We start from the raw sequence: 49,430 nt of genomic DNA, 5'->3' as shown, positions 1-49,430 counted from the left end.
GCCCAGATCTTCCCCGTACAGGTCACCCCACAAATTTTGCCGCCCTACAGTTTTCGGTTGTCCGACTACGCTACCAGCACCCGTGAAAAGCTTTTTGTGAACCTATTGCTCACCGATGCTATGGAATCCGGTAGACGTGTGCGCTTACGGATGAACGTGGAAGGCCCCGGAATCAGTTTTCGGACGGTGGACTTTGTGGCGGGCGCCGCGCCCATTGTGCTCAATGGTGGGGTCAACCTGCGGTTGTCCAACTTCGACCTTAGGCCCTACTTTGAGCTGAACAATTTGATCGGCATCAGTCCGCAGCAGTACGGGCAGCAGTTGCCCGAAGGGCAGTACCGTTTCTGCTTTGAGGTGTACGACCAGTTTTCGGGCCAGCGCATCTCCAATAATAGCTGCGCCAATATTTATCTACAGCTCAACGACCCGCCCCTGCTCAACGTTCCCTTTCGCGGCGATGTGGTGACGGCACAGCAGCCGCAGAACCTCATTTTCAACTGGACCCCAAGGCACATCAACGCCGCTGGGGTACAGTACGAGTTCACCCTAAAGGAACTGTGGGACACGGGCATGGACCCGCAGGCCAGTTTTTTTGCCGCACCGCCACTGTACCAGACCACCACCTTTGCCAACACGCTGCACTACGGTCCCGCACAGACGCCCCTTTTGGAGGGCAGGACCTACGGCTGGCAGGTACGCGCCTTTGTGAGCGACGGCTTTACGGAGACCTCCCTGTTCCGTAACAGCGGGATGAGCGAGGTGTACCATTTTACCTACCGTGCCGACTGCCACCCGCCCCGCTTTGTGCTGTCGGAAGCGCAGAACGCGCGAACGGTGCGGATTACCTGGCAAATGGGCGAACAGCTGCGCTATCGGATACAGTACCGTAAAAAAGGCTATGGGGACTGGTTCGGGCTGTGGTCGCGGACGAACGAGGCCATTATCCGCAACCTGGAACCGGGCACCGTTTACGAGTTTAGGGTAGGCGGGGACTGTAGCCCCCTCCCGGTCTCCCCCAAAGGGAGAGAAGGTAGTGGAGAAGGAATTTCTTTTTCGCCCATCCACGAGTTTACCACCCCCACCGAGGCCGAGATGGCCTACTACAACTGCGGCATCCCGCCCGAAATTGAGATCGGCAACCAAGAGCCTTTGTTCAACCTTGGGGTGAACGAGGTGTTTACGGCAGGGGATTTTCCGGTAGTGGTCAGGGCAGCAACGGGCAGCAACGGCTATTACACAGGCTGGGGCTATATTATCCTGCCATTTTTGGAAAGCATCAAGGAAGTGTTGGATGTGGCCAACGTGGTAAGTGGAGGGCAAGTGAACTTGGGCAAATTCAGCCGAATACGTGTGGAGTTCGAGAACATCAAGATCAACACTGATTACCAATTGGTGGAGGGCATGGTGGAGACGAGCTATGACGCGGAGTGGTCTGGGATTGTGGATGTGGATCAGGCGATTGCGGATATAGAAATGACTTTTGCCCAATTGGTTGAGTTGCTATCAAACATTGGCATTGATAGTGCCACACGAGAGAACATCAAAACGTTGACCGAAATGCTGGTGCAACAAGCTCAAGAAGAACTTCCACAACCCATCGCCGAAAAACTACAGTCAGCCACTGAAAAAATGAACGCTGCCAAGGAGCAGTATGATTCAGCGATTGCCAATGGAAATCAAGAATTGGCCGATCAAGCAAAAAATGATTTTAAAGCTGCACAGAACGAACTTAAAGATGCAGAGAAGGAAAGGGACGATTTCTTAAAGGCGTATGCTTCTATCATCAAGGATGCTTTAAAGGAAATTGTGCGCGAAAGTGACGATAATTTGAACAATGGATTGAATCAATTTGGTGAAGAAAGCATTGTGGTAACCGAAACAGGCGAAACTATGGAGTTGAACGCTTCCAGGTTGGACCAATTAACCAATGTGTTGCAGCCAGTTGCAGCTACCACTAATGAACAGGATTTGCTACAACATTTTGAATATGAACGTTGGCAGATGTTGAGCTATATCTCTACCAATCTGCAAACAGACGAAGGCACCCAAGAACTGGGCAATTTATTGGAGAATGAAGGCGAAAAGTTGGGTGTTTATATCTACAACCGATTGGAAGAGAACGTAAAAAGAAGTGAACTGATTTTTGAAGTTAAAGAAATACTCATTGAAACCATTACAGAAAAAATAGCCCTATCTACCAAACTCTTTTAGAAAATGAAAAACTTAACCTTCTTTGCCCTGTTATGTTGGGGCTTTATATGCCATGCGTCCCCTACACCCAAGGATACCATTTACACCAGTATGGAAACCTTGATGAGGGAAGTAAAAAACACGAAAAAGAAAACGGCCACCTACTATCTCCATCTTGCCACCTCAGATGACAAGGAAGTAAAAGTACGTATAGATTTAAAGCAGATAGATGCTGAAATACCCATATATAAATCCAATGAATTGGACATAAAAAAACTCCTAGCGTTGAAAGAAGAAAGTTTGGAAGCCCCAATGAAAAAGTTTGAGGAGTTCAAAATTAAACTCGCAACTTGGAAGGCCAAAAACAAAGAAGTCGAGGACTTAAAAGAACAAATAAAAACTTTGAAATCTGGAGACAGTCTGGCTTGGGATACCCAGTCAATTGACTCAGTACAGGAAATCGTTGATCAAAAATCAGTTGAACTGGCCAATAATGACAAGGCATATAATGAAGCTTTTAATGAATATGAAAAAATGATTGGGGATGTTTTGGGAAACTTAAAGAATCAGTACACTGAAAGGTTATCCTCTGCCATTGAAGAAGCCTACAACAAACTCGGAAACATCGAAACCGTTTTTTTAAGTGCCCAAGATAGCCCTACTTGGCACGATATACGGATTAACTTGATTAAACTTGATGCCCGACGACAAATGAAAGTAAGCTATACAGCACGAAGCGCAAAAAAGGTCACCGAAAATATTACCGCAGGAAAGTTTTATTACATACTGCATTTTGCAGAGTTTGGTTTGTTTTTTCCTGCCAAAGTGCAGGATGTTATTGATGCTATTAAGCAAAAGGAAATAAAACTAAATCCTTTTCTAACTGGAGAACGCTTCGCCCTAGTCTGTGATGATCAGGACAGAACACAGCATCATATAAATAATGTAATGGATCCTTGGGGTTATGATGTAGAGAAAGAAATTAGACCCAAACCTGGAGATCCATTGGTTGAAATGGAAATCGCAAGTCCTGGTGCAAGTGGTAAGAAAGGAGGAACTTTCGGATGTACACGGAACGGGGAACATAGAAAGTGTGAAAAAGGACTGAAATATCATGGTGGGATGGATATTTATGCAGAACAGGACACGAAACTTTACAGTATGTATGCAGGTACCGTAATTTCTTTATTTGATAAGATAGGTAGAGATGTTTATCATAGTAGTGCAAAAGAAGAGTATCGATATTCGGAAAGCTATGTTGGATCATTAGGAAATGATATTCAAATTCGGTCTGAAATAAATGGGAAAATAGTTGTGATTAGATACTGCCATTTAAATGCAATCAATGTAAAGGTTGGGGATAGCGTAAAACAAGGTGATATTATCGGCATTACTGGAAGGAATGGTAACGCAGGTAAAAAGGGCGGGATGTATGCGAGTAACGAACCTCACTTACACCTACAAATAAGGGTTAACAATAAAACAGAAAATCCTAATGACTATTTAGGGACTAAATTTGATACAAATGGATTACCAATTAACTAAAGATAATATTATGATTAAAAGAATTTTATTTCTCGGTATATTTTTTCAAATTATAACTTTCACCTATTCACAAGAAGACAAAACCAATTACTTGCCATCAGATTATTCATATCCTACTGATAGTATTCTGTTAAAGGAAATTATGCTTAATGGATCTAGGTTCCCAACAACAACTGACGAAGTGATAACACTTTTTGGAAAACCAGATAGAAAAGTAGAATTTGAATCTGATATAGATAGAGGGGCATATTCTTTGAGCTTAAATTATGGCTGCTCATCTTTTGAAGAATGCAAAATAAAGAAGGAGGAAATTACTGGCTTTGGGTTTTTAAGGTTTGAAGACTATCAGAATGGTAGATACCTCTTCAACAACTTTGCTTTCTCCAATACTGCAATAAGATTAACGGTCAAGAATCAAGATATTTTTATCGGAGATGGAGTGGAAAGACTCAAGGAGCTTTTTCCTGAATCCTATAGGTTTTATCAATATAAAATAGATGAAGACATTACAGATAGAGGTTCATATGTTGGAGTTTATATCCTGAATGAATACAAACAATTGATTTTCCAGATTGACGAAAAATCCAAAGAGATATGTAGGATATCAATATTTCCTACAGAATAGAAAAATCATCTAAAGGATTTAGTAATAGAAAACCTCCTCTAGATTATTTTACAGCAATAAATCCATAAATACTTACAATATGAAAAAAGTCTTTGCAATTAGTATCGTAGTCATTACATACAATTTTTGTTTAAGTCAAACAAGCAATAATCAACTAAACCAACAACTAAATGAAATGAAAAATTCTTTCATATTAAATGATATAGATTCTTATGTGAACTATATAGATAGTTTTACCATTGAAAGTATGGGAGGAAAAAACAATGCTATAAAAATCTTTAGAGAAGAATTTGATAAAAAAAGGGATGAAGGTTTTTCTTTTCTTGAAATAGATTACAAAGATCCTTCTAAATTTTTAAAAAGAAATAATGAATTACAGTGTAGTATTACCCAAGAAATGTTGTTAGAGTCACCTGAAGGAAAGATGCTGGTTGAATACTCAATAATTGCAATTTCAATTGATGAGGGAAATAACTGGAAATTCATCGATACTTATGGAAAAAAGAAAGAAATAGTATTGGACGTGTTTTCCAATATTAGCCATGAATTACCGATAATACCGATAAGTAAAACTCCTGTTGACTGAAAAACTACGCCCGCTAGCGCAAACACCTGCACCAAGCTTGTCGAAGCGTCGCGCTGATGTCAAAAACACTGAGCAAGGAGTAAACATAACCATAAATCAATAATAAATGAGCTAAACCCACCAAAATAAAACGCAGCATAACCCCCCAAATCAATTTTCTTCCAAAAATAAGTATGGAAGAAATAAGCATTAACCATTAAAAATTATACTTATGCTACGTAAAAATTATGCAGTACTTCATAGAGAAAAGGGTTGTAATGCTAAAATACAGGCCAAGCTCTATTTTTCAGTACTAATTGTCCTTTTCACGCTTTGTAGTTCATGCAGTAAGGATGATCCGAAATCAGAAGAAGTAATAGTAACGGTCAACACTGTAGATAAGACCTTTACCATAGATGAGAACCCTACGGAAAATCAATTTATTGGTACTGTTCCGGGTACAACAAACCAAGGCGGTGTCACATTTTCCATAATAGAACAAATCCCAGTTGGCGCTTTTCGAATTGATGCTAAAACAGGTCAGCTATATGTGGATAACACTTCCATTTATGATTTTGAAACAAATACCAGTATTACCGGAAAAATAAAAGTAGAAAATGGAAACGTTTCTAAAGAAAGTGCTATTGTTATCACCATAAACGATGTGGACGAAGATATATTCGTTGGTAGTGTTGAGTTAAGAAGTCAAGAAGAAGTAGATGAATTTGGACTTAATAAGTACAGGGAAATTACAGGGGATTTAAGAATAACCAAAGGGGATGATCTTGAAGACCCTATCATTGATTTATCGAGTTTAAATACTTTAGAAACCATAGGTGGGAATTTGGCCATATCTGCAACAAGTACGCTACAAACCCTTGAAGGGTTAAATAACATTGGTAATGTAAACAAGTGTATTATTTTCGATAATCCAAATATTGAGGATATAAGTGCCCTGGAGGGTATCATGGTCACTAGTTTTATTAATGTAAGTTATAACCCCAAAATAACCTCACTAGGTGTTTTTTCAAATATTCAAAGTTTGGAAAGTGGAATTCAAATCACAGAAAACAATTCCATTACGAGCTTACAAGGATTCAATAATTTGATTTCGACAGGAGGGGGTGTAAGGATTGTTCAAAATGAAAATTTGAACAATGTGTTTGATTTGAATTCCCTCACAACAATTGGAGGCTCCCTAGTATTTAACAACAACCCAAATCTTATCAACTTGAATGGTTTGAACAATCTTGAAACAGTTGAAGGTAATGTTTGGTTAATGGATAATGAGCGTCTTTTTGATATTAATGGCCTTCAAAATCTGACATCTTTTAATGGAGAAATGATTATCAATTTTTGTGATGAATTGCAAAATGTGGATGGCCTTAAAGGTATAACTTCAATAGAACTATTACAGATTGTCCATTGTGATTCTATACAAAATTTAGATGGTATAGCCAACCTAACATCCGTGGATGTAGTAAGTATACGGAACAATGATTCTTTGAACGACTTTTGTGGGCTAACAACCCTTATAAATAACAATTTTTCAGGCTCTTATACAGTTGTAGAAAATTTATATAACCCAACTATTGAAGATATTCTCAATGATAATTGTAGTAACGAATAGGTCCGATATGATTTAAACCATCAATATCAAAAACGCAGCATAACCCCCCAAATCAATTTTCTTCCAAAAAGGAGTATGGAAGAAATAAACATTAACCATTAAAAATTTTACTTATGCTACGTAACAAACACCTAATGCTACTATTGGCATTGTGGATTACTACCACACAGGCCCAAGAAAAACTCTGGGAAATCAACCTAAATGAAAAACTTTACAAAGTAGGCTGGATAGAACAGACCAATGATGGTCTGATCTTAGCTGCCGGGGATAAAGGTCTCATGGCTTTGGACAATAACACCGGGGCCGAAGTTTGGTTCAACGAGACGCTCAAAGCAGTGGACAAAAATACCTTATTGCATATTCCAGAACTGCCGATGTTTTATGTGGAATACACTTCCATTTTGGGTAAGCAGCGCGGTGTTCTTATGAACTCCAGCAATGGCGATATTTTATTTGATACAAAGGAAAATGATTACAAAGTAAAAGGGTTTACGGTATATCCGGAACAGGCCATGATCTTGTTCGAGTTGGTTCAGGACAAGATGAGGTATCTCATGAAATTCAGCCTCAGGACTTGGACCGAAGAATGGATGACACCTGTTGGTAAAAACAAAGAAAACTTGTTGCAAAGGGCTTTTGGCGGAGTTTCTTTCATAGACCACGAACCACAATTTGACCAAGATGGGAATATGATCATTGGTATAGATGACGAAATCTATGTGATTGATCCAAAAGATGGAAGTCCATTGTGGAACTATGGTGCAGAAAAAAAGATAAAAGCTCTGGTTTATTCACCGGTCAGCAACAGTATTTATGTCGGTATCAAAAAGTCCAAACGTTTAACCATCCTTGATCCTAAAACAGGAAACGATATTACCCCGGGTAAACTAAAACTAAGGGGATATATGATTGATTTGGTGAAGGATGATGATACCGATAATTTGATTTTGGTGGAAACGGAAGGCTTCAATATCATAGACCCCAAAACAAATGATTTACTATGGAAAAAAAGCTACAAGATGGACCCATTGACCGAGGTTATTCCCAACGGAACCGATTTTATAGCCATTGGCAAGGGAGAAAAATTGGGGCAAATGGAACGGGTAGATGCCGACGGCAAAAAGGTATGGGGCACCAAAACAGTTGGGTACGCTTATTACAATAGCTTGACGGACAAAGGGGTCATCTATATTTCAACGGAACGCTCAAACATCATCGATTACGAAACAGGGAAAGAAGTATGGAAAAAGGATCTAAAGTTTCGTGCTATCCCAGCGGTTACGTTTGATGAAGATGAGAACAAGGTTGTCATTTTTGAAAATGGAAATGCTTATAAATTTGATTTGACAACGGGGGATATGGACCAATTTGCCCAGAATATCGATTTGGAAAAGGTAACCAAAAAAACACCCCTACAGGCCGAATATATAAGGAGCAAAGGATATTTTCTATTTACAGATCAGCATGTTTCCCTTCTGTCCACAGAGGGTAGTTTGATTTACTCTAACCACTACGACCCTCCATCCTCCACAAATGCATTGATTGCTTTGGGAGATTTTGCCGGAAGTGCACTTTTGGGTGTTGATTTGGACATCGGTGGCTCCATTCAAAACATCGCTATGCTTACCGATTTGTCCAACGGCGTATATCGCAATACGCTGGACCAAAATGGAGCAGGACAGCAAACTTCCCTGGTGGCCGGACTTTATGTAGATAATGGCGCTTCCATGCAACCCATCTTAGAAGTAACAAGCACCAGATACTTCAATTCCAAGCAAACTCGCGACCATCATATTTTGGTGACAAAGGTCAAAAGCGAAACAAGTCCTACCAAACATTCCATTTACATGCTGAATAAAGCCACTGGCGAGGTCGAAAAAACCATCGACTTGTTGGATAAAACCCCAAATTACCTTGTTGATGTGGTGGATAACCGTGTATTCATCAATGAAAATAACCAATTGATTTCATCTCATCAGTTCTAATTTTTCTCATGGTGCTTATTGTATATCCCTTAAGGCACGTTCAGAATCTTCCGTGCTTTAAGGGATTTAAGAGATGAAATACAGCTGTTTTTCAAATTCAATCCTACGAATGTCCTGTTACCTTAAAAAATTATGTTGTACCACTTTTGGCGTATTGCTCTTTATGTGTCTCGCATCCGCCCAAACCGTCGATTTGGAAACTTTGGGCAGGGGCAAGGCCTTTCAATTGGGCGGGGGTATTTCCTCCAACGGCGTTTTTTACAATGCCAACCTAGAAAGTGCCCGTGAACCATTTACCTATTTTCTTCAAGGTAATTTGAATCTGTCCTTTTACCAGTTTAGTATGCCCATTAGTTACAGTTATTCCAACCAAGGGGAACAGCTCAACTATAATTTGCCCTTTAATTTAAACAGGTTGAGCCTACATCCCAAATACAAATGGATACAGGCCCATGTAGGAAGTGTGGCCATGAGCTTTTCTCCCTACACCTTAAATGGGCATCAATTTACCGGGGGCGGGGTGGAGCTGACCCCAAAAGGGCCTTGGAAGGTGAGTGCGATGGGTGGGAGGTTCTTGAGAGCCACGGAATTCGATGGCGACCCACTGACCATTCCTGCCTTTCAGCGTATGGGCTATGGGGTAAAAGTGGGGTATGAGCAGGATAGGTACAGTGCTGGAATCATTGTTTTTTATGCAAAAGATGACATCAATTCCATCGGTACTGTACCCGAGGAACAAGAACTGACCGCAAAGGAAAACATGGTGCTCAGCTTGGAAGGGACCTATAAAATTGGAGAAAATTTGCAACTGCATACCGTCTACGCCACTTCTGGGGTCACACAGGACCTTAGAGCTGTATCTTTGGACGAATGGAAGGGAAATATGGCCGGCTTGCTGTTGAAGGAGCGAGCATCGACCGAATATTTTGATGCCATACGTGCCGGATTGGACTATCGCTTTGAAACATCTGTTTTGGGTTTGGCCTACGAACGCATCGCACCGGGCTATCAAACATTTGGGGCTTACTTTTTTAACAACGACTTTGAGAACATCACCTTGAATAGTACCACCAACTTGTTCGATAAAAAGGTGAACTTGGGTTTTAGTGTTGGTTATCAGCGGGATGACCTTAAAAATCAAAAGGAGCGGGCCATGAACAGAATGGTTGGTTCTATCAATGCAGCGTATAACGCATCTGAACGTTTGGCAATAAGCGGGTCTTACTCCAATTTTACCACCTTTACCAATAGTCGTGTGGACCAATTTGAGATAATTAATGATGACAATTTACTGGACGACGCAGCGGAGGTAATCAACTATAGGCAGTTGTCCCAAAACGCCAATATGAACATCAATTATGTGCTCGCCCAAAAGCAGGAGGTGCAGCACAACATCAATCTAAATTATGCCTTGGCCGATGTATCCAACGAAGAAAATGGTGTGGTCCGGGTGGGGAACGCTTCTACCTTTCACAACGGAAATATATCCTATACGTTGGGTTTGCCCAACCGAAACATGAACCTAACCACTGCGTTCAATGGAACCTTGAACACCATTGGCACCGAAAACACAACCACTTGGGGACCGACTGTAAATGTGAACAAACAGTTTTTGGAGAACACCTTAAATACCAATTTGGGTGCATCATACAATACTAGTAATTCGGCTACAGCTTTGACCCAAGTGACCAATCTAAGGGCGAACCTGAACTACGTGTTCAAAGAGAAGCACAACTTCCATTTGAACATCATCCAACTCTTTAGGTCCATTTCAAACAATAACCAAAATGAGCTTACCATAACTTTTGGTCATAGCTACAGTTTCTGAGGTAATTCTCGTGTCAAACTGGTAGACTCACAGGTGTTGCAGAACTACTTTGTGTAACCTTACATATGCGTACAAAAAAGCTATCCAAAAGGCTGTTTACGTGTCAGTTCGAGCGCAGTCGAGAACTTAAGATGTATTGATAATCAAAGGGTTTCGACTGCGCTCAACCTGACAAGGTTCTAATATTATCGATTTTTAGACAGCCTCTTTACTTTTTACGATCAATCTCTTAATCAGCAGCCTTATCAACCACCAATCTACCAGGTCTGTTGGCAATTTCCCAAGCCGTGTAAAATATAAGGCGGGCGCGGTTTTCCAACAGGTCGTAATTGATTTTATCCGGAGTATCGCCAGGTCGGTGATAGTCCGCATGGGTTCCGTTAAAATAAAAGATGATAGGGATATTGTTTTTGGCAAAATTGTAATGGTCGCTTCGGTAATAAAAACGATTGGGGTCGTTTTCATCATTGTAGGTGTAATCGAACTCGATGTTGGTATACTTTTTATTCACCGCCTCGGATAGATTATGCAATTCCGTACTCAACTTGTCCGAACCAATAAGGTAAAGATAATTTCTAGCTCCCTTGTAGTTGGGGTCAATTCGTCCGATCATATCAATGTTGAGGTCCACCACCGTATTTTCCAAAGGAAAAACAGGGTCTACGTCGGTGTAGTACCGTGACCCCAAAAGTCCTTTTTCCTCTCCTGTTACGTGGAGAAAAACTACCGAGCGCTTGGGTCCGTTCCCTTCATCGGCCGCTTTTTTGAAAGCCTGTGCAATTTCCAGCATAGCCACGGTACCCGAGCCATCATCATCCGCACCGTTATTGATTTGTCCATCCGCAGTCACCCCGATATGGTCCAAATGGGAAGAAATCACCACATATTCCTCTGGTTTTTCGCTTCCTTTGATGAAAGCCACCACATTTTCGGAATCCACTTGGTCATTTCCGCTGGTCAAATTCAAATTGATGTTGGCCTGTAAAATTTTAGGAACATCATCTTCCTCAATATCGGACTTAAGGGCTTGTGCAGCGGGCGTGTCCAAAATAAGTAGCATGGGGTTGTCGGTATCCCCAGCTAGCTGCATTCTTCCACTATCATTGCTCCCAATAAAATCAAAGTAACCCCTGAACCTTGGAAAGTTTTGAACATCGAGATAGAGAACGCCTTTGGCGCCCTTGTCATTGGCAATAGATGCCTTTTTACTTATGGATTCGGATAGATTGCTCCATTCCGATTTTTTTGAAGTACCGGACAACACATAGTTCCCGTTGCTATCGACAGGCTCACCGGCCTTCATCAGTACTAATTTGCCCGACACATCGATGCCGCTATAATCGGAATAGTCCCCATCTTCAATACCGTACCCTGCATACACAATCTCATTATAAGTTCCCTGAGCTGAGGTAAAGGTCACTACCTCTTTGCCCAGTTCAAAGTTTTGACCATTAAAGCTCAAGCTTCCTTGAGGGACTTTTGATACTTCCAAAGGCACTTTTTGAAAGTAATCTCCATTGGATTGTGCCGGAGGAACTCCCAAAGAGGCATAATGCGCCCTAATGTATTCCACCGCCTTTTTTTGTCCCGGTTTACCGGTTTCCCTGCCTTCAAATTCATCGGAAGCATAGGTATATAAATGTTCTTTAAGATCGGCTTCCGTAATCGTTTCGGCATAAGTCATTGGATCTACCATGGTTTTGGCAGCTTCGGAAACGGTTTTTTGGTAAGAATTGCATGCCAAGGATAACCCCAGCATCAATAGAAGTAATTTTTTCATTAGAGTTGGTTTTCAAAATCTCCCAAAAGTAATTAAAAGTTGGCGAAAGAAATGACATCATCCATTTTAACATAATCAAGTCCTTTGTGTATCTTTCCACTCCCAATTGGGGTAACCATTAAATGGCGCAATATGGGCAAGAACAAAAGTGTGATTGTGATTGGAGGAGGCATCGTTGGCCTCTCTACTGCGTATTTTTTGCACAAAGAAGGGCATAAGGTAACCGTACTGGACAAATCGCATATTTCTGCGGGTGCTTCCTTTGTAAATGCAGGCTATTTGACACCAAGCCATATCATTTCGCTGGCATCTCCGGGTATGATTACTCAAGGAATCAAATATATGTTCAATTCATCCAGTCCTTTTTACATGAAGCCCAGATGGGATATCGATTTTATAAAATGGGCATGGTACTTTAAAAAATCGTCCACCAAAGCGAAGGTGGAAAAAGCGATGCCGGTGATTCGTGATATCAACCTTTTGAGCCGAGATTTGTTTGAAGGAATCCAAGCTTCTGGAGATTTGGGTCACTTTGAAATTGGCAACCAAGGTTTACTGATGATGTTCCAGACTGATAAGGCCCGTGACCACGAAATGGAAGTGGTGGAAAAAGGAAAGGAGTTGGGTTTATACGGTAGATTGTTGACCAAACAGGAATTGCAGGACTTGCAACCCGACGTAGCCATAAATGCAAAAGGGGCCATTCTTTGGGAATGCGATAGGCATACCACACCACCGCTGATCATGAAGAATTTGTTGGACTATCTCATGAGAAGTGGGGTAGATGTACGTAAAAACGAAGGCGTAACCGACCTGTCTGTTGTAGGCAAACGGATTACAGAAGTGCGGACGGAGCAGGGTACCTATTCGGCCGATGAGATTGTTTTGGCCGCTGGCTCATGGACATCCCATCTTTCAAAAAAAATCCGAATAAAATTGCCTTTGCAAGCAGGAAAAGGTTATCGAATCAACATGGAGGAACCGACAAATATCACCTTGCCTGCCATTTTGATGGAGAAAAAAATTGCCGTGACTCCAATGGAAGGTTTTACCCGATTTGCAGGTACCATGGAATTTTCAGGAATCAACCATACCATTCGCAAGGAGCGGGTAGAGGCCATAGCCAAAGGAGTGGAAAGTTATTATGAAGGTCTTAGGATTCCCGAGAAAGCCAAGGCTGACGCCAAATGTGGCCTGCGCCCTGTTTCTCCCGATGGACTTCCTTACATCGGGAAAATCAAAGATATGGACAACCTGACCATAGCTACTGGCCATGCCATGATGGGTTGGAGCTTGGGACCGGCCACCGGAAAATTGGTCACTGAGATGATTTCTGGCCAAGAACTTTCCATGGGTATCGGCCCTTTTGACCCCCAACGTAAATTTTAGGTCATTTCTAACCGATTCGGGCATGATATATGCCGTTAAGATTTTTCAGTTGTTGTTTTTACGATTAATTTTACAACATGAAAAAACACTGCCATATTTCATTATTTCTGTCATTGTTCGTCGTCTTCGGGATGTGGTCCCAAGAAGCACAAATTTTTACGCTAAAGGACTTTGACCTTAACGGAAAGGTGAAATCGTGTTTGGTCTCCACCAATTATGGCAAGGAATTGTTCGAATTCAATAAGGAAGGGGTGCTGACCAAAACAGTGACCCAATACAACGATACGGACCAGGATATCACTTACTACAAGTATCATAATGGGGAATTGTTGGAGAAACGCATGGAAAGTTACAAGAACAACGTTTTGGACGAATCCACTTCCATGGCCAATTTTTATGAGCTTGATACCGTTCCAACCTTGACCGTTACCGAAAAAATTATTTCGTACGACAAGCAGTTTTTGGAACAACAACAATACCACTACGATGAGGAAGGCAAGTTGGTACGGATTATTACATCGAACGGCGAAGGTGTGGACGAAACTACTTTTGACTACGCCACGGTGAAAAATGAGGAAACGGTGAGTACTTTCACCAATGGAATCTTGCAAAAATCGGTGCGAACATCCACCAAAAAGGTTGGAAACAAAACTCAAAAAGTGGTGCTCACCAAGGAATATATTGATGGAGAGCCCAACACAGCCAACGAGGAAGTCTTCAATGAGGCGGACAAATTGGTGACCAGCGAAGATTTTTTATACGATATGGCGGAAAAGGAATTTGTTTCCCAAGAAAAACGATTTTACCACTATTCCGAAGGAGTACTGAGCAAAGTGGTCCATAAAACCGTAAATACGGAATCAACGGACAAATATATTTTTCAGTTTGATAATCATACCCCCAGTAATTGGGTAAAAAAAATCGTGACACCGGGAAATAGTTATACTACCCGTATCATTGAATATTATAAAGAAGAGACACCCAAGGAACAGACCTCTAACTAGCTTGTTACCTGCTTCTTTTGCATTGTAAAGCTTTTTATGCCAAAATTGGGCGGCTGGTCAGTCCAATAATTTCTCTACGATTTCAGGCTTTACATCATGCCCGCCCTTAAAGGTGATAATTTCGGCATGGCCTTGAAACAATGTATCAATTTTGACTTTTTCCCCTTTTAAACGGTCTGGAGTAAGAAATTCATCTTGGTCACCATAAATAATCTTTATTTGGGTAGCGGTAAAGTCCAGAAAATTAAAATCGGAAGCGGTCAGCTCATTCGGAATGCCGCCAGCGTAAAGCACCACTAGTTTACAACGAAACTTTTTGCCTGCCAGCCAACGAGTGGCAACGGAGACTCCTTGTGAAAACCCGAAGAGAATGAGATTTACGTGCTCGTGAATATGCTCAGCTTCCAAAACTGCATCGATATAATTAAGGACGTTGTTTACCTCGATGGCCGTGTTTTCTTTGGTAAGCCAACATGCACCAACATATTTGTACTCGTTTTTTAAATAGTATTTGGAAGGTGCCTGAGGGACAATGAGATAGTTTTCCTCAGTATCCAATCCTTCAAAATATTTGACAAAGTAGCGGCTCAGATAACCGATACCATGAAAAATAAGCCAAACGTTCTTGGTTTTTGAAGTTAATTCGTTCTGCGTCAGATAGGTGTTTTCGGTGGAATAGGTTACCGTTTTTTCTACGTTGGACATGATTGGTAATACTTTATTCGCTATTGCCTGAGCTTTGTGTAATTTTACAAAAAAGTAGAACGATGAACGAACACAAAGAGAAGATTTTGTCCGTTTGCAACGAAATTTGCAAAAACACCCTAATGGAAACCTTGGATATTACCTACGTGGATGTGGGGGAAAATTTTCTCTTGGCAAAAATGCCAGTGACCCCAAGAGTTCATCAGCCGGACGGAGTGCTCCACGGAGGGGCCTCTGTTGCCCTTGCCGAGAGTGTAGGAAGTGCCGCATCGTACATTTTTTTGGACGGTCAAAAGTTTGCTGTACGCGGTATCGAGATTGCTGCCAATCACGTAAAGTCCATCAAAGAAGGTTTTGTGTATGCCAAGGCATCCATTTTGCACAAGGGAAGGACCACCCAGCTCTGGGAAATAAAAATTACGGACGAAGAAGGCCAACTCATCTCCAACTGTAAATTGACCACCATTGCATTACCTAGAGAATAAAGAACTCGACACCATATGGAGTAAGGTAGGGGAGAGTCTGGAAAAAGGTTTGCCCTTTGCCCTCTATCGAAAACCTGATGCAGCCCAGATTTATGGTGTTTTTCAGTCCAGCAAAGATTTAAACGTGACCAAGGATTTTACGGAAAGTGGTTTTGTTTTTGCGCCCTTTGACAAGACGGACAAGGCCATACTTGTGCAACCTGATGCGTTTTGGACAGCTGAGTATATTCCCGGGAAGTCTCAAAATACGGCCAGCTTTAGTTTGGATGAATCTGGAAAAGAGGCCCATTTGCAATTGGTGAAGCGTGGAATAGCGGAAATAAAAAAGGGAAGATTGCAAAAAGTGGTATTATCCAGAAAAATGGAAGTTCCCATTTCCCAATCGCCTCTTGGGATTTTCAAGACGCTCCTGAACACCTATCCCAGTGCATTTGGCTATTTGTTCCACCATCCCGAGATAGATACGTGGTGCGGAGCTACACCGGAAACATTGGTAAAGGTTCAAAACAGGCAATTACGTACCATGTCCCTGGCGGCGACCCTTCCACATATCGAAACAGAAGAACCCCAATGGGGCGAAAAGGAAATCCAAGAGCAGCAGATGGTCTCCGAATACATTGGGGATAAATTGGCCCATGCCATGGAGGTGCTTGAGATTGATGAAGCAGAATCGGTCCGGGCAGGTAATTTGTGGCACCTGCGCTCTGAAGTTCGAGGTACCATGTTGCCCAATATAAAGGTGCGCGAAGTGATCAAGGCTTTGCACCCGACCCCAGCGGTTTGTGGCATCCCAACCGGAGAGGCACAGTTATTCATCGCATCTAACGAAAACTATGAAAGAACCTACTACACGGGCTTTTTGGGAGAACTGAACCTTGCCCAAGATGGGGAAACAGCCCTCTTTGTGAACCTGCGCTGTATGGAATTGAAGGGTGACAGAGCTTTTATTTTTGTGGGGGGTGGAATCACGGAAGCATCCGACCCCGAGAGCGAATGGGTTGAAACCCAAAACAAAAGCAAGACCATGCTTGGTGTTTTGTAAAATGGAGCCAGTTGTAGTAAGGAATTAATTTGGAGAAAGCGTATTTTTGTAGTCCATGACATATTCAGATATTCCGGCAGCGCAGACCTTGGTATTGTACTTTAAAACAAGGGGCGTTAAGAACATAGTTATCTCTCCGGGGTCCAGAAATGCCCCGTTGACCATCAGTTTTACAAAAAATCCGTTTTTTAAGTGTTTCAGTATTGTGGACGAACGCTGTGCCGCGTTTTTTGCCATGGGCATGGCCCAGCATTTGCGTGAACCGGTCGCCGTAATCTGTTCCTCGGGAAGTGCTTTGCTCAACTTTTATCCCGCAGTGGCAGAGGCCTACTACAGCGATATTCCTTTGATAGTGGTTTCTGCGGATAGACCGAGCTATCGCATCGATATTGGGGATGGACAGACCATTCGGCAAGAAAATGTGATGGAAAAGCATATCGGTTATTCGGCCAATTTGAAGCAGGATGTTTCGCACGCCACGGAAACCATTTCAAAATACGGCCCACATTTATTGACTGAAAACCAAGAAAAGGTTCAGGAATATAACGAAAGGGAGATTGCCAAAGCGCTTGCGGTTGCCTTTGATGAGAAATATCCGGTACACATCAATATTCCTTTTGAGGAACCCCTGTACGGAAGGGTAGAGGAGCCTTCAGTGGAACTCCAGAAATATGCATTTTCCGAAGTTATGGACAATGGCGAAGAGGAAGACTGGGAAGCATTGGCGGCCATTTGGAGAAGCAGTCCCCGGAAAATGGTTTTGGCGGGTGTTAACCATCCCAATGCGTTGGAAGAAGAGGTGTTGCATATGGTGGCCAACGATTCCGATACGGTATTGTTTACGGAAACGACCTCCAATTTGCATCATCCAGAATTTTTTGAAAGCATCGATAGCATTATAGCGCCCATTGAAAAATCCAAGAACAAGGAAGAATTGTTCAATGCTTTACAGCCTGACCTGTTGGTTACCTTTGGCGGACTGATCGTGTCCAAAAAAATCAAGGCCTTTTTACGGAAATACAAGCCCAAACAACACTGGCATGTGGATGTGAAAAAGGCGAACAATACCTTTTATTGTCTGTCAAAGCATATCAAAACAAACCCTAATCGGTTTTTTAAGGAAGTAGCTTCTGAATCTTTTGGCGAAAACCATTACAAGCGGTTTTGGGAAACCAAAAAAGCTATTTACGAAAGGAAGCGTGAAGACTATCTCAAAGAGATTCCCTTTTCGGATTTTTCCGCATTCCATCACATCATCAAAAAAATACCCAAAGGGTATCAAGTTCATTTGGCCAACAGTTCCACGGTGCGCTATGCCCAACTCTTTGCTTTGGACAAATCATTGAAAGTATACTGTAATCGGGGTACCAGTGGTATCGATGGCAGTAGTTCCACGGCCTTGGGAAGCTCTATTTATAGCGAAACACCAACGGTATTGCTTACAGGTGACCTTAGCTTTTTTTATGACAGTAATGCGCTGTGGAACACGTATATGCGACCTGACTTTAGGATAGTGCTCATGAACAATTCGGGGGGAGGTATATTTAGGATTTTACCGGGAATGGAAGAGACCGAAGAGTTCGAGACCTTTTTTGAGACCAGCCATAAACTAACTGCAGAACATTTGGCCTCTATGTATGGGTTCGACTATTTGAAGGTGGACAATGAAGATCAACTTGAAGATTCCCTCAAGGAATTCTACTCCAAATCGGAAAAGCCAAAAATCTTGGAAGTCGCCACACCACGGGTTTTGAACAATAAAATTTTGCTTGGGTACTTCGATTTTATATCTTAGAAGCTTAACTGTAAATCAAACTAGAACACTAACAGATTATGAGTAAAAGAGACGAATTAATCGAAAAGTACGCAGCGGACATCAAAAGTAAATTTGGACAGGATCCCGATATGGATTTGTTGACCAAAGTAGCCGTTGGACTTGGCCCTGCCATCTACAATTTGGATGCATCCAAAGTATCCGGTTCTGATGAAAAGGAATTGGAAACGGTAAAAAACAATTTCTTGATCAAAAAATTGGGGCTTGCCGATACCCCAGCGTTAATGGAGTCCATCAATAGTGTTATCGATACGTATGGACAATCGGAAAAGAACAAGCATCGTGCAGTCATTTACTATATTTTGGCCAAGCACTTTGGAAAGGAATCGGTTTACAATTAAGAGGTATGCCATCAAAAAAGAGCTGTTCGATTAGGGACAGCTTTTTTTATACCCGTTTTTTACAACTACCTTTACGGCATGATAGAATTGGGAAATTATAACACCCTTAAGGTGCTCAGGAGCACCAGTATAGGGCTTTTCTTGGGAGATGACGAAGGCACGGAGATCTTGTTGCCCAATAAATATGTGCCCGAGGATTTTCAGATAGATCAGGAAATGGACGTATTCTGCTACCTGGACAATGCGGAGCGCCCTATCTCCACTACCTTGAAGCCTAAAATCGTGAGAAACGGTTTTGCCTATTTGAAGGTGGTCGAAGTTGGGGCTTATGGCGCATTTATGGATTGGGGATTGGAAAAACATTTGCTTGTGCCTTTTAGGGAACAGTCCCTTAGAATGGAAGAAGGCGAAAAATACATTGTCCATTGCTATATGGATGAGGAAAGTATGCGCTTGACCGGCTCCAGTAGGGTAGATAAGTTTTTGTCCAACGACAACATGGAATACAATCAAAATGATGAGGTAGACCTGTTGGTATATCGGAAAACACCACTAGGATGGGAGACGATTGTGGATAACCGCCACAAAGGACTCATTTTTGACAGTGATATCTTCAAACCAATTTCCGTGGGCGATCGTTTTAAAGGGTTTGTGAAAAATATACGGGACGATAAAAAATTGGATATTTCACTTCAGCCCATTGGTGCAAAAATGCTGGAACCTACCGCCAAAATGATTTTGGACAAACTTGTACAAAGCGGAGGGTTTTTGCCCTTGCACGATAAATCGTCTCCAGATACCATCCAAAAGACCCTTCATTTGAGCAAAAAAGCTTTCAAAAAAGGGGTGGGGATTTTGTACCGCCAACGAAAAATAAGCATCCAAGAAGATGGCATACGGTTGCTTTAAGCTAAAAACGATGCCCAGACCTTATTTTTAGTAGCTTTAGCGAGGTAAAGTTTTTTTCTTTAGGCAAAAATTTTACTTTTGTAAGGATTCAGATTAACTTATTGGTTGCTACCCTTTTAGTGTGGCATAATTTAATAACCCCTGCACATATGCCTTTTATTGAAGAAAGCGATTTGTTGGACCTTCATAAGGATATAGATAAGGCCCAGATTATCAACGAAAGACTTCTTGATCAGATCAAGTTCAAGAACAAGGATTTACGCAAAATCAGGTTACAGCGCAATATTTTGTTGGGATTTGTTGGCCTGTTTGTTATCGGAACACTTGCCATTACCTCTTTTACCGCTGGATTGAGCAGCAAACAACAATTTGAGGGTCAAAGCAATGTGCTATTCTCCTTGGATAGCTTGGAGGTAATAAAGGCCCGAATCGATAATCTGAAGAAACAAAACCAAGAACTAAGTTTGGTCAAAGAATTTTACTTGGCCAAAGAGTTTTTGAACAAGGAAAAAATCTACTCCGTTCAAGTAAAGTCCTTTGTGGACAACAATGTGACCTTGGCCTCGGAAGCTTTGACCAATACACTTTTTGTAAAGACCAATCCTTTTTACGCTTACTCTTTGGGCAATTATGAAACTTTGGAGGAGGCCCAAAAGTTCAGAAAATTTTTGGTTCAAATTGGTTTTGAGGATGCGTTTGTAGCTTCTTACAAAGACGGTCAGCGTATCAAAATTGAAGATCCGTACTAAACTTGGGAAACACAAAAGCTTGGATACAAGCGGCTAGACTTCGTACACTCCCACTTTCTTTATCAGGGATTATTGTAGGCACTGCACTGGCTGCCTATCAAGGCCACTTTAGTGCCGTCATATTTGTTTTGGCAATGTTGACCACAATTGGTTTTCAGGTGATTTCCAACTTTGCCAACGATTATGGGGATGGTGTAAAAGGGACTGATAACGAGGATAGGATTGGACCTGCGCGTGCACTTCAAAGCGGCATCATTACGAGGGATTCCCTAAAAATGGGAATCATTGTTTCCGCCATATTGACCCTACTTATTGCTTTAGTACTTATTTACAAGGCATTTGGTTTGGAAAATCTACCTTATATCGTTCTGTTTTTCGCACTTGGGCTGCTCAGCATTTGGGCCGCCATAAAATACACGGTAGGCTCCAATGCCTATGGATATCGAGGCATGGGAGACTTTTTTGTATTCCTGTTTTTTGGTTTGTTGGGTGTTTTGGGCAGTATGTTTTTGTACACCAAATCATTGGATTATATGGCACTGTTACCGGCAGCCTCCATTGGTTTGCTATGTGTTGCCGTTCTTAACCTGAACAACTTACGGGACATGGTTTCCGACAAAAAGCATGGTAAAATAACGCTTGTGGTAAAAATGGGTTTTGATAAGGGCAAAATCTATCATGGTTTTCTGATTGTTACCTCCCTTTTATGTTTTGCTGCCTTTATTTGGGTAGAACGTTTTGGGGTGAAATCGAGCTTTTTCATGTTGGCCTTTGTGCCACTGCTGATTCATTTGCGAAAAGTGGTCAAAACGCAAAACCCTAAAGATTTGGATCCCGAACTCAAGAAAGTAGCTCTAAGCACCTTTTTGTTAGCTGTATTATTCTTAATTTCAGTTAATATTTTTTTGTAAATTTGATTACAACCAAATAAACTTAAAGGAACTTGGAACATCCGATAAAAATTTTGATCGTAGAGGATAATGTCATCATCGCAGATGACATGCAATCCATGTTAGAGGAAATCGGTTATGAAATCGTGGACAATGTTATTGTGTACGAACAAGCCGTAGATGTCCTGAAGAACAACCATGTGGACCTTGTACTTATCGATATCATCTTAGCTTCGGACAAGACGGGAATCGATTTGGGCAAACACATACGGGAAACCTACAATATTCCTTTCATTTTTGTTACCTCGAATTCCGACCGTGCTACCGTGGAGAATGCCAAAACGGTTAAACCGGACGGCTATTTGGTAAAACCTTTTGAACAACAGGACCTGTATACATCCATTGAGATAGCGCTTTCCAATTTCAATTACAATAAAAAGGGAGTGGGAAAGATGGAAGATGATGATGCCGCGGACGAAATTACATCCAATTCCATTTTGAAAGATTCCATTTTCGTCAAGAAACAACATCTATATTACCGTATACAGTTTAGTGACATCCAGTTCATTAAGGCGGACAACGTTTATTTGGAAGTGAATACGGCAGATAAAAAGTTTTTGGTACGTTCCCCATTGAAGGATTATTTGGAAAAATTACCCAAAAACAAGTTTTACAGGGCACACAAGTCCTACATTGTTAATGTGGACCATATTGATGCCATCAATTCCAAGGATATTATGATCAACAATAACTTGATTCCCATTTCCAAGGACTTTAAAGAATTCATTTTATCCTCTATGAACAGTTAAAAGAACTTTTTCATCAGATATATAAGCGCCTCCATTGGAGGCGTTTTTTTTGACGACCACATTTTGGTAAGGGTGTGACCACAACATCAACCTAGTTCACAACAATATTTTCCACACTTGGAACTGAGCACCTACTTTAGCAGTGTAATTAAATCAGAAAGTATTTTTTTCATTTTCATATAGTGTTCTCGTAAAAGGGTCTTGTTGTAAAAAGCAGGGCCTTTTTCAATTTTATACCTTTCGTGCTGCCCAGGTTGCTCCATGAAAGGCACAAAACATCGACAAAATACCATTTCGCATACAGTTGATAACTTTTCACAACAGAAATGGACACTTTCACAACATAAATGGTCATCTCTTTCCACTGACATTTAATTTTACGACCAAACTAGCGTTCTTTATATACCCCATAGCTTGCAATCAGTAATACATTCCATTTTTACAGTTGATTTGGTTATCGGGGGCAATAAAGGAAAAAAGGGCACGATAATATTATAGGGTCTTCGGTACTGTTTCGGGGCGCTATATCAAATTAATTAATGGGACGTTACGTAAGATTTTTATTTACCACAGTATACTTTGTCTTTCTCTTTGCTTCTTTCGCACAAACCGGTGCGGAAAATGAGGATAGTGTACTTGAAGAATTCCAAGACACTGGGCTAGCTTCAGAACGGTTCGAGGTTTTTTTCAATTCGTTGGACCGTTATAATGTCAATTCCGCCTACGATTGGTTGGATACCATCAAAATATACCTTACCAATGCCGAGAAAACAAAGGACACCAATGCCATTAGGCTGTATAAAGTTATGCAGGCACAGGTGTACAACGATTTGGGCGAATATGACAAAAGTACCGTTCTAGCCAAGGAGTTGTATGACATCAAGGATTCTTTGGATGATACTTCGCAAAAAGTGGTTTTGGATGTGTTGGACGACAATTATGCCAATCTACAATTGTTCGACAAACAGATTGAAATAAGAAAACAAAAGCGGGAGTTGGGCATTACCAACAATGTGGCCTTTTACGACATTTACAGTAACCTTGGCCTTTACAGAAAGGCCAGGAACCAATACATTATGGAGGTGAAGCCAACTATTGCGGACAACGATTCGTACGGGTTGGCAAAATACCACAGCAAAGTGGGCAATTACTTGCGATTGGACGACTCAGCACCTACGGCTTTGAGCGAATTGAAAAAAGCAAATTCCTACTTGGGCGTGTACATGAACGATATATCGACCCAAAAAAGCGAGGCCGATATTTTTGAAAGCCAATTGCTACAGGCCGAGATCGAAGGGAATATTGCCAAGTGCCATGTGATGCTCGGTGAGTTCGAAGAAGCAATTCCTCTTCTGGAAACCAGTATCGAAACCTTAAAAAAATCCCCTAGCAACAACGACCATAGTGAGGTCATCGAAAATACCTTGTTCTTGGCAGAGGCCAATCTGCAACTAGAGCGTTTTGCCGAGGCCAAAAAGTATTTGGATTTGGAATTTGACCACATCACTGTTTTACAGACCATTAAAAGAAATAGTTTGCTGGCTGCCTTTTACGACAAGGTGGAGAACTATAAAAATGCATCCATATACTACAAACGTAACGAGCGTATCAAGGATTCTCTGGCCAAAAAACAATCGGCGCTCATCAAACAACAATTGGTCACCATCGTGGCCAATGAGGATCTAGAGAATTCGCAACGTTTGATAGACGAGCAAAAACGTATCAATGAGTTGGCCCGTAGCGAAATGAAGGCCAAGGATGAGCGAATCAATCTGGTGTTTATTTCCTTGATATTTACCCTTTTGGGCTTTGCCGGTCTGGTATATGCCTACTTGAAAAGTATCAAGAACCAACGATTGATTGCAGAGCAAAAGCACATCATCGAAAATTCTTTGGTGGAAAAGGATTCCCTACTGAAAGAGATTCACCACCGGGTAAAGAACAATCTTCAGATGGTGAGCAGCTTGCTGAGCCTTCAAACCAAAAATACACGAAGTAAGGCGGCCATTGAAGCCTTGGAAGAAGGAAAGAGTAGGGTGAAGGCCATGGCATTGATTCACCAAAAACTGTATCAAAACGATGACCTTTCGGTAATAGAAATGCAAGGATACATTGAAAGTTTGATCAACAGCGTGCAATCTGTTTACAAAAAAGGAGGCCACAACATTAGCATCACCATTGATGCCGAAGGCACCGAACTGGATATTGACCGTGCTATTCCCTTTGGTTTAATTTTGAATGAGTTGGTCTCCAATTCGTTCAAATATGCCTTTCCCGAGAACGACGAGAACGGTAAAATTTATATTCACCTCCGAAAGAATGGAGATCAGGGCTATTTTGAATATACCGACAATGGCGTTGGTTTGCCCGAAGATTCCGATGAAAGAGCACATTCCTCCATGGGGATTCGTTTGATCAACAGATTGGTAAACCAATTACAGTCCAAACTGAATATTGACAGACAGGCTGAAGGTGTCCGCTTTTGGTTTAACTTTAGTTAAGCGCTAACGCACTTGGCTTTTCAGCACCACTTTGTGCAATAGTTTGGGGAAGAATCGCTTGAGATAGATTCCCTTGACTTCTTTACCACCAATGTAAATTTCGAACTTTTCACGCTTGATGGCATTGATTATTTTTTGTGCCGCCAATTCAGGTGTTATTCCGTTTTGTGTAGCCACGTCATCTTCTTTTTGCGGAGAACCATCGGCAGTCAAGGCATTTTTGGCCACATTGGTCTGCACAAACCCAGGACAGACCATGGTAACGTGAATTCCGTCCTTTTCATGTTCCATTCGCTTCACATCAAAAAAACCATGCAATGCGTGCTTGGCCCCGCAGTACCCCGAACGGTACGGGGAACCGAACTTGCCCATCAAACTGGTTACGGTTACAAAATGCCCGCTTTGATTGGCTATAAAATGGGGCAGAATGACTTTGGTCAGCGCTACGGTCCCCAGATAATTTACATCCATTAATTGTTGGTACACTTCTAGTGTTGTCTCTTTGATCAAGGAACGTTGGCTTATTCCTGCGTTATTCACCAAAATGTCTACCCTTCCAAACATACGGATTGCCTTGTCGGCAACGCCATGCATCCCCTTGTGGTCCTTCAAATCCAAAGGAAGAACGGAAATATTGCTTGAAGTATCACAGAGGTCTTTCACCTTGAGCAATTCTTCTTCCCTACGGGATGAAAGGATCAAATTGCAATCATACGCACTTAGGGCCAAAGCCAAACTTTTCCCAATGCCCGACGAAGCGCCGGTCACCCAGATTGTTTTTCCATCGATACTTGCCATACCTACTGTTTTAGAAGCAAAATATACTTAAATTTGGGCTACTTCATGAAAGCGAACTATAAAAAGTATACCCTTAACTTCAAAGTCCCAAGTGGCACCTCACGTGGCATAATGACCCAAAAAGAGACGTGGTTCCTAATCTTAAAGGACAACGGTTCCTTCGGAATAGGGGAATGTGGTATTCTTCGTGGTTTAAGTGCGGACGACCGACCTGATTATGAAGAAAAACTGGCTTGGACCTGTGAAAACATACAACTGGGAAAGGATAAGCTATTGGCAGAATTAAAAGTGTTTCCGTCCATACAATTTGGTGTGGAGCAGGCGTTTCTGTCCTTGTCATCCCAAGATGCCTTTGAGCTTTTCCCTTCGGATTTTACCAAAGCGGAGGCACCCATACCCATTAACGGACTGATTTGGATGGGTGACGAGAGGTACATGTTACAACAGTTAGAGCAAAAATTAAAGGATGGTTTTGGTTGCATCAAAATGAAGATAGGAGCCATAGATTTTGATAAGGAACTCTCCATTCTAAGGTCGATTCGAAATAATTTTTCCCCCAAGGAGATAGAACTACGGGTAGATGCAAACGGTGCTTTTTCTCCAGAAGAAGCCATGGGAAAGTTGGAGCAATTGGCCAACTTTCAGTTACATTCTATTGAACAGCCCATAAAGACAGGACAATGGGACAAAATGGCTTTGCTTTGCGAAAAAACAACCTTGCCCATCGCCTTGGACGAAGAGCTTATTGGCATATTTGATGTAACGGAAAAACAGAAATTGCTACAAACCATACGGCCGCAGTTTATCATTCTCAAACCGAGTTTGGTAGGAGGGATAAAAGGTAGTGGTGAATGGATAGCATTGGCCGAAAAACAAAACATTCGGTGGTGGATAACCAGTGCATTGGAGAGCAATATCGGATTAAATGCCATAGCACAGTTTACTTACACCTTGAAAACAACCATGCCACAGGGTTTGGGTACGGGTAGTTTGTTTACCAATAATATCAATAGTCCTTTGGAGGTATCCGGGGGACAGCTTTTTTATAGACAAGAAAATGTCTGGGATATGGAATTAATAGAAGAAATATGTACATAGAACAAGGATATAAGGGAACTATCGGCCTCTGGAAGTACCTGGTGCTTCCCGTTGGTTTTATTGGATTTATGGTACTCAACTACATTACCACTATAAATTCACCTATAAGTGTTGAGGATGCGATGCAACAAATAATCGACCAATTTGGGAGCAATCTTGTCCTGATCATCTTATTGGCACCTTTGGTGGTCGGTTTTTTTGTGGTACTGGGGTGGACACTTTTGGTGCATCAACAATCCATTACCTCCTTGACCACCTCGCGCAAAAGGATAGATTGGAACCGAATTTTATTCGCCTTTGGTCTGTGGAGTGCAGTGACCATCATTCTTACGGGAGTTGATATCTTTTTCTCACCAGATAAATATGAACTCAATTTTAATATTGCCAAATTCATTCCATTGGCCATAATCGCCATTCTATTGATTCCTTTGCAAACGAGTTTTGAGGAATACCTATTTAGGGGTCATATGATGCAGGGCATAGGGTTGATGGCCAAGAACAGATGGTTGCCCTTGATTGTAACATCCAGTCTTTTTGGCTTGATGCACATTGCCAATCCAGAGGTTGAAAAACTCGGTTTGGGCATTATGATCTATTATATTGGAACTGGATTCTTTTTGGGTATTTTGACCTTGATGGACGAAGGGCTGGAGTTGGCACTCGGTTTTCATGCGGCCAATAATTTGATAACCGCATTGTTGGTAACGGCAGATTGGACCGCTTTCCAGACCAATTCCATTTTTAAGGATGTGTCCGAACCCGTTTTGGGCTGGGATGTGTTGATTCCAGTATTTGTGGTATATCCCTTGTTATTGATATACTTTTCCAGAAAATATGGATGGACCAAGTGGAAAAACAGATTGTTTGGACGTGTATTGTCCAAAGAAGAATTTGTAGCGTTGACCGATGGGGAATCCAATTTGGCATAATATCCATTCTGATTTCAGGTTGAATGGAAACGCTTTCCATCTCGAAGGTTTACGGGATTTTGCCGAACAGCTGGCATCGTCCAGTGCCCATTTTGAACAATCCATGGGAGCCTTTTTGAAGGATTGGACTTCGGATGCCCCAACCCTTACAGTACAGACTTCGGGATCCACAGGAACTCCGAAAACGATTCTGCTCAAAAAGGAGCATATGCTCCATTCTGCACAGGCTACGGGACAATATTTTGGATTGCTTCCTAAGAATAGCGCACTGCTCTGCCTGCCCTGTACCGGAATCGCTGGCAAAATGATGTTGGTTCGTTCCTTGGTGCTCGGGCTTTCTCTTGATTATGTGGAACCTTCATCAACCCCGTTGTCGGCTCAAAAAAAAGAGTACGATTTTGTGGCCATGGTGCCGCTTCAGGTGCAAAATTCATTGGATCAATTAAACAAGGTAAAAAAACTCATTATCGGGGGAGCGGCGGTCGATACAAGTTTGAAGGAAAAGCTTCAGGATATATCCGTGGAAGCCTATGAAACCTATGGGATGACCGAGACCATCACCCATATTGCCGTAAAGCGAATCAATGGTAAACCGATGGATCATTTTGAAACCTTACCGAATGTTTCGGTAGCCCAAGACGATAGAGGCTGCCTAATTGTTCATGCGCCAAGCATCTCGGATGAAAAAGTAGTCACCAACGATTTGGTAGAATTGATCAGTGCAAATAAGTTTAGATGGTTGGGCAGATATGATTCCATCATCAATTCCGGGGGCGTCAAATTAGTTCCCGAACAAATAGAGGAAAAGTTATCCTCCCTTATTCAATCCCGCTTCTTTGTGGCGGGCATACCGGACGAAACTTTGGGTCAAAAATTGGTGCTCTTCTTGGAGGCCGAATCGGTGGACAAAGACAGTCTGTTTCACCAAATGAAACAGCTTCCTGGATTATCAACATATGAGATTCCAAAACGTATCTATTGTCTAACTTCCTTTGCTGAAACCAAAACCAAAAAAATAGACCGTAAAAAAATATTGGAACAACTTAGCTAAGTTTCGTACATTCAAAACTTCAAAAAATCAACCATGCGAAAAACCATTTTAGTAGTACTGCTATTGCCATTTATGGCCATTTCCCAACAAATCCTTCCCGAAGTGGAAAGGGCAAGGGTTATCGATGAAATCTTGGAAGAACGTTTCAATAATTTATTGCCTCAGTTGATGGACCAGGCAGGATTGGACATGTGGGTGTTGATTTCAAGGGAATACAATGAGGACCCGGTACTGAAGACCATGTTGCCGGCCACATGGCTGAATGCGAGGCGCAGGACCATAATTCTATTTTACAGGGACAAGGAGAAGAATACCATCGAAAAGCTGGCTGTGGCCCGCTATGATATAGGGAAGAGCATTAAATCTGCCTGGGACAAGGAAAAAGAACCGGACCAGTGGAAGCGATTGATGCAATTGATTACCGAACGGAATCCTGAAAAAATCGGACTTAATTTTTCAAAAGACCACAACATTGCCGATGGATTGGATAAGACGGACTATGACGAGTTCATGGCCAATTTGCCCAAAAAGTACCACTCCAAAGTAGTATCGGCCGAACAATTGGCCGTAAGGTGGATAGAGACCCGTACTCCACGGGAAATGACCATTTTTAATCAATTGGTAGATATTACCCACGATATTATCGCAGAGGCCTTTTCCGAAAAGGTCATCACCCCTGGGGTTACCACGACCACCGAAGTGGAGTGGTGGATGCGCCAAAAGGTGACTGATTTGGGCTTGGAAACATGGTTTCACCCTACGGTAGATGTGCAACGTACCAGCGAGGAATTGGTGGGGCATCTATATTCATTTTCCGGTAGACCGGATGATGAAGTCATTCACCGAGGGGATTTGCTGCACTGCGATTTCGGAATCACTTATTTACGATTAAATACTGATTGCCAAGAGTTGGCTTATGTACTAAAGCCTGAGGAGACCGAAGCTCCAGCATTTTTGGTGAACGCACTCTACGATGGCAACCGTGTACAGGACTTTTTGACCCAAAATATGGTCAAAGGGCGTGTAGGCAACGATATTTTGGCCAAAGCCTTGCAAGATGCCAAGGATGCAGGCCTAAGACCTGCCATTTATACGCATCCCTTGGGATCTTATGGTCATTCTGCTGGCACCACTATAGGAATGTGGGATGCACAAGGCGGCGTAATGAAGGATGATGGTGAAAACTACCCCCTAAACCCAAACACCGCATACGCCATAGAGCTGAATACCACGGTAAACATCCCAGAATGGAACAGGGATATCCGAATTATGTTGGAAGAAGCTGGCTTTTTTGGAGAAGATGGGTTTCGATATGTTAATGGAAGACAGACTGAATTTTTGTTGATTCCACGCCCTAAGTCCCATTTAGGCAATTAGTTGGACTGTTAAATATTTGCAAGTAAAGCAGCAATGAGCCAATTATTTTCATAATTTAAATAGCAAAATCCGACTGCTATGAAAAATTTATGGATCTTATTTTTGGTGATTACTACTTGTGCTTTTTCACAAACTGCAGAACTCAGAACAATTCGTGGTACCATTACCGATGGCACCCGTCCCATTGAAGACGTGGCCATTTCCATTGAAGGAAGTAACGAGACCACCTTTTCAAATGAACTGGGAAACTACAGTATCGAGGCTAAAACCGGCGATCTTTTATCCTATTCCTATACAGGTCTGAAAACTATTCAAATCAAAGTGGAGGATGTGACCCAGATTCTGAATTTGGAAATGTTTCCGGATATCAACGATTTGGACGAAGTGGAAGTAACCGCCAGTAGAAGAAAGTCTCAAAAAGACTTAGCCGCAGAATATAGAACCAACCCTCGTATTGTAAAAACGGCCTATGGATTTTTGGACACCGAAACCGCAGCGGGAAGGGTTAATGTGGTTCCAAAAGAGAATATTAATGCGATTTTTGTATGCCTGCTCGATTTTGCCAGAGTCAGAATACCAGGAATCGTGGTAACTGGCGACTGTACTTACGGAGGCGCCATTTATGCCCGTGGTTTTGGGTCAATAAACAACTCCGCCCCCGTAATTTATGATATTGATGGATTGATTTTTACGGATACACCGCTTTGGTTCGACATCAACAACGCTGAGCGTATTGCATTAATTCAAAGCCTTTCCTTAACTGTCCCCTATGGATTTGTTGGTGCTGGCGGTGTGATGGTCATCAACACCAAAACAGGAAGCCCAGCCGCAAGAAAGGTGGTAGACCAGGCCCGTTTGCGCAACAATTATTTGGAACGTGAAGTGCTTACCGAAAATCAGGTCCGACAAAATGCGCCCGAATATTTAAAAGAATTTACCAATAGCGAGTCCATGGCAGAATCGCGAGAAATCTTTGAACGATACGCCGGTAGCTATTCAAATTCATCCTACTTTATTTTGGATGCTATCCAACACTTTTCAAAAAGATGGAAGGCCTACGATATGGCAGATGCTATTTTGGACGAACATTGGAATCGCATGGAAACCAACCCAGTATTGCTAAAAACCTTGGCTTATTTCTATGAAGAGCAAGGGCGTTTTGATAAGGCAAACGACATATACAAAGAGGTATTTATTTTAAGGCCGAATTATGTGCAAAGCTATTTGGATATGGCCAAAAGTTATCGGACCACCGGGCAAATAAAACAAGCAGCTTCCATCTTTGCCCGTTATGAATATTTAGTCGATGAAGAATTTTTACCGGATGGAGAAAATGATTTTGCCACCATTTTCCAGAGGGAGTACAACAACCTATTGACCTTGGAAAGAAAAGCCATCTTAAACAACGAAGGCGGTAAATCATTATATGTAGCTGAGGAAGATTTTAAAGGAACCCGTTTGGTCTTTGAATGGAGTGATGGGGAAGCGGAGTTCGATTTGATGTTCGTCAATCCCGAGAACCAGTATTACACTTGGAAGCATAGCTTGGCCGATAATGCCGAGGAGATTATGAACGAGAAAAATTTGGGCTACAATATAAAGGAATATCTGATAGATGGTTCACTGCCAGGACTCTGGAAGGTAAACGTGAACTACAAAGGCAATAAGAGTTTGACACCATCTTACCTAAAAGCGACCATTTACACGGACTATGGCACCCCAAACCAAAAAATAGACGTAAAAGTTTTCCGTTTGGGCCTAAAGAATGTGTATCAGGAGTTATTTAAGATAAATGCGTCGACTATAGTTTCAAATTAGATTACACTTGTAGCACACCCATATTAAAAGCTTTCTCAATAGGCGCATGGTTGGCGGCCTCAATGCCCAAGGAAACCCATTTTCGAGTATCCAAGGGGTCGATAATTGCATCCGTCCAAAGTCTAGCAGCAGCGTAGTACGGCGATATTTGGTCGTCGTACCGCTGTTTGATTTGGTCAAAAAGTTCCTTTTCCTTTTCTGCGTCCACAGCCTTACCACTTTTCTCCAAGCTCGCTTTTTCAATCTGGAGCAGCACTTTGGCGGCAGAGTTTCCACTCATTACCGCAAGTTCTGCACTGGGCCAAGCTACAATCAATCTAGGGTCATAGGCCTTCCCACACATCGCATAATTTCCTGCTCCGTAGCTGTTTCCGATGACAATGGTAAATTTAGGGACCACCGAATTGCTCACCGCGTTGACCATTTTGGCACCATCCTTTATAATACCGCCGTGCTCACTTTTGCTACCCACCATAAATCCGGTCACATCCTGTAAAAACACCAACGGAATTTTCTTTTGATTGCAATTGGCGATAAATCGAGTGGCCTTATCCGCAGAATCGGAATAAATTACCCCACCGAATTGCATTTCGCCCTTTTTGGTCTTAACCACTTTACGCTGATTGGCCACGATGCCCACGGCCCAACCGTCGATTCGGGCATAGCCCGTTAAAATGGTCTGTCCGTAGCCTTCTTTGTATTGCTCAAATTCCGAATCGTCCACCAATCGTTTAATGATTTCCAACATATCGTACTGGTCGCTTCGGGAAGCGGGCAAGATTCCAAAAATATCATTTGGATTTTCCGCAGGGGGCTTGGCCTCGGAACGGTTGTACCCTGCCTTATCAAAATCTCCAATTTTGTCCACGATATTTTTGATTTTATCCAGGGCATCCTTATCATCTTTCGCCTTATAATCCGTAACACCGCTTATTTCGGAATGCGTGGTGGCTCCACCCAAGGTTTCATTGTCGATACTCTCGCCAATGGCAGCTTTCACCAAATAACTACCGGCCAAAAAGATGCTCCCCGTTTTGTCCACAATCAGCGCTTCGTCGCTCATAATGGGCAAGTAAGCCCCGCCGGCAACGCAGCTTCCCATGACGGCGGCAATTTGGGTGATGCCCATACTGCTCATAATGGCATTGTTTCTGAAAATGCGTCCAAAATGCTCTTTATCGGGAAATATTTCGTCTTGCATGGGTAGGTAAACCCCAGCGCTGTCCACCAAATAAATAATGGGCAGTTTGTTTTCCATGGCAATTTCTTGGGCGCGTAGGTTCTTTTTTCCGGTAATGGGAAACCAGGCACCAGCTTTAACAGTAGCATCATTAGCGACCACCACACATTGCTTACCTTGAATATGCCCCACCTTTACCACAACACCTCCAGAAGGGCATCCTCCGTGCTCTTCGTACATATCTTCACCGGCAAATACACCGATTTCTATGGCTTCGGCATCATCGTCCAACAGATATTCGATACGCTCCCTAGCGGTCATTTTTCCTTTGGCATGATGTTTTTCGATACGGCTCTTACCGCCACCGAGCCTTACTTGGGCGAGTCTACGCTTCAACTCGGACAATTTTAACTTATTCTGGTCTTCGTTTTTATTGAAGTTTAAATCCATGCTTTGTCAAATTCTTTTAGCAGGTTAAAGATAAGGAGTTATAATCATTACTTTTGAACTATATGGATACCAAAATACGATGGGGCATTGTAGGCCCAGGAAAAATTGCAAGAAAATTTGTTTCGGACCTTTTATTGGTCGATAACGCCGAACTTACGGCCGTGGCTTCCCGATCTCTGGAAAGGGCTCAAGAATTCGCTAACGAATATGGCGCCAAGCATAGCTTTGGGAGTTATGACGAACTTTTCCAATCCGGAACGGTTGATGTGGTGTACGTGGCCACCCCGCATAATTTTCACAAAGAATTGTCCATAAAGGCATTGCAACATGGCATTGGAGTACTTTGCGAAAAACCAATGGGCGTGAATAGGGCAGAGGTGGAAGCGCAAGTTGAAGCTTCGAAAAAGCATAAAGCTTTTTTGATGGAAGCCATGTGGTCGCGTTTTAATCCTTCTATTCAAAAATTGAAACAAATGGTGGATGCAGGTGAAATAGGAGACCTTACCTATATTCATGCCGATTTTGCCTTTTATGCGCTGGATAGGGATGAAGATTCACGATTGTTCAACCCCAACCTTGCTTCCGGTACGCTTTTGGATATTGGAATTTATCCCATTTTCCTATCCTATCTTTTATTGGGAATGCCCAATGAAATTATGGCAAAAGCCAAGTTTCATAAGAATGGTACCGAACTCCAAACCAGTATGATTTTTGACTATCAAAATGCACAAGCCATGCTTTACAGCGGCTTCACCAGCAATTCCCGAATGGAAGCGGAAATTTCAGGAACAAAGGGAGAAGTATTTCTGAATTCCCGATGGCACGAGGCGGATGGATATACGATGGTGAAAAATGATGAAACCCAGAAGGTCGACCTGCCACTAAAAGGCATTGGATACTACTATGAAATCTTGGAAGTGCACCAATGTTTACGGAACAATAAAATAGAAAGTGACCTTTGGTCGCATCAAAACAGCTTGGATTTGTTAGAGTTGCTGGACAGTGTACGGAATAAATGTGGGGTGAGCTTTCCTTTTGAAACATAATCCTTAATAATAACTTTACATTATCCCGATTTTTCCGATATTTGAACCTCTTCAGAAATATACACAATGGGAATGAATAAGAATACAGTGCTGGCCTATGCCACATGGATCATGATTTTGGTCGGCTTGGGAATGATTGCACTCGGAGCGTTTAAATATGATGAAGTGGCAGGATATGGTTTTGCTGCCGTAGGAATAGGATTCTTTGCCGTAGCATGGGTGTTCAACGCCTTAAAAGGGCGGGTATAGCCTATTTTCACAAACAATTTAATTTTTAAGTAGATGTCAGACGATAAAAAAGTCATTTTTTCCATGTCTGGGGTAACCAAGACCTATAAATCGGCCAACACCCCTGTACTCAAAAATATTTACCTAAGTTTTTTCTATGGGGCCAAGATCGGTATTCTAGGTCTCAATGGTTCAGGTAAGTCCACCTTGTTGAAAATCATCGCAGGGGTAGACAAAAACTATCAGGGCGATGTAGTTTTCTCTCCCGGGTATTCCGTAGGATATTTGGAACAAGAACCCCAGTTGGATGAGAACAAAACGGTTCTTGAGGTGGTGAAGGAAGGTGTTGCCGAAACCGTTGCCATTTTGGACGAATACAATAAGATCAATGATATGTTCGGTTTGCCCGAGGTATATGAGGACCCGGACAAGATGCAAAAGTTGATGGACAAGCAGGCGGCCCTGCAAGATCAGATAGATGCCTCCAACGCTTGGGAATTGGACACTAAACTGGAGATTGCCATGGATGCGCTTCGTACCCCAGAATCTGATAAAAAAATCAGTGTACTCTCTGGTGGTGAGCGAAGAAGGGTTGCACTTTGCCGCTTGTTGTTGAAAGAACCAGATGTGTTGCTCTTGGATGAGCCTACCAACCACTTGGATGCCGAATCAGTGCATTGGCTGGAGCACCACTTAGCGCAATATAAAGGAACCGTAATTGCCGTGACCCACGACCGTTATTTCTTGGATAATGTAGCAGGATGGATATTGGAACTCGACCGGGGCGAAGGAATCCCATGGAAAGGCAACTACTCCAGCTGGTTGGACCAAAAGGCCAAACGCTTGGAACAAGAGAGCAAACAGGCAAGCAAGCGTCAAAAAACATTGGAGCGAGAGCTGGAATGGGTGCGCCAAGGGGCCAAGGGAAGACAGGCCAAACAAAAGGCCCGTTTGAACAATTATGATAAGCTCCTAAGCCAAGACCAAAAACAGATGGAGGAGAAGTTGGAGATTTACATTCCCAATGGTCCCCGTTTAGGTACGAATGTTATCGAGGCCAAGGATGTAAGCAAAGCTTTTGGCGATAAATTGTTGTATGAAAATCTCAACTTTAAACTGCCACAGGCCGGTATTGTGGGTATTATTGGGCCCAACGGAGCAGGAAAGACTACCATTTTTAGAATGATCATGGGGGAAGAAACTCCCGATAAAGGAGAATTTATCGTTGGGGATACTGCTAAGTTGGCCTATGTGGACCAGTCCCACTCGAATATTGATCCTGAAAAAACCATTTGGGAAAACTTTAGTGATGGTCAGGAACTCATCATGATGGGAGGGAAGCAGGTGAACTCTCGGGCATATTTGAGTCGTTTTAACTTTTCTGGAAGTGAGCAGAACAAGAAGGTAAATATGCTTTCCGGAGGGGAACGTAACCGACTTCATTTGGCGATGACCTTAAAAGAAGAGGGTAACGTGTTGCTATTGGATGAGCCAACCAACGATTTGGATGTGAATACCTTGCGTGCCCTGGAAGAAGGTTTAGAAAACTTTGCGGGCTGCGCGGTAATCATTTCCCACGACAGATGGTTCTTGGATAGAATTTGTACCCACATTCTTGCCTTTGAAGGAGATTCACAAGTGTATTTCTTCGAAGGTTCGTTCTCGGATTACGAGGAAAATAAAAAGAAACGCTTGGGAACAGATATCATGCCCAGGCGTATCAAGTACAAAAAATTGATTCGTTAATAGGAATGGAGGAACTATTCTTCTCTACCGAGATTTTTGATACCTTCCTCCAATAATCTTTTGGCTTTTTCCAGATAGGCTTTTTGGTGGGCCGACAAACTGTTAGGGTCTTCGCCTTCGGTTGTCGGACCTATGGAATTTGAAAGTTCTATCAATTGGTCAATGGCTTGTTCTGCTGATTTAAGCTTGTCATCGGCGTGTTTTTCAAAGACTTTGATCATTTCCATTTCCATAGCGGCCACAGAAGCTGTTTCGGTCTGGGTCTCTACTTCTGGTTCTTCTGAAAGGCCTACGGTCTCTTCAACAGTAGGGGACGTACCTAGGGTGCATTGGTCGATAATGGTAATCAATTCATTGATTTCACCAACAGCCTTTTTGGTAAAGAATCTTCCAGCTTCCCAATCAATAGGTTCAACAGCCTTGTCCAAGGTTTCCATGGCATCCAAGGTTTTGTTCTTGGCTTTGTCACAATTGCATTCCGCTATAAAATCTTCCGATTTTTCCAAAGCCGTCAAGGCTCTTTCCGCATAATACATTTGATGTTCAAAGTTGGTGGCTTCCATGGCTTTTTTGCCATGGCTTAGCGCGTAGGTAACCTTTGAATAGAAATTATCACATTGGGCGTAGGTAGTTTGTGCGGCAAAAATCAACACAATAACTACTAAAACATGGGATTTGGGAACCATATTCGAGTGTATTTGATTTGGTTGTTAAGTTCGTAATGCTAACGGAGAAGTTAGGACATTATTTCATTTGATTAGTAATCTTCGTTGGGGTACCAGTCCAATTGTACCACCTCAATGGAAGAATCACCTTGGTTTACGAGGGTTTTGAATTTTTCCACATCGCTCACCTCTGGTCTTCCCCTAAAGTGATACGGATATACCTGCTCTGGCTTAAATTCCAACACGGCATCAGCAGCGCTTTCCACGGTCATGGTGTACGGAAGGTTCATGCAGACAAAGGCTTTGTCAATATTTTCCAATGCGCGCATTTCTGGGATATCTTCGGTATCGCCCGAAAAATAGATGCGTTCATCTCCAAACGTAAAAACATAGCCATTTCCTCTTCCCTTAACATGAAAGTCTTTGGCTTCTTCACGAAGGTTGTACATGGGAATGGCCTTTACTGTGAACCCTGCCATTTCCTTGGTTTCACCATTATTGATGACAGTGGTTATGGATGATAGGTTTTCCTCCATTTGCATTTTCACAGCTTCGGGAGCAACAATTTGAACCCCTTCCAGATTTAATGCGTTAAGGGTTTCGGGATTAAAGTGGTCACCGTGTATATCCGTAATAAATATCATATTTGGTGATGGTTGCCCTTCAAAAGCAGCTTTGCCACCAACAGGATCTATATATATGGTATGTCCATCCCATTCGACTACCGCAGTGGCGTGTTCAATGGGAGTAATCTTTGCTGGGTTTGGAGCTACCGCCGTTTCAGTAACGGTTTCTTCCATTCCAGCGGTTTCTTCTTTTTTTTCAGTTTTGTTCTTGCATGAACTTAATACAATAGACAATGCTATGGCAGTAATGAGGAAATTTCTTTTCATCTTCAATTTTTTAGATACCCTTAAAAATAAGGGATTACGGAGAGAATATTAATTTTTTTCAAATAATATTTCATCCAAATAGTCCAAACCAAAATACTATGCGTATATAAACTGAACATGATTGATTAAAAAACCTTAAACGCAAAATCAATTAAAACAAAAAGTTATGACTGAAACAAAAAATAACAATAACGGATTGAAAGTAATTGCTGGTCTGTTGGGTGTAGTTCTTTTGGGAACTATTATTTATACGGTAAGTCTGTATCAAGATAAAAAGAAAACTACAGAGGCCCTTACTCAAGAGAAGGAATTGGTTGTAGAGGATTTGAACAACTTGAAATCTGAATACGACAAAGCAATTTTGGAAAGCAATGCCACCAACGAAGAGTTGGTTGCCGCTAGGGACAACATCGCAAAGTATATCGATTCTGTAAGCAGCATGAAGGCTGACATTGCCACACTTTCAAGATATAGAAGACAAGTGAGCGTTCTTAAAGCTGAAAGGGAGAAATTGTTGAAGCAAGTTGATTCCTTGACACAGTCCAACAGCTTGTTGGCCATGCAAAGAGACAGCACTTTTGCCGAATTGGAGCAACAAACCGTTTTCAACGACTCCCTGATTATCCAGAACACACAATTAGCCGATGCTGTAGAAAGAGGTTCTGCACTTAACCTGAGCACTATCAGTGTTGATGCCATCAAGGAAAGAAATAGCGGTAAATTGGTTTCAACCAGAAGAGCTAGAGCTACCGATAAATTTAAAGTTTGCTTTACTATTGCCGATAACGTAATCGCTGAGGCTGGCGACAGAGAATTCTATATCGAGGTTCTTGGGCCACAAGGTAATGTGCTGGGTGAAGGTTTGACCAAGACCACAGAAGAAGGTAATTCCTTAACTTACAGTAAAGGAACCAACTTCTACTACGAGAACGACGCATTGGATGTATGCGATTACATTAACAAGCCAAGTGGTGATTTCCAAGAAGGAAACTACATGGTAAATGTGTATGACAACCAATTGAAACTATTGGGTACATCTAGCTTCGAATTGAAATAGTAAACACACTATCACCATAAATAAAAAGGCCTGTCCAATTTTGGACGGGCCTTTTTTCTATAACTAAAATCAGCATTTCTATTTTAAACTGCCTACCATATCTTCGGGCTTCACCCATTCGTCGTATTCCTCTGGAGTTACATAGCCAAGGTTTACGGCTTCTTCTCTCAAGGTAGTTCCGTTTTTATGGGCCGTGTTGGCAATCTCCGCCGCCTTGTAGTAACCAATTTTGGTATTTAGAGCGGTAACCAACATCAAAGAATTGTTCAATAAGGTTTTTATGGTCTCGTGGTTGGGTTCAATACCAGCAGCACAGTTTTCATCAAAACTTACACAGGCATCGCCCAATAATTGGGCAGATTGCAAAATATTGGCAGCCATCATCGGTTTAAAGACATTCAGTTCGTAATGTCCTTGCGTACCACCAACGGAAATGGCAACATCATTACCCATCACCTGTGCGCAGACCATGGTCAATGCCTCACACTGGGTGGGATTCACCTTTCCAGGCATAATGGAGCTCCCTGGTTCGTTGGCTGGGATTATGATTTCCCCGATACCGGAACGCGGACCAGAAGCCATCATCCGGATATCGTTGGCAATTTTGTTCAAGGAAACCGCCAATTGTTTTAAGGCACCATGACTTTCCACGATGGCATCATGTGCAGCCAACGCCTCAAATTTATTTCCTGCGGTAATGAATGGTTTTCCAGTAAACTCGGCAATATATTTGGCAACCAGTACATCATACCCTTTGGGTGTGTTTAGACCAGTTCCAACAGCCGTACCTCCCAAGGCAAGCTCGCTTAAATGGGGAAGTGTATTTTTTAAAGCTTTCAAACCATGGTTCAATTGGGATACATAGCCAGAAAACTCTTGGCCCAAGGTTAGGGGAGTGGCATCCATTAAGTGGGTCCTTCCGATTTTTACCACGTCCTTGAATTCCTCGGATTTTTTCTGCAAAGTGTCCCGTAGCTGTTCTACACCAGGAATGGTTACCTCCACTATCTTTTTATAAGCGGCAATGTGCATTCCCGTAGGAAAGGTATCGTTGGAGGACTGACTCTTGTTGACATCATCATTGGGCTGGATAGTTTTTTCACCTTCCCCGATTTTTTTCCCTGCAATTTCGTGTGCACGATTGGCGATCACTTCGTTTACGTTCATGTTGCTTTGGGTACCAGAACCCGTTTGCCAGATTACCAAAGGAAACTGGTCGTCATGCTTGCCTTCGAGTATTTCGTCACATACCTGGGCAATCAAATCCCTTTTTTCTTGGCTCAGCACACCCAATTCGTGGTTGGTGTAAGCTGCGGCTTTCTTCAGATAGGCAAAACCATAAACCACATCCAAGGGCATGGATGCCGGGGCCCCAATTTTAAAGTTGTTTCGGGAACGCTCCGTTTGGGCTCCCCAATATTTGTCGGCGGGTACTTTAACCTCGCCCATGGTATCTTTTTCAATCCTAAAACCCATAGTTTTAAATTTTGTTTCACAAAGGTAGGATATCAGGTATTTATTTGGTAATTGATGGCGATAAATACACTTTTTTTGCCCCAGCATTTGCTTTTTTTGATAAGAAGAAAGTATCTTTGTTAAAACAAAAGGAGTAAAGATGTTTGAATTTGACCAATATTTAGGTTTTTTAGCGTTTCTAACAATTTTGACAATCGGTTTTTGGTTGATGATATTCCTGTTGACCTTCGTGGTACCTTACTGGTTGATTGGAAACCTTAGGGAGATGTTCAAAGAAAGAAGAGAGGCCAAGCGGGCCCAGCTTGAAGAATAAAATATACAAAAGGAAGCCAATGGCTTCCTTTTTTTTATCCAATCAAATAGCTTTCTACCATCGAAAGCTATTTTTTTATTTCACACATTCTATCGAAGTATCAGAATAAAAAAAGCAGCCATATGGCTGCTTTTCCTGTTCAAGTTTCGGGGGAACTAAACCGTTTTTTAATACTCTCCCTCATCATCATCACCTCCACCTTGCCTGTCCTGTCCACGACGACGTTGTTCCTTTGGTTGGTTAAATCTGTAAATAAAGGATAGGTTCACCTGCCTTGCTCTCCATTGAAATTCACTATCGGAGGTAAAGGTAGGGGTTTGCGTGAACGACATTCGCTTTCTGGAGTTGAAAACATCGCTGACATTTAAGGAAACGGTCGCGTTATCCTTGAACAAATCTTTGCTAATGGCCAAGTTAAGAGAGAACATACCCTTATTCTCGGTTTGGGCATTTTGGGTAGGACCCATGTAAAAAGAATTCAACTGAAGGTCTATTTTCTTTAGCAAGGTAAATTTGGAGCTCATTCTTGCAAACCAGCTGGTGTTCTCTGCCCCAAAATCCACACCATTAAAAGTTCCTTCTGAATTAAATGTAAAAAAGTTGAAACTACCATTTAAGCGCCACCACTTGGCTGGGTTGTAAATGGCTCCAGCTTCGGCACCGATACGTTCGTTGGTAGAAAGGTTAATGGGAACTGAACGAATAATTTGAATACCGTCCGAAGTGATTTCTCCTGTCTCCTCTTGAATACGCTCAAAAGAATTGGTCTCCCTCTGATAATACACCGATGTGGTAAGTGTCAATTTTTTCCAACGTTTCAAGTATCCCAAATCAAAAGCATTGGCAAAGGCAGGGTCCAAATCCGGATTACCCTGAAAAACATTGGTCCTACTTGACCGAGAAGGGAAGGGGTTGATAAACCATCCTCTAGGCCTATTGATCCTACGGTTATAACCAAGGGATATGTTTTCCGTTTTGGAAATCTCATAAATAAGGTTTACCGTTGGGAAAAGCCCAAGATAGTTTTTATCAAAATTCAAATCTACGTCTTCGCCCACAATTTGTTGCAAGGCTTCGCCATCCACTGTAGAATCTACGCTACCAATAAGCTCTGTGTTTTCCAAACGTAAGCCCAGCAACATTGATATCTTGCCATATTTGTTTCCGTATTGCGTGTATATCGCATTTACGTTTTCCCGATAGGTAAATACGTTGGTCAAATCTCGATTGGTCGAAAATTCACCTGTTCCTATGTTCAGGGTATCTAATTGAAAATCACTCACCTCTTTTTCAAACGTACCCCGATAACCGGCCTCAAATTGCGCATCGCCCATTGGCAATACATAATCGATTTGGGCCAAGATATCGTCCTGCGTCTGGATTTCGTAAATATTTTCACGTGCCAACAAATCTGTGTTGGGTACGATATTGCTTTCTTGGATTTCCGTCAGCACATCCTCATCATCATACGAATATTGAAAGTCCGCCGTCAATTCATGGCCATCATCGTTAAAACGGTTGGTGTAGTTGAAGGATACTTGATAACTATTGTCGTTTTCAAGCTGATTTTCAGTTCTAAAGGTTCTACTGCTCAGCTCGCCGTCCATAAAACGTTGGTTGTCGTTTTCGGTCAAATCGTTCTCATCGGACCATCGGTAGAAAAAACTACCGGTAACGGAGGATTTCTCGGTCAAAAAATACTCCATTCCAATGTTCAGGCTCAAACCATTATCATCCCTATTAATATCCCTGTCTTCTATGATTCGGTCAAAATCACTGAGATCGGTCAAATACCTATTGTCAAAAAATCCATTTCCTGGGGGTTTTCTTTTGAAGTATCCCAGCGTATTGAAAATATTGAACTTTTCTGTCCGGATATTAAAATTGGAGGTAACCCTGGCATTCAACGGATCTCCGATGGTAGCATTGATGGAACCATTGATTCCTAGGGTTTTCTCTTTTTTGAGGACAATGTTAAGAATACCTGCCGTACCCTCTGCGTCATAACGGGCCGAAGGACTGGTAATTACTTCGACCTTTTCAATGGCGTCGGCAGGTAATTGTTGTAAGATATCAGTAGAACCGAAACCTGCCAAAGCAGATGGTTTTCCATTGATAAGAATACGCACGTTATCGTTTCCCCGAAGGCTGATGCCTCCTTCCACATCCACAGATACGGATGGAATGTTCCCTAGGGCATCACTTACGTTTCCACCACTTGTGGTGATATCTTTACCTATATTGTATACTTTTTTGTCCAAACGGACCTCAACAGTAGTTTTTTCCCCGACCACTTCAACCTCTGCAAGCTGCGCTACATCAGGAGATAGGCTAATGGTGCCCAAGTTGGTGGTAGCATCATAAAGTTGTCCTTGACGTGAATAGGTCTTGTAGGAAATAAATTCGACACGGATATTATACTTGCCAGGAGGGGTTTCAATTTCAAACTTACCATCTAGATCGGTAATGCCCCCGGTCACCTCATCTGGGCTATCTGCATTCTGCAAAACAAAAGTGGCATACTCCAAGGGTTGACCTGATTCGGAGTCGACCACAGTTCCAGATATGGTAATGGGTTTTTGATTTTGTTGGGCTACACTTTGGAATGTAGTAAAGGTCAGAAGCAAAAACGGGATAAATATCCTGTGCATAGTTTGATTTTTATGCCGCAAAATTGACAGAAAATAAACGCACTTAAAATATTAATCCCTCAACAACGGAATTGAGCCGGCGAATGACCTTAAAGAATTGTTAACCTTTGTCTTTTTTGTTCTTTTTCTTCTTCTTTTTCTTTTTGGCCTTGAACTGGTTCTCCTGCAATTCCATAAAAGCCTCGAACTTATCCTCTGGAAGTCCCGCCTTTAGTTCAGCATCCTGGCGCCGTTTAATTTTTTGCATCTCCTCGTTCATTTTTAGAGGTTCCAATTGCAAAATCTGAAGTTCGATACGCTGTTGTACAGATTGGACTAGGGAGGTTCGCACCACGGCCTGTTCAAAAGGGTCCAATTCAAGGGCTTCTGTGATGGATGGCATTTGCGAATCCACAATTTCTTCCGCCGTTGGAGGTGTTTCCTCTTTTTGGGATTCCACGGGTCCCGCCTGTGGTATGGAGGTTCTGCCCCTACCATACATGCTTCGATTGCCAAACTGCGACCCAAATTGCGCAGACATATCGTTTACACATAAAATACCCGCCAAAAGAGTGATGTAGAAGAGGAGTTGTTTTCTTTTCATGGGATAAAGATAGTATTTAGGTTCAAATATTCCGTGGAAACGGTGTTAAATGTAACTGGTTATCAAGCTTATAGTAAGTTGGAAATGTTCTCTGGCGGCCTACCGACAACCGCCTTTTTCCCATTTACAACAATAGGCCGTTCAATGAGTTTTGGATTTTCTGCAAGGGCGGTCACCACCTCATCATCGGTCAAGGTTTTTCCTTTGAACTTTTCTTTCCAAATCGCCTCTGTCTTTCGAACCAAGTCAATCGGAGCAATGCCCAAATAGGCAATCAAGGTTTTCAGTTCAGCTTCGCTCGGTACATCATCCAAATATTTGACCACTTCAAATGCTTTGCCCGACTTTTCCAAGATGGCCAAACCTTCTCGGGATTTTCTGCACCTTGGATTATGGTAAATTTTAATCATGTCTCTAATTTAGTTTTGTTCTTCTTTTTGCCCCATCATCATTAAATAGGCCTTCAAAAATGCATCAATCTCACCATCCATTACGGCATCAACGTTACCAGTTTCCTCGCCTGTGCGTACATCTTTCACCAATTTATACGGATGCATGACATAATTTCGGATCTGCGAGCCCCATTCAATCTTCATTTTGGAAGATTCGATTTCAGCTCTGGCTTCCTGCTTTTTACGCAGTTCGATTTCATAGAGCTGTGATTTCAGCATTTTCATGGCGGTTGCTCTATTGTCGTGCTGGGACCTTGAATCGGAACAGGAAATTTGGATTCCTGTAGGTTTGTGTACCAATTGAACCTTGGTTTCCACCTTGTTCACATTTTGACCTCCAGCACCGCTGGAACGTGCCGTTGTGATTTCGATTTCGGAAGGATTCACTTCAATTTCGATACTGTCGTCTACCAAAGGATACACATAGACCGAAGCAAAAGAAGTGTGTCTTTTGGCGTTACTGTCGAAAGGGGAGATGCGTACCAAACGATGCACACCGTTTTCTCCTTTTAGCCATCCAAAGGCATATTCTCCCTCGATTTCCAAGGTTACGGTCTTAATTCCGGCTACATCACCTTCTTGGTAATTGAGTTCCTTGATCTTGTATCCGTTTTTTTCGGACCACATCATGTACATGCGCATGAGCATGGAGGCCCAATCACAACTCTCCGTGCCACCGGCACCTGCGGTTATCTGGAGCACTGCCGTCAGCTCATCACCTTCCTCCGAAAGCATGTTTCGGAACTCCAATTTTTCAATGGCGTCGATGGCCTTATCAAATTGTGCGGATACTTCTCCTTCGGAAATCTCACCAGCCTGCTGAAACTCCATGAGGACCTCAAGGTCGCCGATCAAAGTTTTGGCTTCCTCAAAATCTTCTACCCATTTCTTTTTGGATTTGATGGACTGCATTTGCTTTTGGGCTTCCTGCGGATTGTCCCAAAAGCCAGGAGCAAGGGTTTTTTCTTCCTCGTTCTCTATTTCAATACGTTTGGCATCAATGTCAAAGATACCTCCTTAACGCACCAAGGCGCTCAATAAGATCTTTTTGATGATCTGTGGTTACCATGTAATTTATTTTGGGGTAAAAATAAGTTTCTTTCCGCAAATGACCTTGAGATATCTTCAATACTATCGTAATGGCAAAAGGAAAATTCCCAAGTCATAAAAGATGAAAATTTACAATCGGGCGTGTCACATTTTACGAAATTCCCTATTAAATCGCGATACTGATTTTTGGTCGGGGTATTTTAAAATGATTTCCATATTTTTAAGCCACTAATTCAACCAGCTCATGAAGAACACAACTACCTTAATTGCCCTATGCTATTTTATTTGTACTGCACTTGGGGCCCAAACTTTTGAAAAGACCAAGGATTTCCAAAAATTCAAAGGCTATTTCGATTTTTATTACGACGATTCCACAGATAAGATTTACCTCCAAGTAGATGATTTGGAGAAGGATTTTTTATATGTGTATTCCCTGAGCAGCGGTATAGGAAGCAATGATATTGGTTTAGACCGCGGACAGCTGGGCAACGAACAGGTGGTTTTTTTCAGGAAAGCAGGAAAAAAACTGTTATTGGTTCAGCCTAACCTTGAATTTAGAGCAATCACCGATAATGAATTGGAAAGAAAATCAGTAGAGCAGGCTTTTGCCAAATCCATTTTGGAAGGATTTGAGATTGTAGAAGAATCGAAAGGGAGCTACCTGATAGATTTTACCGATTTTTTGATGCGGGATGCCCATGGGGTTGCCAACCGTTTAAAAAGAGCTAAGCAGGGTTCGTACAGTTTGGATAAATCCAAAAGTGCCTGGGCTTTTGATCGTACCAAGGCATTTCCCAAAAATGTGGAGTTTGATGTGACCCTTACCTTTAAAGGTGAGCCTGACGGTGCTTGGATTCGTTCCGTGACACCAACACCCAGCTTGGTCACCGTGGCCCAGCACCATTCCTTGATTGAGTTGCCGGACGATAACTTTGAAAAACGAGCCTATGACCCCCGAAGTGGAGGTTATCCTTTTTCATACTACGATTATGCGACCCCAGTACAAGAATCCTTGGTAAAGCGATTTATCAGAAGACACCGTTTGCAAAAGAAGGATCCGAATGCGGAAGTGAGTGAAGCTGTAGAACCGATTATCTATTATTTGGATAATGGAACTCCGGAGCCAATTCGTTCCGCTCTGTTAGATGGCGGAAAATGGTGGAACCAAGCCTTTGAAGCAGCAGGTTATAAGGATGCCTTCCAAATGAAAATGCTGCCCGATGATGCCGACCCTCTCGATGTTCGGTACAATGTGGTGCAATGGGTACACCGCTCCACAAGGGGATGGAGCTATGGAGCCAGTGTGGTAGATCCAAGAACAGGCGAAATCCTAAAGGGACATGTAAGTTTGGGAAGTCTTCGAATCCGTCAGGACTTTATGATTGCGCAGGCTTTGATGGACAAGCCTTTTGCAGAAAGGGATGATAATTACCAACCCATGTTGGAGTTGGCCCTCGCAAGAATACGTCAACTTTCTGCCCACGAAATAGGACATACTCTAGGGTTTGCCCACAATTTTGCGGCAAGCACCAACAATAGGGCCTCTGTAATGGATTATCCACATCCACAATTTGAGCTCAAAGGAGGTGACATCAGTTTTGAAAATGCCTACGATACCGGTATTGGAGAGTGGGATAAAGTCACAGTGGCCTATGCCTATTCCGATTTCCCCAGTGGGACCGACGAAAAGGAAGCTCTGAATACCATTTTGGAGAAAGCACAGCAAGAAGGTCTCCGATATCTTTCCGACCAAGACGCTCGCCCAAAAGGGGGAGCCCATGCATTGGCCCATCTATGGGACAATGGTAAAGTTGCCAGTGAAGAACTGGAACAGATGTTGGAAATCCGGAAAAAGGCTATTCAAAATTTTTCTGTGGATAACATAAAAACAGGAGAAGCCTATTCCGTGCTTGAAGATGTGTTTGTGCCCATTTATTTCTTTCATCGATATCAAACCGAAGCGGTTTCAAAAGTCATTGGCGGACTGGATTACAATTATGCCGTAAAAGGTGATGGACAAACTCCTGTAAAAGCTATCGACCAGACGGTTCAGGAAAAAGCTTTGGAGTCCATATTAAAAACGTTGGATGCCGAAGTGATTGCGGTACCCAAGGATAAACTGGACCTCTTTCCGCCACGTGCCATCGGTTTTGACCGTTCAAGGGAATCTTTCAAGGGTCGCACAGGTGTTAGCTTTGATGCCCTTTCCGCAGCCGAGACTGCGGCCGACATGACGTTGGAATTGCTGTTGCACCCCGAACGCGCCTCCCGATTGATTCAGCAAAAGAGTTTGGATAAAAATCAAATGGGACTCAGAGAGGTGTTGGATGAGACCGTAAAAGCGACCATTGATCGCTCGCATCGGGATGATTATGAAGAAGAAGTACAGCATTCCATTAACTTTAGGGTGCTGTATCACTTAATGAACCTTGCCGCCCACGATGCGGTGCACCCACAGGTAAATGCCATTGCCAATGAGGTTTTGAACGATGTAAAGACCCAGTTGCTGACAGATGGTAAAAATGCGATTTCTGCAGAAATGGTAAGGCGTATTGATGCCTTTATGAAAGAACCTTCGGAATTCAAACTTGTTCCAGTTTCCACAATACCCGATGGGTCGCCAATTGGAATGGATTGTATGGACTAAACTATTGTATGGAAATAAACTTGATAAGTGACACGGTCACTAGACCTTCAGCAGGAATGTTGGAGGCCATGATGAATGCGAAAGTAGGGGATGATGTGTTTAAAAACGACCCCACGGTAAATGAACTGGAGGCCAAGGTCGCCGATTATTTTGGGATGGAAGCCGCGCTCTTTTTTCCGAGTGGTACCATGACCAATCAAACGGCCATAAAAATACATACCCAGCCTGGGGACCAGCTTATTTGTGACAAATATGCCCACATCTACAATTACGAAGGGGGAGGTGTAAGCTTTAACAGCGGGGTTTCCTGCAAGTTGGTAGATGGCCATCGCGGCATGATGACGGCCGAACAGGTAGAAGCGTCCATCAATCCACCAGATTTTTATCATAGCCCATTGACCACTTTGGTCTGTATCGAGAATACCACGAACAAAGGTGGCGGTGCCTGTTGGGATTTTGAGGAACTAAAGAAAATCCGAAATGTCTGTGATCGTCACCATCTAAAGTACCACTTGGATGGCGCCCGACTCTGGAACGCTTTGGTAAAAAAGGGAGAAGACCCAAAAGCGTATGGGCAATTGTTCGATACCATCAGTGTGTGTTTGAGCAAGGGCATGGGGTGTCCTGTTGGTTCTGTTTTGGTGGGGAGCCAAGCCCATATTGATAAAGCCTTGCGCATTAGAAAGGTGTTTGGTGGCGGAATGCGCCAATCGGGCTACTTGGCGGCGGCAGGTATTTATGCTTTGGAAAATAATGTAAATCGATTGGCAGAAGACCATCAAAAGGCTGAAGAAATAGGGGAGGTACTTCAATCCTTGGATTTCATCAAAAAAGTGGAGCCCATCGAGACCAATATCATCATTTTTGAAATCAACGAGGATAAAATGTCATCCGAAGCGTTCTTGGACCAGTTGACCAAAAATCAAGTGTCCATCATTGGAATGGGGCAAGGAAAGCTACGTATAGTCACCCATTTGGATTATACCGATGACATGCACCAGCACTTTCTAAAAGTGTTGAAAAGTATAGGATAAAACGTCACTACTCGATACGTTTCCTACGTAAATACTCGAACTGACCACATATTGCTACATTGTCACTTCGAGTGGTTTTGGC

40 protein-coding genes are annotated in these 49,430 nt (G+C 42.4%); 29 read left to right on the top strand and 11 right to left on the bottom strand.

The window, feature by feature from the left end:
• The 7 genes from EO130_RS13675 to EO130_RS13645 form a co-directional block, all read left to right on the top strand.
• Positions 1-2,211 (top strand): fibronectin type III domain-containing protein (locus EO130_RS13675; protein WP_164732939.1); only part of this gene is annotated, 2,211 nt, incomplete at its 5' end.
• A 3-nt stretch (positions 2,212-2,214) separates the two neighbouring features.
• Entirely contained in the window at positions 2,215-3,735 is a 1,521-nt protein-coding gene (locus EO130_RS13670) for a M23 family metallopeptidase (protein ID WP_127142057.1), read from the top strand.
• On the top strand, positions 3,716-4,360 hold the full coding sequence (locus EO130_RS13665) for a hypothetical protein (protein WP_127142056.1): 645 nt from the start codon (positions 3,716-3,718) through the stop codon (positions 4,358-4,360). Before EO130_RS13670 ends, EO130_RS13665 begins: the two co-directional genes overlap by 20 nt.
• A gap of 79 nt (positions 4,361-4,439) precedes the next feature.
• Positions 4,440-4,946 (top strand): hypothetical protein, encoded by a 507-nt coding sequence (locus EO130_RS13660; RefSeq protein ID WP_127142055.1) that lies wholly within the window; start codon positions 4,440-4,442, stop codon positions 4,944-4,946.
• Positions 4,947-5,157: 211 nt separating this feature from the next.
• A complete protein-coding gene (locus EO130_RS13655; protein WP_127142054.1) occupies positions 5,158-6,555 on the top strand; it encodes a cadherin repeat domain-containing protein in 1,398 nt (465 codons plus the stop codon).
• A gap of 113 nt (positions 6,556-6,668) precedes the next feature.
• A complete protein-coding gene (locus EO130_RS13650) occupies positions 6,669-8,540 on the top strand; it encodes an outer membrane protein assembly factor BamB family protein (RefSeq protein ID WP_127142053.1) in 1,872 nt (623 codons plus the stop codon).
• Positions 8,541-8,649: 109 nt separating this feature from the next.
• Complete coding sequence (locus tag EO130_RS13645) at positions 8,650-10,368, top strand: hypothetical protein (RefSeq protein WP_127142052.1); 1,719 nt, start codon at positions 8,650-8,652, stop codon at positions 10,366-10,368.
• Between the two features lie 229 nt (positions 10,369-10,597).
• On the opposite strand, the gene EO130_RS13640 is transcribed toward EO130_RS13645, so the two are convergent.
• On the bottom strand, positions 10,598-12,148 hold the full coding sequence (locus tag EO130_RS13640; RefSeq protein ID WP_127142051.1) for a M28 family peptidase: 1,551 nt from the start codon (positions 12,146-12,148) through the stop codon (positions 10,598-10,600).
• 132 nt (positions 12,149-12,280) lie between these two features.
• On the opposite strand from EO130_RS13640, the gene EO130_RS13635 reads away from it, so the two are divergent.
• Positions 12,281-13,537, top strand: a complete 1,257-nt coding sequence (locus EO130_RS13635) for an NAD(P)/FAD-dependent oxidoreductase (RefSeq protein WP_127142050.1) — start codon at positions 12,281-12,283, stop codon at positions 13,535-13,537.
• A 77-nt stretch (positions 13,538-13,614) separates the two neighbouring features.
• Positions 13,615-14,541 carry a hypothetical protein gene (locus tag EO130_RS13630; protein ID WP_127142049.1) on the top strand — a complete coding sequence of 309 codons (927 nt, stop codon included), beginning with the start codon at positions 13,615-13,617 and terminating at the stop codon, positions 14,539-14,541.
• Between the two features lie 57 nt (positions 14,542-14,598).
• Here EO130_RS13630 and EO130_RS13625 read toward each other — a convergent pair whose 3' ends face one another.
• A complete protein-coding gene (locus EO130_RS13625) occupies positions 14,599-15,246 on the bottom strand; it encodes an alpha/beta hydrolase (protein WP_127142048.1) in 648 nt (215 codons plus the stop codon).
• 62 nt (positions 15,247-15,308) lie between these two features.
• Here EO130_RS13625 and EO130_RS13620 point away from each other — a divergent pair, with 62 nt between their 5' ends.
• The 9 genes from EO130_RS13620 to EO130_RS13580 all read left to right on the top strand — a co-directional run bounded on the left by EO130_RS13620 (position 15,309) and on the right by EO130_RS13580 (position 24,806).
• A complete protein-coding gene (locus tag EO130_RS13620) occupies positions 15,309-15,731 on the top strand; it encodes a PaaI family thioesterase (RefSeq protein WP_127142047.1) in 423 nt (140 codons plus the stop codon).
• The gene (locus EO130_RS13615; protein WP_241244360.1) at positions 15,712-16,773 is read left to right on the top strand and encodes a chorismate-binding protein; all 1,062 of its coding nucleotides are present in this window, start codon (positions 15,712-15,714) and stop codon (positions 16,771-16,773) included. The genes EO130_RS13620 and EO130_RS13615 overlap by 20 nt, the downstream gene beginning before the upstream one ends.
• 55 nt (positions 16,774-16,828) lie before the next feature.
• On the top strand, positions 16,829-18,568 hold the full coding sequence (gene menD / locus EO130_RS13610; protein WP_127142046.1) for a 2-succinyl-5-enolpyruvyl-6-hydroxy-3-cyclohexene-1-carboxylic-acid synthase: 1,740 nt from the start codon (positions 16,829-16,831) through the stop codon (positions 18,566-18,568).
• A 38-nt stretch (positions 18,569-18,606) separates the two neighbouring features.
• Positions 18,607-18,948 carry a DUF2853 family protein gene (locus EO130_RS13605; RefSeq protein ID WP_127142045.1) on the top strand — a complete coding sequence of 114 codons (342 nt, stop codon included), beginning with the start codon at positions 18,607-18,609 and terminating at the stop codon, positions 18,946-18,948.
• Positions 18,949-19,026: 78 nt separating this feature from the next.
• The gene (locus EO130_RS13600) at positions 19,027-19,857 is read left to right on the top strand and encodes a CvfB family protein (RefSeq protein ID WP_127142044.1); all 831 of its coding nucleotides are present in this window, start codon (positions 19,027-19,029) and stop codon (positions 19,855-19,857) included.
• A 149-nt stretch (positions 19,858-20,006) separates the two neighbouring features.
• Positions 20,007-20,606 carry an SPOR domain-containing protein gene (locus tag EO130_RS13595; RefSeq protein ID WP_127142043.1) on the top strand — a complete coding sequence of 200 codons (600 nt, stop codon included), beginning with the start codon at positions 20,007-20,009 and terminating at the stop codon, positions 20,604-20,606.
• A gap of 2 nt (positions 20,607-20,608) precedes the next feature.
• A complete protein-coding gene (gene menA / locus EO130_RS13590) occupies positions 20,609-21,517 on the top strand; it encodes a 1,4-dihydroxy-2-naphthoate octaprenyltransferase (protein ID WP_127142042.1) in 909 nt (302 codons plus the stop codon).
• A 32-nt stretch (positions 21,518-21,549) separates the two neighbouring features.
• Positions 21,550-22,305, top strand: a complete 756-nt coding sequence (locus tag EO130_RS13585; RefSeq protein WP_127142041.1) for a LytR/AlgR family response regulator transcription factor — start codon at positions 21,550-21,552, stop codon at positions 22,303-22,305.
• 539 nt (positions 22,306-22,844) lie between these two features.
• On the top strand, positions 22,845-24,806 hold the full coding sequence (locus tag EO130_RS13580; protein ID WP_127142040.1) for a sensor histidine kinase: 1,962 nt from the start codon (positions 22,845-22,847) through the stop codon (positions 24,804-24,806).
• 3 nt (positions 24,807-24,809) lie between these two features.
• On the opposite strand, the gene EO130_RS13575 is transcribed toward EO130_RS13580, so the two are convergent.
• Positions 24,810-25,604 carry an SDR family oxidoreductase gene (locus tag EO130_RS13575; protein WP_127142039.1) on the bottom strand — a complete coding sequence of 265 codons (795 nt, stop codon included), beginning with the start codon at positions 25,602-25,604 and terminating at the stop codon, positions 24,810-24,812.
• A gap of 45 nt (positions 25,605-25,649) precedes the next feature.
• Between EO130_RS13575 and EO130_RS13570 the strand changes: the two genes are divergently transcribed.
• The 5 genes from EO130_RS13570 to EO130_RS13550 all read left to right on the top strand — a co-directional run bounded on the left by EO130_RS13570 (position 25,650) and on the right by EO130_RS13550 (position 31,877).
• Positions 25,650-26,702 carry an o-succinylbenzoate synthase gene (locus tag EO130_RS13570; protein WP_127142038.1) on the top strand — a complete coding sequence of 351 codons (1,053 nt, stop codon included), beginning with the start codon at positions 25,650-25,652 and terminating at the stop codon, positions 26,700-26,702.
• Entirely contained in the window at positions 26,693-27,631 is a 939-nt protein-coding gene (locus EO130_RS13565) for a CPBP family intramembrane glutamic endopeptidase (protein ID WP_127142037.1), read from the top strand. The genes EO130_RS13570 and EO130_RS13565 overlap by 10 nt, the downstream gene beginning before the upstream one ends.
• 19 nt (positions 27,632-27,650) lie before the next feature.
• Positions 27,651-28,682, top strand: a complete 1,032-nt coding sequence (locus EO130_RS13560; protein WP_241244359.1) for an AMP-binding protein — start codon at positions 27,651-27,653, stop codon at positions 28,680-28,682.
• Between the two features lie 33 nt (positions 28,683-28,715).
• Positions 28,716-30,059, top strand: a complete 1,344-nt coding sequence (locus EO130_RS13555; RefSeq protein ID WP_127142035.1) for a M24 family metallopeptidase — start codon at positions 28,716-28,718, stop codon at positions 30,057-30,059.
• 78 nt (positions 30,060-30,137) lie between these two features.
• Positions 30,138-31,877: a carboxypeptidase-like regulatory domain-containing protein gene (locus EO130_RS13550; protein ID WP_127142034.1), complete on the top strand. Its 1,740-nt coding sequence runs from the start codon at positions 30,138-30,140 to the stop codon at positions 31,875-31,877.
• A 1-nt stretch (position 31,878) separates the two neighbouring features.
• Here the strand turns inward: EO130_RS13550 and EO130_RS13545 are convergent, their stop codons facing one another.
• Positions 31,879-33,507, bottom strand: a complete 1,629-nt coding sequence (locus EO130_RS13545) for an acyl-CoA carboxylase subunit beta (RefSeq protein WP_127142033.1) — start codon at positions 33,505-33,507, stop codon at positions 31,879-31,881.
• Positions 33,508-33,569: 62 nt separating this feature from the next.
• On the opposite strand from EO130_RS13545, the gene EO130_RS13540 reads away from it, so the two are divergent.
• From EO130_RS13540 to ettA, 3 genes are all read left to right on the top strand, one after another.
• Entirely contained in the window at positions 33,570-34,553 is a 984-nt protein-coding gene (locus EO130_RS13540) for a Gfo/Idh/MocA family protein (RefSeq protein ID WP_127142032.1), read from the top strand.
• A 66-nt stretch (positions 34,554-34,619) separates the two neighbouring features.
• Positions 34,620-34,802, top strand: a complete 183-nt coding sequence (locus tag EO130_RS13535; protein WP_090297015.1) for a CAL67264 family membrane protein — start codon at positions 34,620-34,622, stop codon at positions 34,800-34,802.
• 33 nt (positions 34,803-34,835) lie between these two features.
• Positions 34,836-36,527, top strand: coding sequence for an energy-dependent translational throttle protein EttA (gene ettA, locus EO130_RS13530; protein ID WP_127142031.1), 1,692 nt, complete (start codon positions 34,836-34,838; stop codon positions 36,525-36,527).
• Positions 36,528-36,541: 14 nt separating this feature from the next.
• On the opposite strand, the gene EO130_RS13525 is transcribed toward ettA, so the two are convergent.
• Together EO130_RS13525 and EO130_RS13520 are read right to left on the bottom strand one after the other, a co-directional pair.
• Positions 36,542-37,213 carry a hypothetical protein gene (locus EO130_RS13525; protein WP_127142030.1) on the bottom strand — a complete coding sequence of 224 codons (672 nt, stop codon included), beginning with the start codon at positions 37,211-37,213 and terminating at the stop codon, positions 36,542-36,544.
• Between the two features lie 71 nt (positions 37,214-37,284).
• Positions 37,285-38,085, bottom strand: a complete 801-nt coding sequence (locus EO130_RS13520; protein ID WP_127142029.1) for an MBL fold metallo-hydrolase — start codon at positions 38,083-38,085, stop codon at positions 37,285-37,287.
• Positions 38,086-38,251: 166 nt separating this feature from the next.
• Between EO130_RS13520 and EO130_RS13515 the strand changes: the two genes are divergently transcribed.
• Entirely contained in the window at positions 38,252-39,142 is an 891-nt protein-coding gene (locus EO130_RS13515) for a hypothetical protein (protein WP_127142028.1), read from the top strand.
• 78 nt (positions 39,143-39,220) lie between these two features.
• On the opposite strand, the gene fumC is transcribed toward EO130_RS13515, so the two are convergent.
• The 5 genes from fumC to prfB all read right to left on the bottom strand — a co-directional run bounded on the left by fumC (position 39,221) and on the right by prfB (position 45,686).
• Positions 39,221-40,618, bottom strand: coding sequence for a class II fumarate hydratase (fumC, locus tag EO130_RS13510; protein WP_127142027.1), 1,398 nt, complete (start codon positions 40,616-40,618; stop codon positions 39,221-39,223).
• A gap of 480 nt (positions 40,619-41,098) precedes the next feature.
• Positions 41,099-43,582, bottom strand: a complete 2,484-nt coding sequence (locus EO130_RS13505) for a TonB-dependent receptor (protein WP_127142026.1) — start codon at positions 43,580-43,582, stop codon at positions 41,099-41,101.
• Between the two features lie 100 nt (positions 43,583-43,682).
• The gene (locus EO130_RS13500; protein WP_127142025.1) at positions 43,683-44,165 is read right to left on the bottom strand and encodes a hypothetical protein; all 483 of its coding nucleotides are present in this window, start codon (positions 44,163-44,165) and stop codon (positions 43,683-43,685) included.
• Positions 44,166-44,233: 68 nt separating this feature from the next.
• Positions 44,234-44,575: an arsenate reductase (glutaredoxin) gene (gene arsC, locus EO130_RS13495; protein WP_127142024.1), complete on the bottom strand. Its 342-nt coding sequence runs from the start codon at positions 44,573-44,575 to the stop codon at positions 44,234-44,236.
• Positions 44,576-44,584: 9 nt separating this feature from the next.
• A protein-coding gene (gene prfB / locus EO130_RS13490; RefSeq protein WP_127142023.1) for a peptide chain release factor 2 occupies positions 44,585-45,686 on the bottom strand; the annotation gives its coding sequence in 2 pieces (ribosomal slippage) (positions 44,585-45,622 and positions 45,624-45,686; 1,101 coding nt in all).
• Positions 45,687-45,911: 225 nt separating this feature from the next.
• On the opposite strand from prfB, the gene EO130_RS13485 reads away from it, so the two are divergent.
• Together EO130_RS13485 and EO130_RS13480 are read left to right on the top strand one after the other, a co-directional pair.
• Positions 45,912-48,314 (top strand): zinc-dependent metalloprotease, encoded by a 2,403-nt coding sequence (locus tag EO130_RS13485; protein WP_127142022.1) that lies wholly within the window; start codon positions 45,912-45,914, stop codon positions 48,312-48,314.
• 8 nt (positions 48,315-48,322) lie between these two features.
• Positions 48,323-49,348 (top strand): threonine aldolase family protein, encoded by a 1,026-nt coding sequence (locus EO130_RS13480; protein WP_127142021.1) that lies wholly within the window; start codon positions 48,323-48,325, stop codon positions 49,346-49,348.
• Positions 49,349-49,430 lie beyond the last annotated feature (82 nt).

It is taken from the genome of Flagellimonas marinaquae (assembly GCF_003992675.1).
Taxonomy (GTDB): Bacteria; Bacteroidota; Bacteroidia; order Flavobacteriales; family Flavobacteriaceae; genus Flagellimonas; species Flagellimonas marinaquae.
The sequence above is the reverse complement of the archived record's forward strand: the minus strand, read 5'-3'. Positions and strand labels throughout refer to the sequence as shown.

What these genes read in the sequence shown, in the direction of transcription:
- EO130_RS13670 (WP_127142057.1), top strand. Translation starts at nt 2,215, where the DNA reads ATGAAAAACTTAACCTTCTTTGCCCTGTTATGTTGGGGCTTTATATGC.
- EO130_RS13665 (WP_127142056.1), top strand. Translation starts at nt 3,716, where the DNA reads ATGGATTACCAATTAACTAAAGATAATATTATGATTAAAAGAATTTTA.
- EO130_RS13660 (WP_127142055.1), top strand. Translation starts at nt 4,440, where the DNA reads ATGAAAAAAGTCTTTGCAATTAGTATCGTAGTCATTACATACAATTTT.
- EO130_RS13655 (WP_127142054.1), top strand. Translation starts at nt 5,158, where the DNA reads ATGCTACGTAAAAATTATGCAGTACTTCATAGAGAAAAGGGTTGTAAT.
- EO130_RS13650 (WP_127142053.1), top strand. Translation starts at nt 6,669, where the DNA reads ATGCTACGTAACAAACACCTAATGCTACTATTGGCATTGTGGATTACT.
- EO130_RS13645 (WP_127142052.1), top strand. Translation starts at nt 8,650, where the DNA reads ATGTCCTGTTACCTTAAAAAATTATGTTGTACCACTTTTGGCGTATTG.
- EO130_RS13640 (WP_127142051.1), bottom strand. Translation starts at nt 12,148, where the DNA reads ATGAAAAAATTACTTCTATTGATGCTGGGGTTATCCTTGGCATGCAAT.
- EO130_RS13635 (WP_127142050.1), top strand. Translation starts at nt 12,281, where the DNA reads ATGGGCAAGAACAAAAGTGTGATTGTGATTGGAGGAGGCATCGTTGGC.
- EO130_RS13630 (WP_127142049.1), top strand. Translation starts at nt 13,615, where the DNA reads ATGAAAAAACACTGCCATATTTCATTATTTCTGTCATTGTTCGTCGTC.
- EO130_RS13625 (WP_127142048.1), bottom strand. Translation starts at nt 15,246, where the DNA reads ATGTCCAACGTAGAAAAAACGGTAACCTATTCCACCGAAAACACCTAT.
- EO130_RS13620 (WP_127142047.1), top strand. Translation starts at nt 15,309, where the DNA reads ATGAACGAACACAAAGAGAAGATTTTGTCCGTTTGCAACGAAATTTGC.
- menD (WP_127142046.1), top strand. Translation starts at nt 16,829, where the DNA reads ATGACATATTCAGATATTCCGGCAGCGCAGACCTTGGTATTGTACTTT.
- EO130_RS13605 (WP_127142045.1), top strand. Translation starts at nt 18,607, where the DNA reads ATGAGTAAAAGAGACGAATTAATCGAAAAGTACGCAGCGGACATCAAA.
- EO130_RS13600 (WP_127142044.1), top strand. Translation starts at nt 19,027, where the DNA reads ATGATAGAATTGGGAAATTATAACACCCTTAAGGTGCTCAGGAGCACC.
- EO130_RS13595 (WP_127142043.1), top strand. Translation starts at nt 20,007, where the DNA reads ATGCCTTTTATTGAAGAAAGCGATTTGTTGGACCTTCATAAGGATATA.
- EO130_RS13580 (WP_127142040.1), top strand. Translation starts at nt 22,845, where the DNA reads ATGGGACGTTACGTAAGATTTTTATTTACCACAGTATACTTTGTCTTT.
- EO130_RS13575 (WP_127142039.1), bottom strand. Translation starts at nt 25,604, where the DNA reads ATGGCAAGTATCGATGGAAAAACAATCTGGGTGACCGGCGCTTCGTCG.
- EO130_RS13570 (WP_127142038.1), top strand. Translation starts at nt 25,650, where the DNA reads ATGAAAGCGAACTATAAAAAGTATACCCTTAACTTCAAAGTCCCAAGT.
- EO130_RS13565 (WP_127142037.1), top strand. Translation starts at nt 26,693, where the DNA reads ATGTACATAGAACAAGGATATAAGGGAACTATCGGCCTCTGGAAGTAC.
- EO130_RS13555 (WP_127142035.1), top strand. Translation starts at nt 28,716, where the DNA reads ATGCGAAAAACCATTTTAGTAGTACTGCTATTGCCATTTATGGCCATT.
- EO130_RS13550 (WP_127142034.1), top strand. Translation starts at nt 30,138, where the DNA reads ATGAAAAATTTATGGATCTTATTTTTGGTGATTACTACTTGTGCTTTT.
- EO130_RS13545 (WP_127142033.1), bottom strand. Translation starts at nt 33,507, where the DNA reads ATGGATTTAAACTTCAATAAAAACGAAGACCAGAATAAGTTAAAATTG.
- EO130_RS13540 (WP_127142032.1), top strand. Translation starts at nt 33,570, where the DNA reads ATGGATACCAAAATACGATGGGGCATTGTAGGCCCAGGAAAAATTGCA.
- EO130_RS13535 (WP_090297015.1), top strand. Translation starts at nt 34,620, where the DNA reads ATGGGAATGAATAAGAATACAGTGCTGGCCTATGCCACATGGATCATG.
- ettA (WP_127142031.1), top strand. Translation starts at nt 34,836, where the DNA reads ATGTCAGACGATAAAAAAGTCATTTTTTCCATGTCTGGGGTAACCAAG.
- EO130_RS13525 (WP_127142030.1), bottom strand. Translation starts at nt 37,213, where the DNA reads ATGGTTCCCAAATCCCATGTTTTAGTAGTTATTGTGTTGATTTTTGCC.
- EO130_RS13520 (WP_127142029.1), bottom strand. Translation starts at nt 38,085, where the DNA reads ATGAAAAGAAATTTCCTCATTACTGCCATAGCATTGTCTATTGTATTA.
- EO130_RS13515 (WP_127142028.1), top strand. Translation starts at nt 38,252, where the DNA reads ATGACTGAAACAAAAAATAACAATAACGGATTGAAAGTAATTGCTGGT.
- fumC (WP_127142027.1), bottom strand. Translation starts at nt 40,618, where the DNA reads ATGGGTTTTAGGATTGAAAAAGATACCATGGGCGAGGTTAAAGTACCC.
- EO130_RS13505 (WP_127142026.1), bottom strand. Translation starts at nt 43,582, where the DNA reads ATGCACAGGATATTTATCCCGTTTTTGCTTCTGACCTTTACTACATTC.
- EO130_RS13500 (WP_127142025.1), bottom strand. Translation starts at nt 44,165, where the DNA reads ATGAAAAGAAAACAACTCCTCTTCTACATCACTCTTTTGGCGGGTATT.
- arsC (WP_127142024.1), bottom strand. Translation starts at nt 44,575, where the DNA reads ATGATTAAAATTTACCATAATCCAAGGTGCAGAAAATCCCGAGAAGGT.
- EO130_RS13485 (WP_127142022.1), top strand. Translation starts at nt 45,912, where the DNA reads ATGAAGAACACAACTACCTTAATTGCCCTATGCTATTTTATTTGTACT.
- EO130_RS13480 (WP_127142021.1), top strand. Translation starts at nt 48,323, where the DNA reads ATGGAAATAAACTTGATAAGTGACACGGTCACTAGACCTTCAGCAGGA.